This window comes from Micromonospora sp. NPDC005220 (assembly GCF_040607895.1).
In the GTDB taxonomy this organism is placed as follows: domain Bacteria; phylum Actinomycetota; class Actinomycetes; order Mycobacteriales; family Micromonosporaceae; genus Micromonospora.
In genome coordinates, this window is sequence record NZ_JBEXHP010000022.1 from 1 (window position 1) to 55,728 (window position 55,728).

The following is a 55,728-nucleotide window of genomic DNA, read 5'->3' on the forward strand; positions in this document are numbered from 1 at the left end:
GCCGACCGACCGGTGGCCCGACGGCCGATCCGGAAGCCACGACGCCCGCCGAAGCTGGCCGACTCGCGGCTGCGGCTGCGGCTCGGCACCGTGCTCGCCCTGACCCTGTTCGCCGTCATCGGGATCCGGCTGATCTTCCTCCAGACGGTCGACGCTCCGGCGTACGCCGGGGGCGGCATCGCCGACCGACTCCGCACCGTCGAGCTGCCGGCGCCGCGGGGCGCGATCTACGACAGCACCGGCGCGCCGCTGGCCCGCAGCGTCGAGGCGCGGTACGTGTACGCCGACCCGACCGAGGTGGAGGACCGGGCGGGCACCGCGAAGGCGCTCTCCCCGCTGCTCGGCATCCCGGTGTCGAAGCTGATGGAGTTGATGAAGCCGCGCAAGCTGGCGAACGGCATCGACTCCACGTTCGCCTACCTGGCCCGGGGAGTGGAGATCCCGACCGCCGAGCGGGTGCAGGCGCTGGAGCTGCCCGGCATCGGGGTGCACCGCGACGAGCGCCGTGAGGTGCCCGGCGGTGATCTGGCCGCCAACCTGATCGGCTTCACCAGCCAGGACATGGACGGGTTGGAGGGGCTGGAGGCGCGCTACGACGACGTGCTCGCCGGTCAGGACGGCAAGCGGGTGTACGAGGCCGGCCTCGGTGACCTCGGCGCGCCGATCCCGGGTGGCTACAGCCGGACCACGCTCGCCAAGCCGGGCAGCTCGCTCGCCCTCACCATCGTCCGTGACCTGCAGTTCCGCACGCAGCAGATCCTCAGCGCAGGCATGGCCCAGGTGCCGGGCGGCACCGGCGCGGCGGTGGTCATGGAGGTTCCCTCCGGCGCGGTGCTGGCCCAGGCCAGCAACCCCACGTACAACGCGGCGAAGCCGGTGCCCAGCGACCCGGTCGCCCGGGAGGACGCGGCGACCAGCTTCGTGGTCGACCCCGGCTCGGTGCACAAGGCGATCACCTATGGCGCGGCGCTGCAGGAGGGGGTGATCACGCCGGACACCACCCTGCCCATCGCCAACAGCATCAAGAAGGGTGACACCTGGTTCTCCGACACGCACCCCGCCGACGGCAAGCGGATGAGCATCCCGGGCATGCTCGCCTACTCGTCCAACGTCGGCACCATCACCATCGCCGACCGGCTCGGCCGGGACCGGCTGATCGACTACCAGAAGCGGTTCGGGCTGGGTAAGCCCACCGGCGAGGGGATGCCCGGGGAGGCCAGCGGGCGACTGCTGCCGGCCGACGAGTGGAGTGAGTCGTCGGAAGGCTCGGTGCCGATCGGGCACAGCGTCGACGCCACCCCGTTGCAGATGGCTGCCGCGTACGCCGCCATCGCCAACAACGGCACGTACGTGCAGCCGCACCTGGTCAAGGAGGTGATCTCCCCGGACGGCAAGCGCACCCCCGCGCCGGCCCCGGTGACCCGGTCGGTGCTCAGCCCGCAGAACGCGGCGGCCCTGCGCACCATGCTGGAGGCGGTCACCACTGTCGATCACGCCACCGGCCTGACCGCCGCGGTGCCCGGCTACCGGGTCGCGGGTAAGACCGGCACCGGATGGCGGCTGGTCAACGGCAAGAAGCAGCCCGGCGAGGTGTCCTCCTTCATCGGCATGGCCCCCGCCGAGAACCCCCGGTACGTGATCGCCGTCTTCGTGTACGCGCCAAGCGGCGGGGGCACGGCGATCGCCGGGCCGGCGTTCCGGGACATGATGCAGTTCACTCTGCGTCACTACCGCGTACCGCCGTCCGTCGGTGGATCCGCGCCCAAGTTCGTGGTCTATCCGCGCTGAGCAGCGATGGCGGGACATCATCGGTGAGTGCCGACGAACCACCGGGGCGGCTGTGCGGCCGGAACCGGACGACCGGGTAGGGTCTGACGCCGTGCCCGGCAATCCACGTCCACGTACCGTGACCGGAGTCCGGCTCGGTGATCTCGCCGTCCGACTCGCCGTCGACCTTCCGGCGGACGCCGCCGCGGTGGTCGTCTCCGGGGTCACCCACGCCAGCCAGGAGGTTCGCCCCGGCGACCTGTACGCGGCGCTGCCCGGTGCCCGGCGGCACGGCGCGGAGTTCGCCGCCGGCGCCGCCGAGGCGGGTGCGGTGGCGTTGCTGACCGACCCGGCCGGTGCGGAGTTGGCGGCGGGAACCGGTCTGCCCGCCCTGGTGGTGCCCGACCCGCGCGCCGTGCTCGGCGAGCTGGCCTCGGCCGTGTACGGCGACCCGACCGCCGATCTCACCGTGATCGGGGTGACCGGCACCGCGGGCAAGACGTCCACCGCGTACCTGATCGAGTCGGGGCTGCGGGCCGCCGGGCACACCACCGGGCTGGTCGGCACGGTGGAGACCCGGCTCGGTGACCTGGTGATCGACAGTGTGCGCACCACCCCCGAGGCGACCGACCTGCACGCCATGTTGGCCACCGCCCGCGAGCGTGGGGTCACCGCCGTGGTCATGGAGGTCTCCAGCCACGCGCTGGCCATGGGCCGGGTGGGCGGGGTGCGGTTCGCCGTCGGCGGTTACACCAACTTCGGCTCCGACCACCTGGACTTCCACGCCGACAGCGACGACTACTTCGCCGCGAAGGCCCAGCTCTTCGACGGCCGCTGCGCGGTCGAGGTGCTCAACCACGACGACCCGGCGTTGAAGCCGCTGCTCAAGCCGAGCACCGTCACCTACTCGGCGGCCGGTGACCAGGGCGCCACCTGGTGGGCCGACGAGGTGGGCGGTGAGGGGTACGCCCAGCGGTTCACCGCGCACGGCCCGAACGGCGTGGCCCTCTCCGCCGGTGTGGCGCTGCCCGGCCGGCACAACGTGGCCAACGCGCTGCTGGCCATCGCCGCGCTGGTCGGTGCCGGGGTGGACCCGGCGACCGCGGCCGCCGGGGTGGCCGCCTGCGGGGGCGTACCGGGCCGGCTGGAGCTGATCGACGTGGCCGCACCGGTGCGCGGGGTGGTCGACTACGCGCACAAGTCGGACGCGATCGTGGCCGCGCTGGCCGCCCTGCGCGAGTTGAGCGCCGGCCGACTGATCTGTGTGATCGGTGCCGGTGGGGACCGGGACCGGGGCAAGCGGCCGGTGATGGGCGCCGCCGCCGCGGAGGGAGCCGACGTGGTGCTGGTGACCGACGACAACCCGCGTACCGAGGACCCGGGGGAGATTCGCGCCGAGGTGCTCGCCGGGGCGTACCGGGCCGGCACGGCCGCTCGGATCATCGAGGTGGCCGGCCGCCGCGCCGCGATCGACGAGGCGGTTCGGCTGGCCGAGCCGGGCGACGTGATCGCGCTGCTCGGCAAGGGGCACGAGCGCGGCCAGGAGGTGGCGGGCCAGGTGTTGCCGTTCGACGACAGCGTCGAGTTGGCCGAGGCGCTGCGGGCCCGCTTCGGGGACCTGGCGGGTCAGCGGTGATCGCGCTGAGCCTCGCCGAGGTGGCCGCCGCGGTCGACGGGCGGCTGGTGGCCGCCGACCCGGCCGCCACCGTCACCGGTTCGGTGGAGTTCGACTCACGCAAGGTGGGGCCCGGTTCGCTGTTCGTGGCCTTCCCGGGGGAGAAGGTCGACGGGCACGACTACGCGGCGACCGCGATCCAGGCCGGCGCGGTGGCGGTGCTCGGCAGCCGCGAGGTGCCCGGGGTGCCGATGGTGCTGGTCGACGACGCGCTGACCGCGATGGGTCGGCTGGCCCGCGCTGCGGTGGACCGGCTGCCCGGGTTGACTGTGATCGGCATCACCGGCTCGTCCGGCAAGACCACCACGAAGGACCTGATCGGTCAGCTGACCGCCCGGCTCGGGGCCACGGTGGCGCCACCCGGTTCGTTCAACAACGAGCTGGGGCACCCGTACACCGCCCTGCAGGCCGACCCGGACACCCGCTACCTGGTGATGGAGAAGGGTGCGCGCGGGATCGGGCACGTCCGTTACCTGTGCGAGCTGGTGCCGCCCCGGATCTCCGTGGTGCTCAACGTCGGCACCTCGCACATCGGCGAGTTCGGCTCGCAGGAGGCGATCGCCCTGGCCAAGGGTGAGCTGGTCGAGGCGCTGTCGCCGGACGGGCTGGCCGTGCTGAACGCCGACGACCCCCGGGTGGACGCGATGGCGAGCCGTACGCAGGCCCGGGTGGTCCGCTACGGCGAGGCGCCCGACGCCGACGTGCGCGCCGAGGACGTCACGCTCGACGAGCGGGGGCACCCGTCGTACACCCTGGTCACCCCGGAGGGGCGCGCACCGGTGCGGCTCCGGCTGGCCGGCCGTCACCAGGTCGGGAACACGCTCGCGGCGGCGGCGGTCGCCCGGGAGCTGGGCATGCCGCTGGCCGACCTGGCCACGGCCCTCGGCGAGCTGGGGCTGGTGTCGACCCGACGGATGGACGTCTTCGATCGCCCCGACGGGGTGACCGTGATCGACGACTCGTACAACGCCAATCCGGCCTCGATGGCGGTCGCGGTGCGGGCGCTGGCCAGCATGGGTCAGGGGCGGCGTACCGTCGCGGTGCTTGGTTACATGGCCGAGCTGGGCCCGTTCGAGTACGACGGCCACGCCGAGGTCGGCCGACTCGCGGCCGAGTTGGGTGTCGACCGGCTGCTCGTGGTGGGTGAGCCGGCTGCGCCGATCCACGAAGGCGCGACAGCGGTAGCGAACTGGGGAGGAGAGTCGGTGCTGCTCACCGATCAGGCGGCGGCCGTCGAGGTGCTGCGGAGCGAGCTGCGACCGGGTGATGTCGTCCTGGTCAAGGGTTCCCGGTACCGGACCTGGGAGGTGGCCGACGCCCTGCGCGCCGACGCCGACGGGGAGCCGACCCGATGAGGGCGGTGATCGTCGCCATCGGGGTGGCCTTCCTCGTCTCGCTCTTCTGCACCCCGATCGCGATCAAGGTGTTCACCCGGCTCAAGGCCGGTCAGCCGATCCGGTCCGACGGCCCCGCCATGCACCAGGGCAAGAAGGGCACGCCCACCATGGGCGGCGTGGTCTTCATCCTGGCCACGGTGATCGCGTACGTGGCCGGGCACCTCGCCCTGACCACCCTGCCGGACCAGCAGATCGCCCAGGTGGAGCCGACCATCACCGCGCTGGTGCTGCTGGGGCTGATGGTGTTCTCCGGCGCGGTGGGTTTCCTCGACGACTTCCTGAAGGTGCGCAAGCGCAACAGCGCCGGGCTGAACAAGCGCGGCAAGTTGCTCGGGCAGATCCTGGTCGGCGCGGTGTTCGGGGTGATCGCGCTGTGGTTCCCGAGCACGATGACAAACGGTTCGGGCCAGGCGACAAACACCGAGACGGTGGGCAGTACCACGCTGAGCTTCATCCGGGACATCGACTTCCTGGAGGTCAGCAAGGTCGGCGCGGTGATCATCTTCATCTTCGTGGTGATGGCCGCGACGAACGGCGTCAACCTCACCGACGGCCTGGACGGTCTGGCCACCGGCGCGTCGGTGATGGTGCTCGCCGCGTACGCGCTGATCGCGTTCTGGCAGTACCGGCACTGGTGCGCCGACCCGAGCTACAAGCAGCCGTACTGCTACGAGGTCCGCGACCCGTTGGAGATCGCGCTGATAGCCGGGGCGGCGGCCGGGGCCTGTGTGGGCTTCCTGTGGTGGAACACGTCCCCGGCTCGGATCTTCATGGGCGACACCGGGGCGCTGGGGCTGGGCGGTCTGATCGCCGGCATGGCGATGTCCACCCGCACCATCCTGCTGCTGCCGATCATCGGCGGGCTCTTCGTGATCATCACGATGTCCGTGGTGATCCAGATCATCTCCTTCAAGACCACCGGTAAACGGGTGTTCCGGATGTCTCCGCTCCAGCACCATTTCGAGCTGGCCGGCTGGAGCGAGGTCAACATCGTGGTGCGCTTCTGGATCATCGCGGGTATCGGCGTGGCCATCGCACTGGGCCTGTTCTACAGCGAGTTCCTCGCCAACATGACCTGATCCGTAAGGGCGACACGCCCGGAAGGGCGTTCTGGGGGTCTCGGGCGTGTTCAGCGGTGATGATGTCGGGGTGGGGGAGGACATCGGCACTGAGGGCAGGGCTGGCGGGCGGAGCGCGCCCGGCGGCCGTCGCGTGACGCGTACCGCATCGTCGGTTGCGTCGGCGGACGACGCGCGCGGGGCGGAACCGGGCGTGGCGGCGCGGGGGGCGGAACCGGGCGCGGCGGCGCGTGCGGCGGAACCGGCGGCGGCCGCGCCGCTGCGCGGTATCGACGCGGCCGGCGGGCTCGCCGCGCTGCGCGGCCTGCTGGACCGGCCGCTGACCTCCTACTACCTGCTGCTGTCCTGCGCCGGCCTGCTGTTGTTGATCGGGCTGACCATGGTCTTCTCGGCGACCAGCGTGAAGGACTACGCCGAGGACGGCAACGCCTCGGCCTCGGTGACCAAGCAGGCCATCTTCGCGGTGATCGGCATCGGCGCGTTCTGGGTCTGCCAGCGCCTGCCGGCCAGCACCTACCGGTCGGTGGGCCGGCCGCTGCTGTTCACCTCGATCGCGCTGCTGCTGGTGCTCAACCTGCTGCTCGCGTACGCCCGGCTGACCAGCCAGAAATCAGGGCAGATCGGCCCGATCGAGGCGCGGCTGAACTGGCTGTTCATCGGCGGTATCCAGCTACAGCCCTCCGAGTTGGCCAAGTTCGCGCTCGTGCTCTGGGGTGCGCACCTGATCGCCCGCAAGGGTGCCGCGCTGGGGTGGTGGCGCGAGCTGGCCACCCCGCTCTTCCCGGTGATGGGCCTGCTCTTCGTCCTGGTCGGCTACAACGACACGGGGACGATGCTCTGTCTGCTGGCCCTGGTCGTGGGCCTGCTCTGGGCCGCCGGTGTGCGGATGCGGGTCTTCGGCGCCCTGGCGGCGGCCGGTCTGGTCGGGATCGGCCTGCTCGTCGCGGTGGCCTCGCTGGGTGCCGGCTCCGGCGAGCGCGGCGAGGACAACTACCGCTTCGCCCGGCTGGCCATGTTCTTCAACCCGCCGGACCCGGAGACCTGCAAACTCGACGGCTGTCTCCAGTTCTACCAGGGTCGGCTGGCCATCGAGCACGGCGGCTGGTTCGGTGTCGGGCTGGGCAAGGGCAGCCTGAAGTGGGACTGGCTGCCCGAGGCGCACAACGACTTCATCTTCGCGATCATCTCCGAGGAGTTGGGCGTGATCGGGTGCGTGGTGGTGCTCAGCCTGTTCGCCGTCCTCGCGTACACCGGGTTCCGGATCGCCCGGCGGGTCGACGACCCGTTCCGCCGGCTCGCCGCCACCGCCGTGACCACCTGGCTGGTCAGCCAGGCTGTGATCAACATCGGTGGGGTGGTCGGGCTGCTGCCGATCACCGGCCTGCCGCTGCCGTTCATCTCCGACGGCGGAAGTGCCCTGGTGGTGACGTTGGCCGGCATCGGCATGCTGGCGTCCTTCGCCCGCGCCGAACCCGATGCGGCCAGAGCACTGCATGCCCGTCCGCCGGCCCGGTGGGTCCGACTACTCTGGGCCCCGTTGCCGCCGCTTCCCGGCCGGCGTCGCCGACCGGCGACGCCGCCCGCTGGCCGAGGGTCCGTGCCCCGGTCCCGTGAGCGGCGCCATGACGACCAGGCCGCACCGCGCGGGGTCCGACAGGACCGGAGCCGCGGGGGTACGGCGAGCGAGAGGAGACGCTGATGGGTCCGCTGCGTTCGGTGGTGCTCGCGGGAGGTGGCACCGGGGGGCACGTCTACCCGCTGCTCGCCTTCGCCGACTGCCTGCGCCGAGACGACCCGGGCGTCCGGATCACCTGCCTCGGCACACCCCGGGGCATGGAGAACGACCTGATCCCGCCGCAGGGCTACGACCTGCGGCAGATTCCGGCGTACCAGCTGCCCCGGTCGGTCAACATGAACCTGGTCCGCACCCCCGGCCGGATGTGGACCGCGGCGCGCGCCGCGGGCAAGGTGATCGACGAGGTGCGCGCAGACGTGGTCGTCGGCTTCGGCGGGTACGTCTCGGTGCCGGCCTACCTGGCCGCGTGGCGTCGTGAGCTGCCCATGGTCATCCACGAGGTCAACGTGCCCCCGGGCGTGGCCAACCGGCTCGGCATGAAGTTCACCAAGAACATCGCGGTCGGCTTCCCGAACCAGCCGAGCCAGGCCGAGTCGCTGCGGGACGCCACAGTTGTCGGGGTGCCGCTGCGCCGGGCCATCACCAGTCTGGACCGGCCGGCGTTGCGCAACGCCGCCCGCGCCCACTTCGGGCTCCGCCCGGACCTGCCGGTGCTGTTCGTCTCCGGCGGCTCGTCCGGCGCCCGCTCGATCAACCTGGCCGTCTCCGGGGCGGCCAAGGAACTGGCCCGCAACGGCGTGCAGGTGCTGCACGTGATGGGCGCCCGCAACGAGCCGGTGCCGATCCCCACCGACCTGCCGGTGCCGTACGTGACGCTGCCGTACCTGTCCGAGATGGAGCTGGGCTACGCCGCCGCCGACCTGATGCTCGCCCGGGGCGGGGCGATGACCGTCGCCGAGGTCGCCGCGATCGGGCTGCCCACGATCTACGTGCCGTACCCGCACAGCAACCAGGAGCAGCGGCGCAACGCCCTGCCCGTGGTGGAGGCCGGCGGCGGGCTGCTGGTCGACGACGCGGAACTCACCCCGGACTGGCTGGAGCGCACCGTCATCCCGCTCATCCGCGACCCGCAGCGGCTCTACACGATGGGCGCCGCCGCCGGGGCGTACGGCCGGCGCGACGGTGACGAGGCGCTGCGCTCCTTCGTGCTGGCGGCGGTGGTCCGATGACCGCGCAGTTCACGCCGGCCGGCACGCTCACCGCCGAGGACCTGGGCGCCGTCCACCTGATCGGCGTGGGTGGGGTGGGCATGCTCGGGGTGGCCCGGCTGCTGCTCACCCGCGGCATCCGGGTCTCCGGCAGCGACCTGCGGGAGTGGCCGTCGCTGGCGGGCCTGCGGGCGCTCGGCGGCACCATCCACCTCAGCCACGAGGTGACCAACCTCGACGGGGTGGACACCGTCGTCTACTCCTCGGCCATTCCACAGGACCACTTGGAGCTGGTCGAGGCGCGTCGGCGCGGCCTGCGGGTGCTGCACCGTTCGGAGGCGCTCGCCGCGGCGATGACCGGCCGTCGGGCGGTGGCCGTCGCCGGCACGCACGGCAAGACCACCACCACCTCGATGGTGACGATGGTGCTTCAGCAGGCCGGTGTGGACCCGTCCTTCGTGATCGGCGGGGAGATCTCCGAGGTCGGTTCGGGCGCCCACCACGGCACCGGCGAGCACTTCGTGGTGGAGGCGGACGAGAGCGACCGCTCGTTCCTCATCTACCGCCCGTACGTCTCGATCATCACGAACGTCGAGGCGGACCACCTGAACACCTACGGCGACTACGCGACGCTGGAGGCGGCGTTCGTGGAGTTCGCCCGCCTCACCGACCCGGACGGGTTCATCATCACCTGCGCCGACGACCCGGGCGGGCGGCGGCTGGCCGAGAGCCTGCGGTCCGAGGGACGACGGGTGTTCACCTACGGCGAGGCGGCCGACGCCGACCTGCGGTTGACCGAGATGGTCTCCTCCGCGCGTGGGGTGCGCTACCTGGCCGCCATCGACGGCCGGTCGCTGGGCGAGTTCCGGCTGCCGGTGCCGGGGCGGCACATGGGACTGAACAGCGCCGCCGCGGTGCTCACCGCGTACCTGCTGGAGTTGCCGCTGGAGGCGGCGGAGGCCGCGCTGGCGGTCTTCCCCGGGGTGCGACGGCGCTTCGAGCGCAAGGGCGTCGCGGACGGGGTGCTGGTCTACGACGAGTACGCCTACCACCCGACCTCGATGACGTTGGCGATGCAGACGCTGCGCGAGGTCGCCGGGGACGGCCGCCTGATCGTCGTCTTCCAGCCGTACCGGATGTACCGCACCCGCGACAACCAGGCGGAGATCGCGGCGGCGCTGGCCATCGCCGACGAGGTGGTGCTGTTGGAGGTCTTCGGGCCGGGCGAGTTGCGTCAGCCCGGCGAGGGCTCGGCGGCGCTGATCGCGGCGGTGGAGCTGCCCGCCGACCGCAAGGTCTTCGTGGAGTCGTGGGAGCAGGCGCCGGTCGAGGTGGCCCGTCGGGCCCGCTCCGGGGACGTGGTGGTGACCATGGGCGCCCCGCCGATCTCGCTGATGGGCGACGAGCTGCTGGCCGCCCTGGCTGAGCGTACGGCCGGCTCGGCACCGACCGCGACCGTCGACCCGGTGGCCACCACCCCGGCGGTCGGCGACCCGGTGCCGGGTGGGGCCACCTCCGGCGGTGACGGCGCGGCTCTCGGTGGCACCGCCGTGCCCGGCTCGGCACCCAACGCCGGATGAGTCCCGGCCCGGCCCGCGGGCGGACCAGCGCCGCCGACGGTGGCGCCCCGCGTCGGGGTCCGGCCCGGCGGTGGCAGCTGGTCCGGGCGGGCCGCGACGCGGTACCGCCCTCGACCCGCCGGTTCATGGCCCGAGCCCGGCAGCGTCGGATGCGGGCGGCGCTGCCGTGGGCGGTGGCCGCCGGGGTCCTCGCCCTGGCCGGGCTGGTTGCCTGGACCGTGCTCGGCACCGGCCTGTTCGGCCTTCGTGAGGTACGGGTGGAGGGTGCCGGCCTGGTCACTCCGGTGCAGGTGCGCGACGCCGTCGGCGTTCCGGACGGGGTGCCGCTGGCCCGGGTGGACCTGGCCGCCGCCGCCCGCCGGGTCGGCGAGCTGCCGGCGGTGGAGCGGGCCACTGTTGCCCGGGACTGGCCCGGCGCGTTGGTGGTGCGGGTGACCGAGCGGACCGCGGTGGCGGTGGTGCCGCAGGGGGAGGCGTTCGCCCTGATCGACCGGAGTGGGGTGGCGTTCCGGACGGTGCAGCGACGCCCCGCCGAGCTGCCGCAGGTGACGGTGGGCCAACCGGCCGCCGACGATCCGGGCACCCGGTCCGGGCTGGAGGTGCTCGTCGCGCTGACGCCGCAGCTGCGCGCGCAGTTGGTGGACGTGAACGTGGAGGGGCTGGCCCGGATCAGCCTGCGGTTGCGGGGGGATCGGACGGTGGTCTGGGGCGATGCGACCCGGAGCGCGGACAAGGCCCGGGTGGCCACCGCGCTGCTCGACGAGGACACCGACCGGATCGACGTGAGCGCGCCGGATGTGGTGACCTTTCGTTGACCGGCGAGCGCGCGGGACGTGACCCGTCGCGCTCCGCTCGGCGACACGCCGCCCGGGTCCTTGGCTCATCGGGCGGTGGCGCTTACGTTGCCCCGAAGAGGATCAGTGGTTGACATAACTGTAAGCCTCTAGTAGAGGGTTAGGGTTCACCCCTGATTCTCGCTGGTGACAGCTGTCGTCGGCCGCTGGCTGGCCACGCCGTACCCGGTCGGCCGAAGCCAATCTCGAAGGAAAGGACCGGAGATGACACCTCCGCACAACTACCTGGCGGTCATCAAGGTCGTCGGCATCGGGGGTGGCGGCGTCAACGCCGTCAACCGGATGATCGAGGTTGGGCTCAAGGGCGTCGAGTTCATCGCGATCAACACCGACGCTCAGGCGCTGCTGATGAGCGACGCCGACGTCAAGCTCGACGTCGGCCGGGAGCTGACCCGTGGCCTGGGGGCCGGGGCCAACCCGGACGTCGGGAAGAACGCCGCCGAGGACCACCGCGACGAGATCGAGGAGGTGCTCAAGGGCGCCGACATGGTCTTCGTGACCTGCGGCGAGGGCGGCGGCACCGGCACCGGCGGCGCGCCCGTGGTGGCCAACATCGCCCGCAAGCTCGGCGCGCTGACCATCGGCGTGGTGACGCGGCCGTTCTCCTTCGAGGGCAAGCGCCGCCAGGTGCAGGCCGAGTCGGGAATAGACGAACTCCGCAACCAGTGCGACACGCTGATCGTCATCCCGAACGACCGGCTGCTGGCCCTTGGCGACCGCAACATCAGCATGATGGACGCGTTCCGCACCGCCGACCAGGTGCTGCTCTCCGGTGTGCAGGGCATTACCGACCTGATCACCACCCCGGGTCTGATCAACCTGGACTTCGCCGACGTCAAGAGCGTGATGAGCGGCGCCGGCAGCGCGTTGATGGGCATCGGCAGCGCCCGCGGTGAGAACCGCGCGGTCGAGGCGGCCGAGGCGGCCATCTCCAGCCCGCTGCTGGAGCAGAGCATGGACGGCGCGCGGGGCGTGCTGCTCTCCATCGCCGGCGGCTCCGACCTGGGCCTGTTCGAGATCAACGATGCCGCCCAACTGGTCACCGACGCGGCCCACCCGGACGCCAACATCATCTTCGGCGCGGTCATCGACGACGCGCTCGGTGACGAGGTGCGGGTGACGGTCATCGCGGCGGGCTTCGACGGCGGCACGCCCGCGTACAAGGCGGCCGAGCCGACCCGCAAGACCAACACCAACCAGCCGGCACCGCAGAGCACCCCGGTGCCGGCGCCGGCCACCAACCCGGCTCCGGCCCAGTCGCCGCGTCGCGTGCTCTTCGACGACGTGGACGTTCCCGACTTCCTCAAGAACGGGTCCTGAGCACCGCCGATGACCGACAGCTCAGCCACCGTACGACCGGATCGGCACGCCGAACTCGCGGCCGGTCTGGCCCAGGTGCGGTCCCGGGTCGACGACGCCTGTGCGCAGGCCGGTCGGGACCCCGCCGAAGTCACGATGATCGCGGTGACGAAGACCTACCCGGCCAGCGACGTGTTGGCGCTGGCCGGGCTCGGGGTGACCGACATGGGGGAGAACCGCGACCAGGAGGCGTCCGGCAAGGCCGCCGAGGTGGCTGCCGCCGGGGTGCGTCCCCGCTGGCACTTCATCGGGCAGTTGCAGCGCAACAAGGCCCGCTCGGTGGTCCGCTACGCCGACGTGGTGCACTCCGTCGACAGTGTCCGGCTGGCCCGGGCGCTGGCCACCGCCACCGCCGACCGGCAGGAGCCGCTGGACGCTCTGGTTCAGGTGAGCATCGACGGCGATGCGGTCCGGGGTGGGGCACTGCCCGATTCGGCGGATCCGGGCGCCGGGTTGGAGCCGGTGGCCGAGGCGGTGGCCGACGCGCCAGGGCTGCGTCTGGTCGGTCTCATGGCGGTCGCTCCGCTGGGGTGGGAGCCGGAGCGGGCATTCGCCCGGCTCGCGGAGGTCGCCGACGCGTTTCGGGTCGTCCATCCGGGAGCCACCGCGTTGTCCGCCGGTATGAGCGGAGATTTCGAAATCGCGATCCGTTACGGCGCGACACATGTCCGCGTCGGTAGCGCGTTGCTCGGAATGCGTCCCACGCTGCGGTAGCCTGACCGCGAGACAAGCAAATTACATCAGTGTTGTTTCAGGGGCGGCGTCTCCTAGTCGGGGGTCGTGGCGCGCGACGCGAATCGCGCGCCGGGGGGATTGCCGTTCCGGTCGGATGGGCATGGTTGTCCACTCGCGACGGGCGACATGGCACGGGGGCGCGTGCCGCACGGCGGACGGAAGGGCGCGGGATGGGTGCACTGCGCAAGGCGGGGGTCTGGCTCGGTCTGGTCGAAGAAGACGACGAGCGGGCCTACGACGACGGTGGCTACGACAAGGGTGGCTACCGCGACTCGCGGTACCGGCAGAGCCGGTACGCCGAGGAGTTCGCCGACGACGACGAGGACGACACCGAGGAGCCGCCGGCTCCCCGGCCGCGCGACAGCGGGCGGGGTCGACTCTCCGAGCGGTCGAGCGGGCGGTTGAGCGAGTCCGAGCGCGGTGACGGTGAGCGTCCAGAGCGGATCGAGCGGTCCAGCGTACGGTCGATCACCCGGTCGTCGGCGGGCGAGACCTCCGGCGCGCTGACCTACCACACGCGGGACAACCTCGCCCTCGCGCCGCAGGTCACGTCGCGTGAGCGGGCCCTGCCCGAGGAGGAGCAGCGTTACCAGATCACCACGCTGCACCCCACCACCTACCGGGAGGCGCGCACCATCGGCGAGCACTTCCGCGACGGGGTCCCGGTGATCATCAATCTCACCGAGATGGATGAGGCCGATGCCCGCCGTCTGGTGGACTTCGCCGCCGGGCTGGCGTTCGGCCTGCGCGGTACGATCGAGCGCGTGACCAATCGGGTGTTCCTGCTCTCACCGGCTAACGTCCAGGTCACCGCTGAGGACAAAGCCAAGATCGCTGAGGGCGGCTTTTTCAGTCTGAGTTGATCCCGCCCGACCCGAGGGACGTCGCTGACCGTGTTGTCGATCTTACTGCAAGTGCTGTACCTGATCCTTTATGTCTTCCTGCTCCTTCTTCTGTCCCGGTTCGTGTTGAGCGCCGTCCTGCAGTACGGCCGTCGCTGGCAACCGGGGCGTGGAGCATCGGCAGGATTGGAATCCGTGTGGAGCGTCACTGATCCCCCTCTCAACGCGTTGAGGCGTGTGATCCCTCCGCTGCGAATTGGTACCGTGAGCATCGACCTGGCCTCCCTTGTGCTCCTGGTTATCCTGTTCGTGCTGATGGAGTTCGTGTTAGGGCCGTCGATCAGGGCATCTGCCTGATGACCGACGCGCTTTCGCGGCCGCAACTGACCCGAGGAGTTTCGATGCCGCTGACCCCGGCCGACGTCCACAACGTCGCCTTCAAAAAGCCGCCGATCGGCAAGCGGGGGTATGACGAGGAGGAGGTCGACGCCTTCCTTGATGAGGTCGAGCGCGAGCTCGCCCGTCTCATCGAGGAGAACAACGAGCTGCGCGCCCAGGTGGAGCGCGGCGGCCGTGGCGGTGCCCCCGCAGGCCCCGGCGGCGACGCCCGACTGGCGGCGGAGCTCAACGACGTCAAGGCCCAACTGGACCGGGTGCAGCGCGACAAGTCGGCGGCCGAGCAGGCTGCCCGCGCGATGCAGGCCGAGCTGGAGCAGGTCCGCGCGACCGGCGGCCCGGCCGGCGGCGTCACCGGTGACGGTGAGCAGCAGGCCCTGCGCGTGCTGATGATGGCCCAGCGCACCGCGGACGACCACGTGTCCGACGCTCGCCGCGAGGCCGACCAGCTGCTGTCCGAGGCTCGCAGCAAGGCCGAGGAGGTGACCCGGGAGGCGCGCGCGAAGGCTGACGCCCTTGAGCGGGACGCCCGCCAGCGGCACCAGGAGGCCATGGGCGGCCTGGACGCCAAGCGCACGGCGTTGCAGAAGCACATCGAGGAGCTCAAGCAGTTCGAGCGCGAGTACCGCACCCGGCTCAAGGCGTACCTGGAGAGCCAGCTGCGTGACCTCGACGGTCGTGGCCAGGGCCTTGAGGCCGAGATGACCCGTTCCGAAGCCGGCCGGGTTGCCGGCGGCAACGGGCTGGCCGCCGCGGGTCTCGCTGGTTCGTACGGCGGCGGCGGGCGCTCCGGCGCCCTCGAAGCCGGCCGCTGAGCACCGGCCGGCGATCGCTCTCCGCCAATGGTGACGGTCGCCGGCTCTGCCTGGACGGTTCGACGCGGCGGGGGTGAGCCGTGATAGTCGCAAGTCTTCTGCTCATCCTCGTCGCGGTGGTGCTACTGGTGCTCGGCCTGGCCGGTGGCTCCAGCTTCTTGTTGGTCATCTCCATCGCGGCCAGTCTGCTGGCCGCCGTGGCGTTGGTGGTGGGCGCCCGCCAGGCAGCCGCCAACCGCGCCATGGCGGATCCGGGCCGGCCCGACCGGCGGCACCCCGACGCACCCCGCACGGCCAGCCAGGCCACGCCGGGTGTCGCGTACGGGCCGCCGCTGGTCGCGCCGGAGATGCCGGTGCAGCACATGCCCACGACGTTTGGTACCGGCGGCACCGGGTGGCGGCAACCACCCGCGCCGCCGGTCGACCAGGTGCCGCCGATCGACCAGGTGCCGCCGATCGATGAGGCGTCGCCGTTCGACCCGCGCGTGGATGAGGCGTCGCCGTTCGACCCCCCGCGCGTCGACGAGGCGTCGCCGTTCGACCCGCGCGTCGATGAGGCGTCGCCGTTCGACCCGCGCGTCGATGAGGCGTCGCCGTTCGTGACCGCGGCGGACGGGGCGTCCTCGCGCGCCCGGCCGGTCAGCCCGGCGTCGCCGCTGGCGGCGTCGACCGACGACGGGTTCAACCCCGCGGTCTCGGCGGTCGACGAGCCGGCCGTCCAGCAGATCACCGCCGCCGAGGCGGCCCGGGTGGCCCGACTGCTCGACGCGGTCGAGGTCGTCGACGGCCGCCCCCGCTACCACCTCGACAACTGCCCCCATCTGGATGGCTGGCAGCCCGAGACGTTGCCGGTCGCCGAGGCCGTGGAGCTCGGCTTCACTCCGTGCGCGCACTGCGCGCCGGCGACCGCCCTCCTCGCCGACGCCCGGCCGATCTGAAGCGGCGCCGGTGCCCGCCCAGGACACGCTCACCGTGGCGGTACGGGTGAAGCCCGGCGCGGCCAGCCGGGACAAGCTCTTCCTCGTCGATCGGCCCGACCCGGAGGTGCCCGAGGTGCTGCGCCGGCTGCGCGACGGATCCGCCGAGTGAGGACAGCCCAGGCCAGGCAGCCGTGACGCCCGGGTTGGACATCGCGCTGCTGCTCGGGGCGGCGGTGCTGCTGGTCGCGGTTGGCGCGGTGCGGCTCTCCACCCGGCTCGGCGTGCCCAGCCTCCTGGTCTACCTGGCGTTGGGCGTGGCGATCGGCGAGGGCGGGCTGGGCATCCGGTTCGACGACGTCGAGCTGACCCGGACCCTCGGCTTCTGCGCGCTGATCGTGATCATCGCGGAGGGCGGCCTCACCGCCCGGTGGAGCACGCTGCGCCCGGTGCTCGGGCTGGCCTCCGCCCTCTCCACGGTCGGCGTGGTGGTCAGCATCGTGGTGGTCGGCGTCGCCGTGCACCTGCTGCTGGGGCTGGACTGGCGGCTGGCGCTGCTCTACGGCGCGGTGCTCTCGTCCACCGACGCGGCTGCCGTCTTCGCCACCCTGCGCCGGCTGCGGTTGCCGCCCCGGCTGGTGGCGACGCTGGAGGCCGAGTCGGGGATGAACGACGCCCCGGTGGTGCTGCTGGTGGTGCTGCTGTCCCACCAGGGCCTGTCGCACCCGTGGTGGTACGAGGTCGCGCTGGTCTGCTACGAGTTGGGCGTCGGTGCGGCGGTGGGGGTGGCCGCCGGCGTTGCCGGCACCTGGGCGCTGCGCCGGGCCGCGCTGCCCTCGGCCGGGCTCTACCCGATCGCCGCGGTGGGCATCACCGTGCTGGCGTACGCCGCGGGAGCGGTGCTGCACGCCTCGGGCTTCCTCGCCGTCTACGTGGCCGGGGTGCTGCTGGGCAATGCCCGCCTGTCGCACCGGCAGGCGATTCTCGGGTTCGCGGACGGGTTGGCCTGGCTGGCCCAGATCGGGTTGTTCGTGCTGCTCGGGTTGCTGGCCTCACCGGGCCGGCTGGGCGCGGCGGTGCTGCCCGCGGTGGTCGCCGGGCTGGCGCTGGTGCTGCTGGCCCGGCCGCTGTCGGTGGCCGTCTCGGCGTCGCCGTTCCGGGTCGGTCTTCGAGAACAGGCGTTCCTGTCCTGGGCCGGGCTGCGGGGGGCGGTGCCGATCGTGCTGGCCACCATTCCGCTCTCCGAACGGGTGCCCGGCGCGGAGCGGCTCTTCGACGTGGTCTTCGTGCTGGTGGTGATCTTCACGTTGGTGCAGACCGGGACGCTGGGACCGTTCGCCCGCCGGTTGCGGGTGACCGCGCCGGCCGAGGCCACCGAGATCCATGTGGAGACCGCTCCGCTGGAGCGGATGCGGGCGGACCTGCTCCAGGTGGAGGTGCCGACGGGCTCGCGGTTGGCGGGCGTGCACGTGGACGAGCTGCGGCTTCCGCTGGGCGCGTCGGTGACCCTGGTGCTGCGCGACGGCGTCGGCTTCGTGCCCGCACCGGACACCCGGTTGAAGACCGGCGACAGTCTGCTGATCGTGGCGACCGCCGGGGTGCGGGACGCCGCGGAACGGCGGTTGCGGGCGGTCAGTCGGCGGGGTCGTCTGGCCCGATGGTTTGGTGAGTACGGGGATGAGGTGGTCAGTTGATCTGCTAGCGTCTCCTTTGCCCCAGTTAGGCAGGGCTAGGGGCTGTTAGACGGTGCGACGGTGCGGCACGTTGTCGGACGCCTGTACGTTCCGTATTCTTGCCAACCTCCGGAGTGCGCGGCCATCGTCGCCGTGCGCCCCTTTTCGTACGTAGGGGACGCCCTGGTCGGCGCCCCCTGACCAGGCGCCGCGGACCGCGCGGTTCCCCGGCCGAGGGAGCGACCCATGGCGAAGCCAGCCGACACCAGGACCGCCGGGCGGAAGCCGGTGGCCAAGGCCACCCGCAGCACGGCGGAGACCGAGAAGATCCGGGCGGCGCTGGCGGCGCGACGGGACGAGCTTCGTGCCGAGTACGATCAGACGCTGAGTGAGATCACCGAGCTGCAGCGCGATCGGCTGACCGACTCGGCCGGGGACGACCAGGCCGACACGGGCACCAAGACGCTCGAGCGGGAGCAGGAGATCTCTCTCGCCAACAGCATTCTGGAACGGATCACGCAGGTGGAGCGCGCTCTGGAGCGCCTCGACGAGGGTGGTTACGGCTGGTGCGAGCGGTGCGGCAACCCGATCCCGGTCGAGCGCCTCGCCGCCTTCCCGTCGGCCACCCAGTGTGTGACGTGCAAGCAGCTGGAGGAGCGGCGCTGAGGTCCGTTCCCCGGCGGCGATGAGACGGTGAGCGATCACCGCCGAGACTGTCGATGGGGAGCGCATGACCGCAGCACCGTCCGCCGAACCCGGCCGCACCGACCCGGGCGGCGGCACCCGCCGGCCCCGGGCCGTCGCGATTCTTGCCGGAGTCGCCCTGGTGGCCCTGCTGGCCGACCTGGTCACCAAGCACCTCGCGCTGGCCGCGCTGACCGACCGGGAGCCGGTCCGGCTGCTCGGCGGGTTCGTCTACCTGAGCCTGACCCGCAACAGCGGCGCGGCCTGGAGCATCGGCGCCGACCACACCTGGGTCTTCCCGCTGATCACCATCGGGGTGGTCGGCTGGATCGTCTGGATGGCACTGCGCCTGCGCTCGCTGCCCTGGGCGATCTCCCTCGGCCTGGTGCTGGGCGGTGCGTTGGGCAACCTCGTCGACCGGATCTTCCGGGCGCCGTCCCCCTTCCACGGGCACGTGGTCGACATGATCAGCCTCTTTGACCCGTACGGTCAGGTTTGGCCGGTGTTCAACCTGGCCGACAGCTCGCTGGTCTGCGGCGTGCTGCTGGCCGTCCTGTTGGAGCTGACCGGCCGCCAGCGTGACGGCCGGCGGGCGGGGCGCGACGGCGACCCGGCCACGACGGACGCCGCGTCGGGCGCCGAGCAGCGGGAGCGGGCATGACCTCCGCGTTCGCCGCTGGCGGCGACCACCGTTCCCTTCCGGTTCCGGACGGCCTCGACGGCATGCGCCTGGACCAGGCCGTGTCCCGCCTGTTCGGGCTCTCCCGCACCGCCGCCGCAGCCCTGGTCGACGCCGGGGACGCGCTTGTCGACGGCTCCGCCCGGCCCAACTCGCACAAGGTCAAGGCCGGCTCCTGGCTGGAGGTCACGCTGCCCGCCCCGGTCGCGCCGCCGACCGTGGTGCCGCAGGCGGTGCCCGGCCTGCGGGTGGTCTACGCCGACGACGACATCGTCGTGGTCGACAAGCCGGTGGGGGTGGCCGCGCACCCCAGCCCGGGGTGGACCGGGCCGACGGTGATCGGCGCGCTCGCCGCGATCGGGCACCGCATCTCCACCAGCGGCGCCGCCGAGCGGCAGGGCGTGGTGCACCGGCTCGACGTGGGCACCACCGGAATCATGGTGGTGGCCAAGAGCGAGCAGGCGTACACGGCGTTGAAGCGGGCCTTCAAGTACCGCGAGGTCGACAAGGGTTACCACGCGGTGGTGCAGGGCCACCTGGACCCGCTGCGGGGCACCGTCGACGCACCGATCGACCGGCACCCCACCCACGACTATCGGTGGGCGGTGGTCTCCGGCGGCAAGCCGAGCATCACCCACTACGACACCCTGGAGGCGTTCCCGGCGGCGAGCCTGGTCGACGTCCGGCTGGAGACCGGCCGGACCCACCAGATCCGGGTGCACTTCTCCACCCTGCGGCACCCCTGTGTGGGTGACCTCACCTACGGCGCAGATCCCACCCTCTCGGCTCGTCTCGGCCTGGCCCGACAGTGGCTGCACGCCCGCGAACTGAGCTTTCTGCACCCCCGAACGGGGGACGAGGTCCGGTTCGTCAGCGACTACCCTGACGACCTGGACCGTGCGCTCCAGATCCTGCGTGACTGAGCGGCGACCGCCCGACACCGATCCACAGAGGGGATCCCGCCCGTGCGCGCCGGCAACCTGCTGCGGCAGCTGGACCAACGGCTGCTGCCGCCGCTGACCCGGGCCGTGGCCCGGCTGGGCGACCGGTCGGCGCGCTCCGGGGTGCTCAGCTGGGCCGCCGTGCTCTCCGCGGCGGCGGTGCTGGGCACCGCCGTCTGGGCCGTCGACGACACTCCGGTCGGCGACCGGACGGTCGGCGAGGTGACCCGGGTCGGCGTTACCGACGGCGACTCCGTCCCCGGCTACCTGCGGTCGGCCGCGGCCGACCTGGCCGCGCTGCCCGCGTCCGCCCCGGCCGCCGAGGGCGGGACGTACGCGCTGGTCACGCTCGAGGCGTACCTGCCTCCACAGCGGCTGGCGACGGTGCTCGGCGACGTCGGGGTCTCGACCGTCTTCGGGCGGGTTCCGCTGCCCGGCCGGCAGACCGAGATCGTCAAGATCCCCGCGCAGCGGGTGCCGGACGACGTGGTCGCCGGGATGGCACAGGTGGCGGCCCGCAAGGAGACCGAGGCCGCCGACTACCGGGCCAGGGCCGCCGCGGTCGACGGCGACGGGGTGGGCGAGCGGGAGTTGCGGGAGCAGTACGCCAGCGGCGCCGAGGTGGCCGCCGCCGAGGCGGCCGCGTACCGCACCGGCTGCGCCTGCGTCTACGCGGCGGTGGTGCGCGCGACGCCGGTGGCGCTGCGCGGCGTCGCGGCCCGGCCGGACGTGCGGGCGGTCGACCCCGCCCCCGAGGTGTACCGGCTGGACCGCACGGTCTTCACGCCGCCGCTGCCCGAGCAGGTCGACGTGGTGCGCCCGCCGGCCGACACCGGGACGAGCCCCGCGCCGACCCAGTCCGAGCGGCCCGCGCCACCGGTCAGCGCACCGGCGCCGTCGGCCTCCGTGGGCGAATCGTCGGAACCCGCACCAGCCGTGACGATTCCGTCACCCGAACCGTCGACGTCGGAGCCCACCGAGTCGACGCCGCCGAGCGTCACCACCTCGCCGGACGCCACCCTCGCCGAGCCGCCGTCGCCGGCACCGTCGTCGTGATCTGCCCCGGCTGGTGTGCGTTCTGAGGTGTGGTCCGAATAGGGTTGGGTTCGTAGCCTGTCAGACGGAGATCGATGGCGCTGGGAGGGCGGGCCGTGGAGGGCAGTGAGACCGGCTGGGGCCGGCCGGCCGAACCAGCGCCGCGGTGGCGCGCGTTGTTGGACCGTGCCCGGCTGGGCGGTCGCGGCGCGGAGCAGACCGAGCCGGAACGGCGCGCCGATGAGCCGCCGCCGGACCCGCTGCCACGGCGTGCCGCCCCCAACGGCTACGCCGGGCGGGCACCCGCCATCGGGCATCCGGCCGATTTGTCGTACGGCGCCGAGCCCGGTTACCGGGCCGAGGCGACCTACCGGGTCGACCCCGCCTACCGGGCCGAACCCGGTTACCGGGCCGAGCCGGACTATCGGGCTGACCCCGCCTACCGGGCTGAACCCGCGTACCGGGCCGAGCCGGACTATCGGGCGGAGCCGGCGTACCGGGCCGAGCCGGGCTACCGCGCTGAGCCGGCGTACCGGGCCGAGCCGGGCTACCGCGCTGAGCCGGCGTACCGGGCCGAGCCGGGCTACCGCGCTGAGCCCGGCTACCCCGCCACGCCGGGTTATCGGGCCGAGCCGGACTATCCGGCCGAGCCGGACTACCGGGCCGAGCCGACGTACCGGGCCGATCCCGAGCCGCCGGCACGCGGTCCCGACCCGGTCCCGTCGCGCTACGCGTTGCTGGACAATGGCTACCGACCGGGAGACCCGCCGGTGGAGTCGCGGTACGCCCTGCTGGAGACCGGCTACCAGCCGGAGACCGGCTACCCAACGGCCCCGCCCTCGCCCGTCGCCCCGCCGCCCGCACTGCCGGTCCCACCGCCACCCGCGCCGCCGGTCGCCGCGCCGGTCCCGCCGCCACCCGCCCCGGCGGTCGGCTCGGCGGTCGCCGAACGTGCCTACCCGGCCCGGATCGAGTGGCGCCCACCGGCCGTCGACCCGGAGCAGGAGCGCGCCAACGGGGTGCTCCAGCGGGACCTGGGCACGCCCCGGGTGTTCGCCTTCGCCAACCCCAAGGGCGGGGTGCACAAGACGACCGCCACCGTGCTCGCCGCGGCGACGGTCGGCAGCGTCCGCGGCAAGGGCGTGCTGGCCTGGGACGACAACGAGCTGCGCGGCACCCTCGGCCTGCGCGCCGGCAGCGCCCGGCACGCCCGGACGATCCGGCACCTGGTCAGCGAACTGGCCCAGATCGAGATCCTGGAGGGCGCGACCCTGCTGGACCGGCTGGACGACTACCTGCGGCACGCCTCCGACGGTTCGTACGACGTGCTGGCCGGCGAGGAGAGCCCGCGCTTCGCCCAGCGACTGGACCAGTTCACCGTCCGCCGTGTGCTGGAGTTGCTGCGGCGTACCCACGACGTGGTCTGTGTGGACACCGGCAACAACGTGGAGAGCCCCAACTGGCGCACGGTGATGCAGGCCGCCGACCAGTTGGTGGTGACCACCGTGCCCCGGGAGGACGCGGCGTTCAGCGCGGACTGGATGCTCGACCTGCTGCACGAGGAGGGCATGGGCGAGTTGGCGGACAACGCGATCACCCTGATCTCCTGCCCGACCCCGGGTCGCTCGACGCTCCAGGACGACCTGGAGCGGCACTTCGCCACCCGGACCCGTGGGGTGGCCGTCGTGCCGTACGACCCGGCCTTGGAGACCGGGTCGTCGATCGAGTACCACCAACTCCAGCCGGAGACCCGGCAGGCGTGGCTGCGGGCGGCGGCGATGATGGTGGAGCCGTTCGCCCGGTGAGCTTGTCTGCCGCCACCGGAGCCCCGGCCTCGCGCCGGGCCTGAGAGGATCATCGGGTGAGCCCGGACAACCCCGACAGTGAGCGGCCCGCCGACGAGCCCGACCGCACCGCGCCACCCCGGACGTCCGACCCGACGCCGTCGCCGGCCGAGCCTTCGGCCGACCTGACGCCGTCGCCGGCCGAGCCTTCGGCCGACCTGAGGCCGTCGCCGGCCGAGCCTTCGGCCGGCGCACCGCCGGACTCCGTCGGGCCGACCGGGCCGCCACCGGGCGGGTTCGACCCGGGCGACGTCCCCGCCTCGGCGGCGTACCAGAGCTCGCTGGAGCTTCGGTTCGACGAGCCGCGACGTCCGCTGCGTGCCCTGGCGACGGTGCTGGGCGCCGTGCTCGCGCTGGCCGCGCTGGGGGTCCCGCTCGGGCTGCTCTGGGCCGCGCTCGCGCCGGACACCCCGGTGCTCAAGACCGCCGAGGGGGCGATCTACGCCGAGCCGCAACCGGAGCAGCCGATCGCCGCCGACGGCTGGTTCAGCCTGCTCGGGCTCGCGTTCGGGCTGCTGGTGGCGCTCGCCCTGTGGTTCGTGCTCCGTCGGCGGCGCGGCCCGGTCGGGCTGCTCGCCGCGGTGCTCGGCACGCTCGCCGCCGCGCCGGTGGCCTGGCAGGTGGGACGGCGGATCGGGCTGGCCACCTTCGACCGGTTGCTGGCGACCGCCCCGGCCGGGCAGGCCTTCAGCAAACCCGCCGACCTGCGGGCCGGTGGGGTGGACTGGCTGCTCGGCGTGCTGCCGGTGCCGCACGGCAACCTGCTGCTGCCGGCGTTCGGGGCCGCGGTCATGTACACCCTGCTGGCCGGCTGGTCGCGGTGGCCGGGGCTGCGCCCGGAGCCCGAGCCGGGGGAGTTCAGTTGGGTGTCGGCGGGGTCGCCAGCTCCGCCAGCGGCACCGGAACCGCCCGCACCTGACGCAGCAGAGCCGCCTCGCGGTTGAGCAGCCGCAGCTCGGCGCGGAGCCGGGACGCGGTGTCGTCGATCGCCAGCAGCCGTTGCCGGTCGTCGACGGTGAGCGCCGCGGTCGCCGCCACCAGGTGCGAGAGCACCGTCGGGTCCTCCGGCAGCTGCTCGGAGATCTCCTCCGGGTCGGCGCGGATCAGGCCGAGGTACTGCCGGAACACCGCGATCACCCGGGCGGCCAGCAGGTCGGCCACCTCGTCCGGGCCGCCCGGGTCGGGCAGCCACTCGACGTCGGCGGTCAGGTAGGGCTCGGCGCTGGCGTCGACCTCGGCGATCCGGAACCGTCGGCGGCCAACCGTGACGATGTCGAAACCACCGTCGGCCAGCTCGGTCACCTGGCGCAGCTCGGCGGTGCAGCCCACCTCGTGCAGGGTGACCTCGCCGACACTCGGCGTCGGTCGGGCGCCGGGACCGGCGGGCGCGACCTCCCAGCCGGCCTGGATGGCCACCACGCCGAATTCACGTGGGGCGCCCTCGGGCAGGCCGACCAGGTGTCGGACCAGCGCCCGGTAGCGCTCCTCGAAGATGTGCAGCGGCAGCACCAACCCGGGAAAGAGCACCGTTGCGAGCGGGAACACCGGCAGCCGTGCGGTCACATGGTCGAGCCTAACCAATCTCGCCGCCGAGGGCGTGGCCTGGCTCACCGTCCCGGCGGGCGGGCGGCTCGGGTGGACGTCGGGCCGGCCGCCTAGACTCGCAAGGGTGTTGAATCGGATCGACCTGCGCGACGGTCTTGGCGACCCGCGCCGCCTGCTGCCCCGTGCCCAGCTCGACGTGTCCGTCGCCGTCGAGCGCATCCGGCCCCTGGTGGAGGCGGTCCGTGAGCATGGGTACCCGGCGATCCAGGAGGCGAGCGTTCGGTTCGACGGCATCTCCCCGGAGGTGCTGCGGGTGCCGGTCGAGGCGATCACCGAGGCGGAGGGCGTGCTCGACCCGGCGGTGCGTGCCGCGCTGCTGGAGTCCATCGCCCGGGCCCGTCGGGTGCACGCCGACCAGCGGCGCACCGACCACACCACCCAGGTGGTTCCCGGCGGCACGGTCACCGAGCGGTGGCTGCCGGTCGACCGGGTCGGCCTCTACGTGCCCGGCGGCCTGGCGATGTACCCGTCGACGGTGGTGATGAACGTGGTGCCCGCCCAGGCGGCCGGGGTGCGCTCGCTGGTGGTGGTCAGCCCGCCGCAGAAGGACAACGGCGGCCTGCCCGACGCCCGGGTGCTCGCCGCGTGCGCGTTGCTCGGCGTCGACGAGGTGTACGCCGTGGGCGGGGCCCAGGCGGTGGCGATGCTGGCCTACGGCGCGGCGGTGGACCCAGCGGGTGAGCTGCGGTGCGATCCCGTCGACCTGATCACCGGTCCCGGCAACATCTGGGTGACCGCCGCCAAGCGGCTGCTGCGCGGCGTGGTCGGCATCGACGCCGAGGCCGGGCCGACCGAGATCGCCATCCTGGCCGACGACACGGCCGACCCGGCGCACCTGGCCGCCGACCTGATCAGTCAGGCCGAGCATGACCCGCTCGCCGCGAGCGTGCTGGTCACCCCGTCGGTGGCGCTGGTCGAGGCGGTCGAGGCGGAGTTGGCCCGGCAGGTGCCGGCGACCAAGCACTCCGAGCGGGTCAGTACGGCGCTGACCGGTGAGCAGAGCGGCGTGGTCCTGGTCGACGACCTGGAGGCGGGGCTGCGGGTGGTCGACGCGTACGCGGCCGAGCACCTGGAGATCCAGACGGTCGACGCCCGGGAGTGGGCGCTGCGGGTCCGCAACGCCGGGGCGATCTTCGTGGGCGCCTGGTCACCGGTGTCGCTCGGCGACTACTGCGCCGGCTCCAACCACGTGCTGCCCACCGGCGGCTGCGCCCGGCACTCCTCCGGCCTGTCCGTGCAGTCCTTCCTGCGCGGCGTGCACCTGATCGAATACACCGAGGCGGCGCTGCGCGACGTGGCCCCGCACGTGGTCACCCTGGCCAACGTGGAGGACCTGCCCGCGCACGGCCAGGCGGTCCAGGCCCGATTCCCGGGAGGGCCGGCATGACCTCGCTCGATGATCTGCCGCTCCGGGCCGACCTGCGGGGGCTGTCGCCGTACGGGGCGCCGCAACTGGACGTGCCGGTGCGGCTCAACACCAACGAGAATTCCCACCCGGTGCCGGAGCCGGTGGTCGAGGCGATCGGCAAGGCGCTCGCGGCCGAGCTGCGCGAGCTGAACCGCTACCCGGACCGGGACGCGGTGGCGCTCCGCGCCGACCTGGCCGACTATCTCGGGCACGGGCTCACCGTCGAGCAGGTGTGGGCGGCCAACGGCTCCAACGAGATCCAGCAGCAACTGCTCCAGGCGTTCGGCGGGCCGGGGCGCACCGCGCTCGGCTTCGTCCCGGCGTACTCGATGCATCCGCTGCTGGCCCTCGGCACCAGCACCCGGTGGGTGCCCGCCGAGCGCGGCGTCGACTTCGGGTTGACCGCCGAGGAGGCGGTCGCCCAGGTTCGTGAGCACCAGCCGGACGTGGTCTTCCTCTGCTCGCCGAACAACCCCACCGGCACGGCACTGGACCCGGCGGTGATCGCCGCGGTGCTCGACGTCGCGCCCGGCATGGTGGTCGTCGACGAGGCGTACGCCGAGTTCGCCCGGCCCGGGACGGTCAGCGCCCTCGCGGTGCTGCCCGGCCACCCGCGGCTGGTGGTCACCCGGACGATGAGCAAGGCGTTCGGGTTCGCCGGCGGCCGGCTGGGTTACCTGGCCGCCGACCCGGCGGTGGTGCAGGCGGTGCAGCTCGTCCGTCTGCCGTACCACCTCTCCGCGCTCACCCAGGCCGCCGCACGCGCGGCGGTGGCCCACCGCGATGCCCTCCTCGGTACGGTGAGCGCGATCATGGCGCAGCGGGACCGGATCGTAGCGACGCTGCGCGAGCGGGGGTTCCGGGTCGCCGACAGCGACGCCAACTTCGTGCTCTTCGAGGTGGGCGGCGACCAGACCATCGTCTGGAACGCCCTGCTGGCGCAGGGGGTGCTGGTCCGTGACGTCGGCCTGCCCGGCTGGCTGCGGGTGACCGCCGGCACCGCCGCCGAGACCGACGCCTTCCTTTCCGCAATGGAGACTGTGCGACGGGAGCGCGAGGAGTGAGCTCGCGAGCCCCGCAGTCGCGACCGAGAGGTCCGGTGAGCGCGAGGAGTGAGCCGGTGTTGCGAGCCCCGCAGTCGTGAACGAAAGGTTGCACAGCATGAGCCGGACCGCCCGGGTGGAGCGGATCACCAAGGAGACCAAGGTCCTCGTCGAGATCGACCTCGACGGCACCGGCGCCGCCGAGATCAGCACAGGCGTCGGCTTCTACGACCACATGCTGCACCAGATCGCCCGGCACGGCGGTTTCGACCTGACCGTGCGCACCGTGGGTGACCTGGAGATCGACGCGCACCACACGATCGAGGACACCGCGCTCGCGCTGGGCGCGGCGTTCGACCAGGCGCTGGGCGACAAGGCGGGCATCCGACGGTACGGCTCGGCGACCGTGCCGATGGACGAGGTGCTGGTCCGGGCCGCGGTGGACCTCTCCGGTCGGCCGTACGTGGTGCACGACGAGCCGGTGCTCGCCCCGTACATCGGTCCGGTCTACGCGACAAGCATGACCCGGCACATCTGGGAGTCCTTCGGCCAGGCGGCCCGGGTCACGCTGCACGTCGACGTGCTGCGGGCGGCCCGGCCGGGCGGTCACCCGGACGCGCACCACGTGGTGGAGGCGCAGTTCAAGGCGGTCTCCCGCGCGTTGCGCGAGGCCACCTCGATCGACCCGCGTTCCGCTGGCGCGATCCCGAGCACGAAGGGCGCTCTCTAATGAGCGCGAGGAGTGCAGCGCAGCGGAGCCCCGCAGTCGCGAATGGAAGGCAGCTCTGATGAGCGCGAGGAGTGCAGCGCAGCGGAGCCCCGCAGTCGCGAATGGAAGGCAGCTCTGATGGGTGCCGCGTTGCCGACGTTGTTGCTGATCCTGGCCGGGGTGCTGGTGGGTGGCACCTGGTCGCTCTACCGGCAGGGCGCGCCGAAGGCCGCCGTGCTGGTGACCGCGGCCCTCGCTGTGCTCGCCACGGTCGCCGGGGTGCTGCGGCTGCTGCCGGAGAACGGGTGATCGGGGTGACGGCATGAGTGATGTGGTGGTGCTCGACTACGGCTCGGGCAACCTGCGTTCGGCGGAGCGGGCGCTGGCCGCCGCCGGAGCGGATGTCCGGGTGACCGACGACCTGTCCGCCGCGGCTGCCGCTGATGGTCTGGTGGTGCCGGGTGTGGGCGCGTACGCGGCGTGCATGGCGGGGATCGAGGCGCTGGGCGCCGGCCCGGTGATCGCCGAGCGGGTGGCTGCTGGCCGGCCGGTGCTCGGCATCTGCGTGGGCATGCAGGTGCTCTTCGAGCACGGTGACGAGCACGGCGTGGTGACCAAGGGGCTGGGGCTGCTGCCCGGCGGGGTGACCCGGCTGGCCGCCACCCGGTTGCCGCACATGGGCTGGAACACGGTGCGGGCTCCCCGGGAGTCGGTGCTGTTCGCCGGGTTGTCGGAGCAGAGCCGGTTCTACTTCGTCCACTCGTACGCGATGGGCGACCCGGCGGCGCTGGCCGCTGCCGGTGCCACGGTGACCACCGCCCACCACGACACGGATTTCGTCGCGGCGGTGGAGCGCGGCCCGTTGTCGGCGGCCCAGTTCCACCCGGAGAAGTCCGCCGACACCGGTGCCGCGTTGCTGCGCAACTGGCTCGCCACGTTGCCCAGCGGTGGCTGAGCGCCGTCGCGCGACGCCCGACCGGTGGGCGTCGCGGTGAGCCGGGAGCGTGCCCGTCGGCGGGCGGAGCGGGAGGCCGAGCAGGCCCGGGAGCGGGCGATCCGGCAGCGCCAGGTGGCTCGCCGGCAGCGCCGTCGTGCGGTGGTCCGCGGGTTGACGCCGCGGCTGCGGCGGGGTCGCTCCGGGCGGCTGGCCCGGCACACTCGGGGTGAGCGGGCGGCGATCGTGCTGCTCACCGGCGCGGCGTTGATCCTGATCTGGTCGTTCGTCGACAACCTGGCGTTGCGTATCGCGCTGATCGTGCTCTTGCTGCTCGTACTGCCGGCGATCGTGGTGATCGCCCTGGACCGTCGTACCTGATCGAGGAGAAGACCTTGAGCCTCACCCTGTTACCCGCCGTGGATGTCGCTGACGGGCGGGCCGTCCGGCTCGTTCAGGGCGCCCTCGGAAGCGAGAGCATCTACGGCGACCCGTTGGACGCGGCGCTGGCCTGGCAGCAGGACGGCGCGGAGTGGATCCACCTGGTCGATCTGGACGCGGCGTTCGGTCGGGGCACCAACGCGCACCTGCTCGCGGAGGTGGTGCGCCAGTTGGACGTGAAGGTGGAACTCTCCGGGGGCATCCGGGATGACGAGTCGTTGCGCGCGGCGCTGGGCACCGGGGCGGCCCGGGTGAACATCGGGACGGCCGCCCTGGAGGATCCGGTCTGGTGTGACCGGGTGGTCGCGGAGTACGGCGACCGGGTTGCCATCGGGCTGGACGTGCGGGGTAACACCCTGTCGGCGCGGGGGTGGACCCGGGACGGCGGTGACCTGTACGAGGTGCTGGAGCGGTTGGACAAGGCGGGCGCGAGCCGGTACGTGGTCACCGACATCACCAAGGACGGCACCATGCGCGGGCCGAACCTGGATCTGCTGCGCGAGGTGTGCGCCCGGACCGACCGGCCGGTGATCGCCTCCGGCGGCGTGTCGACCCTGGACGACCTGCGGGCGTTGGCGACGCTGGAGTCGGCCGGGGTGGAGGGCGTGATCGCCGGTAAGGCCCTCTACGCGGGTGCCTTCACGGTGGCCGAGGCGCTGCGGACGCTGGCCGAGGCGTGACGGCCACCCGGCTCGGGTCGGGTGGCCCGTGGGAGCAGCGCTACGGCTACTCCCGGGTGGTCCGGGCCGGTGAGCGGGCCTGGACGGCCGGTTGCACGGCAACGGTGGACGGCCGGGTGGTGCACGTCGGTGACGCCGCCGCGCAGACCGCGCAGGCGCTGCGGATCGGGTTGGCCGCACTGGCCGAGGTGGGTGCCGAGCCGGGCGATGTGGTCCGGACCAGGATGTACGTGACGGATCGGCTGCACGCCGACGAGGTGGGTCGGGCGCACAACGCGGTCTTCGGCGCGGTCCGCCCGGCGGCGACCCTGGTGGTGGTGGCCGGTCTGCTGGATCCGGAGCACCTGGTCGAGGTGGAGTTGGAGGCGTACCTCGGCGATCGCTGAGGTACGTGCCCGCGCGGCCTGCTGGTCGCTCCACGGACAGATAAGTTGTGCACAACTTAATTGTGGGCTACGGTTCGGTGGTGACCGATGACCTGGTGCTGCGCCGGCAGGTGTGCTTCGCGCTCTACGCCGCGTCGCGCGCCCTGACCGACGTCTACCGGCCGATCCTCGACGAGGTCGGGTTGACCTACCCGCAGTACCTGGTGCTGCTGGTGCTCTGGGAGCGTCCCGACGACGCCCCCACGGTGTCCGAGCTGGGCGCCGAGCTGCGGCTGGACTCCGGCACGCTCTCACCGCTGCTCAAGCGGCTGGAGGGGGCCGGCCTGGTGGTGCGGCGGCGATCAGCCCGCGACGAGCGCCGGGTCGAGGTGGGCCTCACCGAGCAGGGCCGGGCACTGCGCGAGCAGCTCTGCGACGTCCCGTTGCGGATCGCGCAGGCCACCGGGCTGGGCCTCGGCGAGCTGGTCGCGCTGCGCGACACCCTCACCCGGGTCACCGACACCATCCACCGACAGAAGGAGCAGTGACCATCATGCAGGTTCTCTACACCGCGTCCGCGACCGCCACCGGCGACGGCCGGGACGGCCACGTCGAGACCTCCGACGGCACGGTAGCGCTCGACCTGGCCGTGCCGAAGGAGATGGGCGGCGCCGGTGGCGCGGCCAACCCCGAGCAGCTCTTCGCCGCCGGCTACGCGGCCTGCTTCCACAGCGCGCTGCGGGTGGTGGCCCGACGGGCCAAGGCCGACGTGACCGGTTCCGTGGTCGACGCCGAGGTGGGCATCGGCCCGAACGGCAGCGGCGGCTTCGGGCTCACCGTGCAGCTCGTCGTCGACCTGCCCGCCGTCGCCCGCGACGCCGCCGAGCAGCTCGTCGAGCAGGCCCACCAGGTCTGCCCGTACTCCAACGCGACCCGCGGCAACATCGACGTCACGCTCACCGTCCGCGAGACCCTGGCCGCCTGACGCCGCGGACCTGGACCTCACCCGCCGACGAGAGGACGACCACCCGATGACCAGCAACCGTGAGATCCACCTGGCCAGCCGCCCCGAGGGCTGGCCCACCGAAGACACCTTCCGGCTCGTCGAGACCGACGTCCCGACGCCCGGACCGGGCCAAATCGTGGTCCGCAACCAGTTCATGTCCGTCGACCCGTACATGCGCGGACGGATGAACGACGTCAAGTCGTACGTCCCGCCGTTCGCCCTCGACGCCCCGCTCGACGGGGCCGCGATCGGCGAGGTGGTGGCCAGCGAGTCGGCCGACATCGCGGTCGGCGACACCGTGCTGCACGGGCTGGGCTGGCGGGAGTACGCGCTGCTCGACGCCGCCGCCGCCCGCCCCGTCGACCCGAGCATCGCTCCGGTCAGCGCGTACCTGAGCGTGCTCGGCATGACCGGGCTGACCGCGTACGCCGGGCTGCTGGAGGTGGCCGCGATGAAGCCCGGCGAGACGGTCTTCGTCTCCGCCGCGGCCGGCGCGGTGGGCAGCCTGGTCGGTCAGATCGCCAAGCTCAAGGGCGCCGCCCGGGTGATCGGCAGCGCCGGCTCGCCGGCCAAGGTCGAGCGGCTGCGGGCGCTGGGCTTCGACGCCGCCTTCGACTACCACGACGGGGTCCGCGAGTCGCTGCGGGCGGCCGCCCCGGACGGCGTCGACGTCTACTTCGACAACGTCGGCGGCGACCACCTGGAAGCGGCGATCTCGGCCATGAACCTGCACGGTCGGGTCGCCATCTGCGGCATGATCGGGCAGTACAACGCCACCGAGCCGCCGGCCGCGCCGCGCAACCTGGCGCTGGTCATCGGCAAGCGGCTCACCCTGCGCGGCTTCCTGGTCAACGACCACAACCACCTGCGGGCCGACTTCGTCCGCGACGTCGCGGGCTGGCTGCGCGACGGCTCGCTGTCCTACGACGAGACGATCGTGGACGGCATCGAGAACGCCCCGGCCGCGTTCCTCGGTCTGCTGCGGGGCGACAACCTCGGCAAGATGCTCGTCCGAGTGTGAATTTCGATCCGACGCGCGGCGGTGGCCGGCCTCACAGGTCGGTCATCGCCGCTCGTGCGGAGGATAGGCTCGCGGCATGACGGTGGCGGTACGGGTGATCCCCTGTCTGGACGTGGACGCCGGGCGGGTGGTCAAGGGGGTCAACTTCCTCGACCTGCGGGACGCTGGCGACCCGGTGGAGTTGGCCGCCGCGTACGACCGGGCCGGCGCGGACGAGTTGACCTTCCTCGACGTCACCGCGTCCTCCAGCGACCGGGGCACCATGCTCGACGTGGTGCGCCGCACCGCCGAGTCGGTGTTCATCCCGCTCACCGTCGGCGGCGGGGTCCGGCAGGTCGCCGACGTGGACACGCTGCTGCGCGCCGGGGCGGACAAGGTGGGCGTGAACACCGCCGCCATCGCCCGTCCGGAGCTGATCGCCGAGATCGCCGACCGGTTCGGCCGGCAGGTGCTTGTACTCTCCCTCGACGTGCGCCGTGCCGCGACCGGAAGCGGTTTCGAGGTCACCACGCACGGCGGTCGGCGCGGCACCGGCATCGACGCGGTGGACTGGGCGCGGCGGGGCGCCGAGTTGGGCGCGGGGGAGATCCTGCTCAACTCGATGGACGCCGACGGCACCAAGGCGGGCTTCGACCTGGAGCTGATCGCCGCGGTACGAGCGGTCGTGGACGTGCCGGTGGTGGCCAGTGGCGGCGCCGGCGAGGTGGCCCACTTTCCGCCCGCGATCGGCGCCGGCGCGGACGCGGTGCTCGCCGCCAGCGTCTTCCACTTCGGCGAGCTGACCGTGGCCGAGGTCAAGGACGCGCTGCGCGGCAGCGGCCACCCGGTGCGCTAGCCAGGCGGGGCCTCCGCCCGCGCCGGGCCCAGGTGGTACGCGTCGTGCGCGATCAGATTCGCGAACGCTCCCGCCCATGCCCAGCACCGGGCGCAGGTGCCGCAGATGGGGCATCGCCCGTGTCGCTGCTCATGCTCGGCCAGAACCCGCCACCATCGGGCCAGTTGCTCCGGGCTGGGCGCACTCACCGGGTTCCATCCGTGTTCGCGTGGATCGCAGCGACCGGCACCTGCGCCTCGAAGCACCACCCGCGGGCACAATCCGGTACGGGGCCAGCGCACGTGTGCCCCCGCAACCGCACCATGCCGCCGACATGCTGCGGGTCCACCACCACCGCCCACACCAGTTCGTCGCGGTTGGTCGGATTCGGGCTGATCTCCCACGCCAGCAGGTGCAGCAGGGTGCCCGCAGGAACCTGAAGGCTGTCGGTCATGTTCGGCTCCGAGGGCAAGGGGTGGACATCACCGGAAAGGCAGACACAGTTCCCGTCGATCCCGTCGGAAGCTGCTGCGCCAGATGGACTGATACGTCGAGCGTGGCCGATAAGCTGGGCCTACGGCAGGCGTGCGCGGTGTGCACACGCTCCTGCACACGCTGGGGGTCGGAGATGGACACCTTCGGGCAGCTACTCAGACGGCATCGCGAGAGCGCCGGGCTGTCCCTGCGGCAACTCGGTTCGCTCATCCACTTCCAGTACAGCCACATCGCTCAGGTGGAGCGTGGTGGACGCCGTCCCACCGACGCGCTGGCCGCGGCCTGCGATCGGGCCTTGGACGCTGACGGCGCGCTCGTCGAGGCGTACCGGGCCGACCGTGCCGGTGCCACCGAGATGCACAGACGCACCATGCTGCGTGCCATGACCACCTTGGCCGCCGCCCCCGCCGTCGCACCTCTGGCAGGGTTCGAAGCCCTTCGTCACGGCCTCGGCGACGCGGTGACGCCCGACCACGACGAGTGGGAGCAGATCGCGGCCGAGTACGGCCACGGCTACTACCGGCAAGCCCGTCCCGCGCTGATGGCCCAGCTGAGAGCCGACCTGACCGTGCTGCAACACCAGGTCGTAGCCGACACTGGTAGGTGCCGACCTGGTCTCCTGCGGGCTGCCGCGCGCCTATCCGTCATCGTCGCGTTGAGCCTTGTCGCGTCGGGGCAGACCGTGATGGGTCGCCGCTGGTGGCAGACTGCCCATCGCGTTGCCGACGAATCCGGGGACACCGACACTCGAATGTTGGTGCGGGCGTGGGATGTGGTGAACGGCTGCTACGACGGACGCGGACCGTCGGCGGTCGTCGCCCTGTCGGACAAGGCATTGCCTCTGCTGGGCCGAGAGGCCACGTCGGCGGCGTGCGGGTTGCTCGCCGGCCGGTCCCAAGCCCTGTCGTTGGCCGGGCGGCATGCGGAGGCGGTGGCGACGGTGCGGCAACTCGCCGACCTAGCCCAGCAGCTACCAGCCGCGATCGCGGGCGACGTGGAGTCGTTGTGGGGGTGGCCGGAGCATCGGCTTCACCACACCGAATCGTGGGTGTACACGCACGCCGGCCGTCTGGTCGACGCGGAGGCCGCGCAGGAGCGGGCCCTGGACCTGTACCCGGCGTCGCAGGCGCGGTTACGTGCGCAGGTGCAACTGCATCAGGCTGCCCGGCTGATTCGGGGCGGGCACATTCCCGACGGGTTGCGGCATGCCGCCGACACCCTCGACGCGCTGCCAGTCCGCCTCCACAACCACCTGCTGCGGTCGGTGGCCACCCAGGTCACGGCTGCCGTACCCACTACCGAGCGGTCAAGGCCGGCGTTCGCGGATCTCGCCGACCGGGTTCGGGCCTAGGCTCATCCGCTATGCCGGTGACGTACAGCGTGCACACCGCCGAATCGGCCACGGTGGTGTTTCCGTCGCTGGTGCGTCTGTACGCGGTCGTCTACGCCGAGCCACCGTACGCCGAGGGACCGGAGCAGGTGGCCGGCTTCGCCGCTGGTTTGCCCGACGAGACGCGACGCGACGGGTTCACTCTCGTCGTTGCCGAGGACGGGGGCGTGCTGGTGGGTGCGGCGTACGGGTGGAGGTTGCCAGCCGGCCGTTGGTGGACGCGCGCCGACTCCGAGCCTTCTACTGATCTACGGGCCGCCGACAAGTTCGCGGTGATGGAGTGGATTGTGCATCCCGACCGGCGCGGTGCGGGCATCGGCGCGGAACTCATCCGTCGGCTCCTCGACGGGCGGCCCGAGCGGTGGGCAACCCTCGCGTCCAACCCGGCAGCACCGGCCCGTGCCGTCTACCAGCGCGCGGGATGGCAGCAGGTCGGCGGGTCAGCGATGCCCGACGGCACACCCATGCACCTGCTGGTCCTGCCGCTGCCCGTTGCGCCGGTCCGGCGTCGCTGATCCCCGGCCGCATCCGCCGCGCCGAGCATCGCGACGACAGAGGTCAGTGTCCGCCGGAGTGCCCCTCCGGTGACCGACGCGGGGTGGGGATCGACCGGACGGCGTACTCCTGCACGGCAGCCGCGTGGTCGGCCTCGTCCAGAACCCAGTCTGCGCTGCCCGGCGCGTGCCGGCGGGTCAACACACCCTGCACGGTGTCCACCATGGTCGCCACACCCGCGCGCGGCCGGGTACGCCAGAGCTGCTCACCCTCGGCGGTGATCCGGAACCAACCGTCGGCGACGCTGACCAGCCCGGCGCCGACCAGCCGCTGGACCGCGGCCTCCACCTCGTGCCGCTGCGGGATCGCGTGGTTGAGGTGGTCGGCGGTGGAGAGCACGTCGGTCAGGCGAACGCCCTCCGGCCGCCGGCTTGTCGCCGACCGACGGTGTCGTCCGGCGCCGCTCGCGATGACGAGCGACACGAAGATCCAGGCGTCCGTCCAGCGCCAACCGTTCTCCCCCATGCAGAGATGATGACGGCGCGCGTCGCGGAAGGGAACACCCACTCTCCAACCGGTGCGCAACGCCACCACCACGTACCGGTTCGCGGACGGTCGGTGAGGGGTTCAGCCGGCGGGGGTGGCCGGCGCGGCGTTACCCGCCGGCGGCACGACGCCCTCCGGCCCGGCGCCCTCCGGCCCGGCGCCCTCCGGCATGGCGCCCTCCGGCACGGCGAACAGCGGGATGAAGAACTGGGCCAACGGACCGATGGCCAACGCGTACGCGACGGTGCCCACGCCGACGGTGCCGCCGAGCAGCCATCCCAGCGCCAGCACGGTGACCTCGATGACGGTGCGCACCAGCCGCACCGACCGGCCGGGTCGGCGGGCCACGTACCCGGTCATCAGGCCGTCGCGGGGGCCGGGCCCCAACCGGGCGCCGAGGTAGAGAGCGGTGGCGGCGCCGTTGGCGACGATCCCGATGATCAGCAGCGCGATCCGTACGCTGAGCGGGCCACCCGCGGGCAGCAGGGCCAGTGTGGCGTCCACGACCAGGCCGATCACCACGACGTTGCTGACCGTGCCGAGGCCGGGTCGCTGTCGCAGCGGGATCCAGAGCAGCAGGACCAGCGCGCCGACGCCGATGGTGACCGTGCCGAAGGAGAGCCCGGTCAGGTCGGAAAGCCCCTGGTGGAACACGTCCCACGGGTCGAGGCCCAGGTGGGAGCGGATCATCAGGGCCATGCTGACGCCGTAGAGCGCAAGCCCGAGGTAGAGCTGGACCAGCCGTCGAACCGGTCGGTGCCGCAGATTGCCAAGCAGTGCCATGCATGCCACCCTAGGGGCCAATCCTCGCCGAGGAAGAAGCCAATATCCGAGGAGTGGCTATGACTGGGCAGGTGCGCGGCGTCCAATTGGCCCGTCTGCTCGGGCAGTGGCATGCCTTGCCGGGCCGCAGGCGCAGCCCTGACTACGCCGCGCTGGCCGGCTCGGTGCGCGGGCTGCTGGCCGACGGTCGGCTGCCGCTGGGCGTCCGCCTGCCGGCCGAACGGGAGCTGGCCGAGGCGCTCCGGATCAGCCGGACCACTGTCACCGCCGCCTACCGGCAGCTCCGCGAGACCGGGCACCTGGCCAGTCGCCGGGGCGCCGGCAGCTGGACGATGCTGCCCGGCAACCACCGGGTGGCCAGCACCGGCCTGTGGACGCCGCTGGACGACCGGGAGATGCTCGACCTCGGCGTCGCCGCGCTGGCGGCCCCGCCCCAACTGCTGTCGGCCGCCCGAGCCGCCGCCGAGGACCTGCCCCGCTACTTGAGCGGGGCCGGCTACCACCCGACCGGCATCATCGAGCTGCGCGAGGCGGTGGCCGACGCGTACACCGCCCGGGGTCTGCCCACCTCGGCCGACCAGATCATGGTCACCAGCGGCACCCAGCACGCCCTGGATCTGGTGCTGCGGCTCGCCCTGGCCCCGGGCGGCACCGTGCTGGTCGAGTCCCCGACCTACCCCAACGCCCTCGCCGCGCTGGCCGGCCGGCGGGCCCGGATCACCACCCACGGTCTGGCCGCCGACGCCGGCTGGGAGCCCGACCTGCTGTTGGGCAGTCTCCGGCAGACCCGGCCCAAGCTGGCCTACCTGATTCCGGAGTTCCAGAACCCGACCGGGCACCTGATGCCCGCCCCGTTGCGCGAGCACGTGGTGGCCGCCGCGCACGCGGTCGGCACCGATCTGATCATCGACGAGTCCTTCGTGGACCTGTCGATGGATGGCACCGAGGTGCCGCCTCCGGTCGCCACCTACGACCGGCACAGTCGGGTGGTCAGCATCGGGGGGATGAGCAAACCCTACTGGGGTGGTCTGCGGATCGGCTGGGTGCGCGCGTCCGCGCCGCAGGTGCAGCGGCTGGCCGCCGTGCGGGTCGGGGTCGACATGGCCAGCCCGGTGCTGGACCAACTGGTCGCGGTACACCTGCTCGCTGACGCCGAGGCCATCGTCGCCGACCGTCGCGTCCAGCTGGCCGTGCAACGTGACGCCCTGCTCGGCGCGCTGGCGCACCGACTGCCGGAGTGGCGGGTCACCGTGCCACGCGGTGGCGTGACGCTCTGGGCCGAGTTGGACGGCCCGGTGTCGAGCGCGCTGGCCCGGGCCGCGGAGGAGGTCGGCGTACGGCTGGCACCCGGTCCCCGGTTCGGCCTGGACGGCACCCTGGAGCGCTTCCTGCGGCTGCCGTTCACCCTGCCGGCGGCGGACCTCGTGGAGGCGGTCGGGCGGATCGCGGCGATCCGTTACGACCTGGACCGGGCCGGCCGGCAGCGGTGGCGCGAGCCCGCCGTCATCGCCTGAGCGCCTCTCGGCCACGCAACGCCGGTGGCCCCGCACCCGAGCGGGGCCACCGGCGTTGCGTCAGAGCTCGGCCAGGGTGCCGGCGTACATCTTGTCGATCTCGGCGGCGAAGTTGCTCTCCACACCGCGCCGCTTGATCTTCAACGACGGAGTGATCTCGCCGTCCTCGATCGTCAGGTCGCGCGGCAGGATGGCCACCTTCTTGATCGTCTCCCAGCGGTTGAGCTTGGCGTTGAGCTGGGCGACGTACTCCTCGACCATCGTCTGGGCCTCAGCCGAGGCGACGATCTCGGTGTAGCTGCGACCTTCGAGGGGGCCGCCGGCGACCCAGCCCCGGATCGCGTCCGGGTCGAGAGTGACCAGCATCGTGCAGAAGTTGCGGGCCTGACCGACGACGACCGCCTGTGAGGTGTACGGGCAGATGGCCTTGAACATCCCCTCGATGTGCGACGGCGCGATGTACTTGCCGCCCGAGGTCTTGACCAGGTCCTTCTTGCGGTCGGTGATACGCAGGTAGCCCTGCTCGTCGAGGGTGCCGATGTCGCCGGTGCGGAAGAAGCCGTCCTCGGTGAACGCGGCGGCGGTCTCCTCCGGCAGGTTGTGGTAGCCGCGCATCACCGGCCGACCCCGTACCAGGATCTCCCCGTCGGTGTCGATCTTGCACTCCAGATCGCCCATCGCCCGGCCAACGGTGCCGATCCGTAGCCCCGCCGGCGGGTTGACGAAGTTGCCGGCGCTGGTCTCGGTCAGGCCGTAGCCCTCGGAGATCGGCAGGTTCGCCGCGGCGAAGAAGGTGGCGATCTCCGGGCTGAGCGGCGCGGCGCCGGACACCAGCACCCGCATCCGGCCGCCCAGGCGGGCCTGGAGCTTGCTGAACACCAGCTTCTCGGCCAGCCCGTAGCGCAGCTTCAGCCCGGCCGGCACCGGCTTGCCGACCTGCTCCAGGGTGACCTTCTCCTTGCCGACGCCGACCGCCCAGCCGAAGATCTTCGCCTTTGCGCCGCCGGCGCCCTGCGCGGTGGTCACGGCCTTGTTGTAGACCTTCTCGAACACCCGGGGAGCGCCGCACATCAGCGTCGGCCGGATGACGGAGAGCAGGTCGACCAGCTTGTCCACCCGCCCGTCGACGTAGGTGGGCAGGCCGACGTGGATGGCACCGCAGAGCAGGGTCTTGCCGAACGAGTGGGCCAGCGGCAGCCACAGGTACTGCAGGTCGTCGTCGCGCAGCAGCCCGACGTCCGCCTGCGCCACGGCCTCCCAGCACCAGCCGCCGTGCAGCAGCTCGACGCCCTTGGGTTGGCCGGTGGTGCCGGAGGTGTAGATCAGAGTGGCCAGGTGGTCCGGGCCGATGCCGGCCACCAGCATGTCGATCAGCTCCGGCTCGGCGGCCAGCGCCTGGGTGCCGCGCTCCTCCAGCTCGGCGAGCGTCAACTGCGCGACCGCGGCGTTCGGGTCGACAGCGCCGTCGAGGAGCACCACGTGGGTGAGCGCGGGCACTGTCGCCCCGGCGATCTTCGCCGCCTGGGCCGGGTTCTCCGCGAACAGCACCTTCGACCCGGAGTCGGCGATGATGTACGTCGCGTCCGCCGGCTCGGTGGTCGGGTAGACGGTGGTGGTCGCGCCGCCGGCGCACATGATGCCGAGGTCGGCGATCACCCACTCCAGCCGGGTGTTGGCGAGGATCGCGACCGGATCCTCCTGGCCGACACCGAGACCGTGCAGGCCGGCGGCGACCGCCTTGGCGCGCTGGCCGACCTGCGCCCAGGTCAGCCAGACGGGCCCCGAGTTGTCGGAGTTCGGGGACGCGAACGCGTTCCGATCGGGGGTGGCCGCCACGCGCTTGAGGAACATGTCCGGGATGGAGCGGTACGGTACATCGAGAGCCATCGCTGTAGCCGCCTTCGGGGTGGTGGCGTGACGGTCGTCACGTCATGATGGTTACCGAAGAGTATTGCCTGTCACCGTGCATCGGCTAGCCCTGGTGATCGTCCGGCCGTGCCATCCCACCGACCGGTACGGTCGATCAGGCGTACCGGGCAGCCACCACTGACCAGTCGTAGGTGGCCCGCACCCAGTTGCGTCGAGCGGCCAACGCGTCGCGGATCCCGTCGTCGCCGGCGGCCAGCAGCGCCTCCTCCGCGTCCAGGTACGTCGCCAGCCCCTGGTTGAACCGGTGCGCCGCACTGCGCAGGGCGGTCACCTCGTCCGCGTCGTTGTCCTGGGCGATCACCGTGACCAGGTTGTGCGCGTCCGGGTCGGACTGGCTCTCCTTGCCGTAGGAGAAGAGGTCGTTGCACCAGCAGATCAGGTCCACCGCCAGCAGATCCAGGGCCACCAGCCTCGGATCGGCGCGCTGGGCCGGCCCGGTGGTCCGCGTCGACGCCAGGTCGGTGAGGGTGAGACAGGGGTGCACGCCGCCGATGTGTCGGCGCAGCTGGACGTACTCCGCCACCTCGGGTACGCGCCGGCGTTCCCGGTTGCCCGCCTCCCAGAGCAGGGCCAACAGGTACTCCCGCATCTGGCTGACGAACCGCAGCAGCAGTGCCGCGTGGCCGCGCAGCCGGGTCCGGCGGCAGAGATCGTGCAGCGCGTCACCCAGTGGCCCGACGGCGGGCGGTGCGAGGTCCGGGTCGCCGCAGCGATCCAGCACGTCGAGCAGGGTGCTGATCGCCGGGCCCAGTCGGACCGGGTCGGCGCCGAGGCCGTCCTCGTCGCAGGCGTCGTCCATCACGAAGAGCCAGCTGATCAGGTCGGTGAGCAGCCGCAGCCCCTTGACCGAGCCGTCCGGGCAGGCGCGTCCGGCCAGTCCGGCGGCGTCGGCCCGTTCCAAGCGCTGCACCCGTTGGCTGGAATCGACCAGCCCGAACGCACGCGCCCACTCGACGCTCTCCATCGCCACCTGGTGCGTGGCGCCATGGCGCCCCCTGGGAAACGGCGGTTCCCGCAGCGCCGAAATCGCGAAGTCCCGCACAGCGTGCCCCCACTTCGTGCCGCTCGGCGCGAAGCGGCGCGGCGCGGCGCGGTGCAGCGTACGGGAGGAGATATCAGCATGCTTCGCTGGGTGTGGGTAACTTCACGACCATTCGGTGGCCGCTGATGTGGACTCAGTCACATGCCCAGACTGGCGCCGCGCAACCGCCGAGCCGCGTCCGCCGCACCGTTCAGTTGGACCCGGGCCACCCGTTGCCGGCCGGAGAAGAACAGCACCAGCTCGGCCGGGGCGCCGACCAGGCGCAGCGGCTCGCCCCCGCGACCGACGGAGACCTCACCGTGGCCGGGCGCCTGCACGTAGAGGTCCGCCGGAAAGCGGCGCAGGGCCAACCGGGCCATCGGGGAGGCACGCTTCCACAGCGCACCCTGGAGGCCGACGGGCAGGTCGCGGGGCTGCCACCCGGAGCCGGCCCGCCGCACGTCCTCGTGATGGATGAAGAACTCCATGGTGTTGGCCAGCTCGTCGGTCAGCGGGTTGCTGACCGGGCTCCACAGCGGCGGTCGCCGCACCTGCGCCACCAGTTCGGGGTAGGGCCGCGCGGCGAGTTGGAGACGGACCCGCTCGGCGTAGCCGCGCAGCGGCGGCAGCACGATCCCACCCGCCGCGTCCGGGCGGCGTTCCCGCACCACCAGGTGTGCGGCGAGGTCACGGGTCGCCCAGCCCTCGTTGATCGTCGGGGCGTCCGGCCCGAGGGCCAGCAGAAGGTCGGCGAGCGCCTCGCGCTCGGCTCGGGCGTACCGCGGCATGGCCCGATCGTAGGCCCGGTGGCCCGGCGGCGCGCGACAGCGGGCGCCGGTCGGCGGCCGCGGCACGCCGCCGTTCGGTACGTGACGGTCGACATATCCGGTCAGGGTCGGCGGTGCTGGCCCCGACCGGTAAGGATGAGGGAGATAATTGCGGCTTACGGCGGGGGAGAGCGTGGCGAGCAAGACAAGTCGGGACGTTCTCAGTCGAGGGCTGGGGGTCCTGCGGCAGGCGATCCGTGAGCAGCCGCGGATCTTCGCGGTGGCGGTCGTCGGCAGCGTGCTCTTCGGCGGGATGATCATTGTCAGTGCCCGGGTCGTCGGGTCGGTCATCGGTGAGGTGGCGCTTCCGGCCATCGAACGGGGCGAGGTGGGCGGCGGCACCCTGGCGCTGGCCGCGGCCGCGTTGTTCGGCATCAGCGTGCTGCGGGTGGCGGGCATCGTCGGCCGCCGGCTCGGCGCCGGCTACATGCAGTACCGCCTGCAGGCCTCCTACCGCCGCCGGGTCACCCGTCGGTACCTGGAGCTGCCGCTGTCCTGGCACCACCGCAACTCCACCGGCACCCTGCTCTCCAACGCCAACTCGGACGTGGAGGCGGCCTGGTACCCGATCGCGCCGCTGCCGTTCGCCGTCGGCACGTTGGTGATGCTGGTCGGCGCGATCGTGTCGCTGTTCGCCACCGACTGGGCGCTCGCCCTGGTCGGCCTCGCGGTCTTCCCCGCGCTGTTCGCGCTCAACGTCGTCTACTCCCGCCGGATGGCACCCCGGCAGGCCCGGGCACAGCGTCTGCGCGCCGAGGTCAGCGGGATCGCCCACGAGAGCTTCGACGGCGCCCTGGTGGTCAAGACGATGGGCCGCGAGGCCCAGGAGACCGCCCGGTTCGCGGGCCGCGCCGGTGAGCTGCGTGACTCGCTGATCGCGGTCGGCCGGCTGCGCGGCATCTTCGACCCGCTGCTGGAGACGCTGCCCAGCCTCGGCACCCTCGCCGTACTGGTGGTCGGGGCGTTCCGGCTGCGCCAGGGCGCGATCAGCGTGACCGAGCTGGTCAGCGTGGCCTTCCTCTTCACCGTGCTGGCCTTCCCGGTGCGGGCCATCGGTTGGGTGCTGGCCGAGCTGCCGCGCAGCGTCGCCGGGTGGGACCGGGTCCGCCGGGTGCTCGACGCCACCGGCGAGATGCCGTACGGGCAGCGGGTGCTCGACCCGACCGGCTCCGGCCCGGCCACCCTCACCTTCAGCGACGTGCACTACTCCTACCCACCGGCCGAAGCGCACCCGCCCGGCGCACAGGTCCTCGGCGAGGTCGGCTTCACGGTGCCGTCCGGTCGGACGGTGGCCCTGGTGGGGCCCACCGGCGCCGGCAAGTCCACCATCGCGTCGTTGGCGGTGCGCCTCGTCGACCCGGACTCCGGCACGGTGAGCCTGGACGGCGTGGACGTGCGCGAGCTGACCTCCGCGTCGCTGGCCGGCACGGTGGCCCTGGTCGCCCAGGTGCCCTTCATCTTCGACGACACGGTCCGCGCCAACATCGCCCTCGACCGGCCTGGTGTCGACGACGAGGTGGTCTGGGCGGCGCTGCGGCTGGCCGAGGCGGACGGTTTCGTCGCCGCGCTGCCGGACGGCCTGGACACCATGGTCGGCGAGCGGGGCACCTCGCTCTCCGGCGGTCAGCGGCAGCGGCTCACCCTGGCCCGCGCGCTGGCCGGTCGCCCGCGCCTGCTGGTGCTCGACGACGCGACCAGCGCGGTCGATCCTCGAGTGGAGGCGGCCATCCTGGCGGGACTGCGGTCATCGACCGCCGAGGCGGGGGTTCCGGCCGCGTCGATCCTGGTGGTGGCGTACCGCCGGGCCACCATCGCGCTCGCCGACGAGGTCATCTACGTGGAGCAGGGACGGGTGGTCGCCCGGGGCACCCACAGCGAGTTGTTGGCCACCGTGCCCGGGTACGTCGACCTGGTCACCGCCTACGAGCAGGCCGAGGTCGAACGCGCGCAGGAGAGTTCGTACGGCGACGACGTGGCGCCGTTGCCGTCGGGCCTGGAAATCGAGGTGGACCGGTGAGCGCGAGGAGTGCAGCGAAGCGGAGCCCCGCAGTCGCGAACGAAAGGCGTGCCCGGTGAGCGTCAAGACCGAAGAGCGGGTTGAGCGGGACGAGACGACCTGGCAGACCCTGCGTCGGGGCCTGGCGCTCTCGCCTGAGCTACGGATCGGTCTGGTCGGCACGTTGGGCCTGGCGCTGGTCTACATGGTCGGTCGGGTCGCCGTGCCGGTCGCGGTGCAGCAGGGCATCGACCGGGGTCTCGTCGGTGGGTTGAATCTGAACGTGGTCTGGTCGGTGGTGGCGATCACCGCGGCGATCCTGACGATCACCACGATCTGCGGTTACCTGATGATGCGCCGGCTGTTCACGGTCAGTGAGACGGCGTTGGCCAATGTCCGGACCCGGGCGTTCCGGCATGTGCACGACCTGTCGATGTTGCACCAGCAGTCGGAGCGGCGGGGTTCGCTGGTCTCGCGGGTGACCAGCGACGTCGACCAGATCACCCAGTTCCTCCAGTGGGGCGGGGTGATCCTGCTGGTCAACCTCGGTCAGCTGGTGGTCACCACCGCCGTGATGCTGGCGTACTCCTGGCAGTTGACCCTTGTGGTGCTGGCCGCGTTCCTGCCGGCGGTGTTCGTCATCCGGCAGTTGCAGCGCCGCCTCGGCGCGGCGTACGCGACGGTGCGCCAACGCACCGGGGCGCTGCTCGGCGCGATCGGTGAGAGCGTGGTGGGCGCCCCGGTGATCCGGGCGTACGGGATCGCCGGGCGCACCGAGCGGCGGTTGGACGAGGCGATCGACCGGCAGCGGCTGGCGCAGCAGCGGGCGATCCGGATCAGCATCGTGGGCAGCTCGGTCGGGGAGTTGGCGGCGGGGCTGGCGCTGGCCGGCGTGGTGGTGCTCGGCGTGCTGTTGGGGGTGGACGGCACGCTGTCGATCGGTCAGCTGACCGCGTTCCTCTTCCTGGTGACGCTCTTCATCCAGCCGGTGCAGATCGCCACCGAGGTGCTCAACGAGGCGCAGAACGCGATCGCCGGCTGGCGTCGGGTGCTGGACGTGCTGGACGTCGCGCCGGACGTGGCCGACCCGGGGGAGCAGGGGCGGGAGCTGCCGGGCGGGCCGCTGGACATCCGGTTCGCCGGGGTGCGGTTCGCCTATCCGGGTGGGCCGCCGGTGCTGCACGACATCGAGTTGGAGATCCCGGCGAAGAGCCGGGTGGCGGTGGTCGGTGAGACCGGCAGCGGCAAGACCACGTTCGCCAAGCTGCTGACCCGGCTGATGGACCCGTCGGCCGGGGCGGTGCTGCTGTCCGGGGTGCCGCTGACGGACGTCCGGTTCGACTCGCTGCGTTCCCGGGTGGTGATGGTGCCGCAGGACGGGTTCCTCTTCGACGCGACGGTGGGGGACAACGTCCGGTTCGCCCGCCCGGAGCTGACCGACGAGCAGTTGAGCACCGCCTTCACCGAGTTGGGCCTGTCGGACTGGCTGGAGGGCCTGCCGGCGGGCCTGAACACCCCGGTCGGGGAGCGCGGTGAGGCGCTCAGCGTGGGGGAGCGGCAGCTTGTCGCGTTGGCCCGCGCGTATGTGGCCGATCCGGACCTGTTGGTGCTCGACGAGGCGACCAGCGCGGTGGACCCGGCGACGGAGGTGCGGTTGCAACGCACGCTGGACGCGGTCACCCGGGGTCGGACCACCCTCGCGATCGCGCACCGGCTCTCCACGGCGCAGGCCGCCGACGAGGTGATCGTGGTGGACCGGGGTCGGGTGGTGCAGCGCGGCCCGCACGACGAGCTGGTCCGCGACGCCGACTCGGTCTACGGCCTGCTCTACGCCTCCTGGCTGGAGCAGACCCGGTGAGGTGCGGTGACGTGGTGGACGTCGGCGGGCGGGTGCTCTAGGCTCCGGGTTAGGTAAGCCTAACCTCTGAAGGAGGTCGCGCCCATGCGGCCCAACTCCGCCGAGATCGTCCGTACCCTCGTCGCCGGCCGGCTGCCCGGCCTCGTGCACCTGGCCCACCGGCCGGGCCCGCACCACGCCCGGCACGTCACCGACTCGGACGGGCGGGTGCTGCTGCTGGTGCCGGTGGCCAGCCACCTGGCTGCCGCCCTGCAACCGGCCGCCGGGGGCAGCGACGTCGCGGTGGTGCTCGACGTCCTCGACCTGCCGCCCGCCGCCGGCGCGCCCGGCCTGGGTCGGGCCTGGGTGTCCGGCTGGGCGGCCGAGCTGCGCGGCGACGAGGCCCGCCACGCGGCGGTCGAGTTCGCCACGGTGGAGCCGACCGGCGACCTGCTCGACCTGGGCACCCGGTTCCGGCTGTTCCGCTTCGAGGTGGTCGAGGTCCGCTGGGAGCGGGCCGGCGTCGTGCACCGGATCGACCCGGTGGAGTACGCCGAGGCCGAGCCGGACCCGGTGCACCCGGTCGAGGCCCGCCTGCTGGCCGACCTCGCCGAGCGCCACGGCGCCCAGGTGACCGCGTACCTGCGTCGGCAGCTCGGGTTGACCGAGCAGGCCCCGGACGGGCCGCCCCGGGTGGTGCGCATCGACCGCTACGGGCTGGTGGTCGCCCTCGGCCAACCCGGTGCCCGGCGTCGGGTCCGGCTGGCCTTCCCCAGCCCGGTGGCCGACCCGGCCGAGCTGCCGCGGCTGCTGCCGCCGCTGCGACTCCCGGCCGACTCCCGGCCGCCGCGCTGATCCGGCCCCGCTGTCGGCTCGGCGGCCATCCCCGACGGGTCAGCTCGGCAGCGGGCCGGTTAGGTAACGCTGGATCGTGGGGCCGACCGCGGCCACCAGGGTCTCCGGGTCCGCCGAGGCGACCGGCTCAAGGCGCACCACGTGTCGCATCATGGCCAGGCCGATCATCTGACTGGCCACCAGGGAGCCCCGCAGTGGCAGCTCGGCCGGATCGACGTCGAGGTTTTCCAGCACCCGGCGCAGCACCTGGGTGGTGACGAACTCACGCAGCAGCCGAGCCGTCCACTCGTTGCTCACCGCGGAGCGAAGCAGTGCCTGTGCGGCGCCGCCGACCGGGGAGTCCCAGATGCCGAGGAAGGTGCGCACCAGCCGTTCACCGATGGCGTCCTGGTCACCGGCGAGCACCTTCGGCACCAACTGACCGGGGTCGACCGGGAAGTTCATCGCGGCCAGGAAGAGCTGGTCCTTGCTGCCGAAGTAGTGGTGCACCAGCGCCGGATCGACCTCCGCCGTGCCGGCGATCGCCCGGATGGAGGCGGCGTCGAAGCCACGTTCGGCGAACGCCGTCCGCGCCGCGTCGAGAATCGCCTCCCGGGTGTCCGGTTTGCCGGGTCGCCGGCCGGTCCGCCGCGTCATCGCCGCCCTTCGTTCGTCCACCTGACCCCGGCCCACCTCGGGGCCGGGGTCAGTCACCGCCCACCGGCGGTGTCGGTCAGCCGCTGCGTCGACGCAGGGTGGCCGCCGCGAGCACCAGCGCCAGCACCACAGCACCGAGCACCACCGCCACGTCCCGCCACATCCGGCCGGTCGGCTCGGCGTGGGCTCCGACCTCCTGCAACGCCTCGATGGCGTACGACAGGGGGAAGGCGTCGCTGAGCGCCTGGAGCCAGCCGGCCATCTGGTCGCGGGCCACGAACAACCCGCAGAGCAGCAGTTGGGGGACCACCACGACTGGCAGGAACTGTACTGCCTGGAACTCGGTGCGCGCGAAGGCGCTGCACAGCAGCCCGAGGGCGACGCCGAGCACGGCGTCGAGCACGGCGATCCCGAGCACCAGCCCGATGCTGCCGGCGGTCTCCAGATCGAAGATCCAGTACGCCACGGCGGCGGCGACGGCGGCCTGCACGGCGGCGGCCAGCCCGAACGCGATGCCGTACCCGAAGAGCAGGTCGAGCTTGCCCAGCGGGGTGGTGAGCAGCCGCTCCAGCGTGCCCGAGGTGCGTTCCCGCAGCATGGCGATGCTGGTCACCAGGAACATGATCACGAAGGGGAAGATGCCGAGCATCACCAGCGCGATCCGGTCGAAGGTGGTCGGCTGGCCGGGCGGGGTCGGCTGGTCGGCGTACATGAAGTAGACCAGGGTGAGCAGGACGGCCGGCACCACCACGAGCAGCGCGATGGTCCGCCGGTCGTGCCGGAGCTGACGCAGGATGCGGCCGGTGGTGGCGGCGAGGATTCGCGGGTTCATGCTGTCTCCCGGGCTGCGGTCGCGTCGGTGCTGGGGGCGGCGGCCTCGCTGGCCCGGATGAGCCGTAGGAACGCCTCGTCGAGGTCGTCCACACCGGCGGCGGCGCGGATCGCTGCGGGGCTGTCGTCGGCGATCAGCCGCCCCTGACGGATCAGCAGCAGGCGGTCACAGCGTGCCGCCTCGTCCATCACGTGGCTGGACACCAGCAGGGTGGTGCCGGCGGCTGCCATGGCGTGGAACCGGGCCCACAGATCGGCCCGCAGCACCGGGTCCTGACCGACGGTCGGCTCGTCGAGGATGACCAGCTCCGGCTCCCCGACCAGGGCACACGCCAGCGAGGCTCGGCTGCGTTGACCGCCGGAGAGGGTGCCTACCAGTTGACCGGCCGCCTCGGCCAGCCCGACATCGCTGATCGCCCGATCGGCCTCGACCCGCCCACGCCCGTACAGGGCCGCGAAGTAGCGGGCGTTCTCCCGGACGGTCAGGTCGGCGTAGACGCTCGGCGCCTGGGTCAGGTAGCCCACCCGGTGCCGCAGCGCGGGGGTGCCCGCTGGTTGACCGAGCACGGTGACCGTTCCGCCGCTGACCAGCTGCACCCCGACCACCGCGCGCATGAATGTGGTCTTGCCGCTGCCGCTGGGGCCGAGCAGCCCGGTGACCGCGCCGCGCGGGACGCGGCAGCTGATGCCGTCCAGCACCCGCCGCCCACCCCGGTCGACGACCAGGTCTCGGACGGCTATCGCATCGTCCATGTCGCACCTCCACAAAACTCATCAACTGTTGAACTCAACGCTAGATGAAATGCCGCTCCGGGCGCAACGTCCGGGCCGGTGCCCGGCTGTCGACCGTCGCGCGGAGCGCGAGAACGGGCAGTAGGCTCCGGACCGGACACGAAGTCCGCCAACGGGCATTGCGCCCTGATCGGACGTGCGGCACGATGGCGCGGTGGGTCACGCTCCGTTACCGGATAGCGGTTTTCTCGACGATTTGACCGCGCGGTTGCGGCAGGCCGCCGAGCGGCCGGTCGTCGGCATCCTGTTGCGCGGCAGCCACGCCCGCCTGGCCGCCACCGTGCACAGCGACGTCGACCTCGACGTGTTGGTCGGCGGCGCCCCGTACGCGGCCCGCCAGGCCTACCTGGCTGAGTCCGCAGGCCAGGTCACCCACGTCTCGGTGGCCGCCCGGGACATCCGGTCCTGGGTGCACCGACTCGGTGAACCGGCCGACTGGGCGTTCGGGCTGCCGGTCACCGCGCCGGCGCGGCTGCTCTGGGCCGACCCGCACTGGCGGCCCCGGATCGACCTTCCGGTGCTCTGTCAGCCCGCCGAGCCACCCCGACTGGAAGAGATGATCGCCACGCTGGGTAAGGCCGCCGCCGCTCGCGCGGCCGGCGACCGCCTCGGGGTCCGGCTCGCCGTCGCCGACCTGGCACGGCTCTGCCCCTCGGTGCTGCGCCCGGCCAACCCGTCGGTGCGGGTGCACTCCCGCCGGGCGGCCTTCGCGGCGGCCCTGGAACTGCCGGTGGCCCCACCCGGCTACCGGGCGGACATGCTGCTCTGCCTCGGGCTGCGTCCGGGCGCCACCGGGCAGCTCTGGGCCGCCGCCGTACGGCTGGTCGCCGGAACGCTGCCGTTGATCCGGCCGTACGCCGAGGAGATCGCCGACACGGCCGGCGCGGACCTGGCCGCCGCCCTGGTCGACGGCCGTCTGGACCGCTACGTCTCCCAGCTGGCCCGGCCGGCCGGGCCAACGCCACACCCCCGGCCTTCGGGGCCTCCGACCCAGCCCCGGCGGGAGGGGTCAGCGGTGCCCGCGCCGCGTGCGGGAGAATTGCTGACTGTGCCCGTACCTGACCCGCCGGTGACCGGCGTCCCCAGCGATCCGAACGACCCGCTAGCGCCCGCACCGGCGCGCCCGTCCCGGCTCGACCCGGCCATCGCGGCCCAGCTGCGCCGCACCGCCGACGGTCTGGTCGCCGCCGTGGTGCGCGCGCACGACTCCGGCGAGGTGCTGATGGTCGCCTGGATGGACGACGAGGCGTTGCACCGCACCCTCACCACCGGCCGGGCCACCTACTGGTCGCGCAGCCGACGCGAATACTGGGTCAAGGGCGCCACCTCCGGGCACCACCAGTACGTGCGGTCGGTCGCCCTGGACTGCGACGGGGACGCGCTGCTGGTAAGCGTGGACCAGGTCGGTGCGGCCTGCCACACCGGCCACCGGACCTGCTTCTTCACCGAGCTGCCCGTCACCGGGCCGGAGGCACGGTGAGCGCGAGGAGTGCAGCGCAGCGGAGCCCCGCAGTCGCGAACGAGAGGCAGGCACGGTCATGACCGACGGCACCCTCAGCCCTGACCTGGCCACCTTCACCGCGCTGGCCGCCGACTGGCGGGTGGTGCCGGTCACCCGGCGGCTGCTGGCCGACGCGGAGACCCCGGTCGGGGTCTACCGGAAGCTGGCCGGCGGACCGGGCACGTTCCTGTTGGAATCGGCCGAGCAGGGCGTCGGCTCGGCCGGGATGGCCTGGTCGCGGTACTCGTTCATCGGCGTCCGCAGCAGCGCGACCCTGATCGAACGCGACGGCGTGGCGACCTGGCTCGGCCAGCCGCCGACCGGGCTGAGCACCGAGGGCGACCCCGTGCAGATGTTGCGGGAGACGGTGGCGGCGCTGGCCGGCCCTGTCGGTGACCCGTCCGACGGTCTGCCGCCGCTGACCGGGGGGATGGTCGGCTACCTCGGTTACGACCTGATCCGGCGCTTCGAGCGGTTGCCCGAGCTGACCGAGGACGACCTGGGCGTCCCGGAGCTGGGCATGATGCTCGCCACCGACCTGGTGGTGCTCGACCACTACGACGGCTCGGCGATCCTGGTCGCCAACGCGGTGCTGCCGCCGTTGGACGCCCCGGACCGCGCCCCGCAGGTCGCCGCCGCCTACCACCACGCGGTGGGCCGGTTGGACGCGATGACCACGGCGCTGTCCCGGCCCATCCCGCCGATGATCTCCACGGTCGAGCGTCCGCCGGCCGGCGAGGTGCTCTGCCGTACGTCCGACGGTGGCTACCCGAAGGCGGTGGAGGCGGCGAAGGAGGCGATCCGGGCCGGTGAGTGCTTCCAGATCGTGCTCTCCCAGCGCTTCGAGCGGACCACCCACGCCGATCCGCTGGACGTCTACCGGGTGCTGCGCACCAGCAACCCCAGCCCGTACATGTACCTGCTGCGCTTCGACGGGTTCGACATCGTCGGCTCCTCCCCGGAGGCGCACCTGAAGGTCACCGGGGCCGCGGACGGTCGGCGACGGGCGTTGCTGCATCCGATCGCCGGCACCCGGCCGCGCGGCGGCACCCCCGCCGCCGACGCCGCGCTCGCCGCCGAGCTGCTCGCCGACCCGAAGGAACGGGCCGAGCACGTGATGCTTGTCGACCTCGGCCGCAACGATCTGGGCCGGGTCTGCCAGCCCGGCAGCGTGGAGGTGCCCGAGTTCGCCACCATCGAGCGGTACAGCCACGTCATGCACATCGTCTCCACCGTCACCGGCACCCTGCGTGATGACCAGAGCGCCTTCGACGCGCTGGCCGCGACCTTCCCGGCCGGCACGCTCTCCGGGGCGCCCAAGGTGCGCGCCATGGAGATCATCGAGGAGTTGGAGCCGGTCCGTCGTGGCATCTACGGCGGCACCGTCGGCTACTTCGGCTTCGGCGGAGACCTGGACATGGCGATCGCCATCCGGACCGCGCTGATCCGCGACGGCCGCGCCTACGTCCAGGCCGGGGCGGGGGTGGTCGCCGACTCGGACCCGGCCGCCGAGGACCAGGAGACGCGGAACAAGGCCGCGGCCGTGCTGGCCGCGATCGCGGCCGCCGAAACCCTCCGGCCGGCTCGGTGAGTGCAGCGGAGCGGAGCCCCGCAGTCGCGAACGAAGGACCAGCGCGATGAGCGTGAGCGGCGGGGAGCGGTCCGTCGTGGGCCGGCGCGCGTTGACGTACGCCGTGTTGCTCTGCCTGGCCGGCGCGAGCCTGGCGCTGTGGGCCGCGACGCGTAGCTGGTCGGTCGAGTTGACGGTCCGCCCGGCGCCGCTGCCGCCGGTGCGCGACACCCGCAGCGGTGCGAGTCTGCTGCCCTGGCTGCCGGCGTTGGCCCTGGTGACCTTGGCCGGGGGTGGCGCGGTGCTGGCCACCCGGGGCAACCTGCGTCGGGTGCTCGGTGTGCTGCTCGGCGTGCTCGGTCTGGCCGTGGCGGCCGGCGGCGGGTATGGGCTGGTGGCCGACGTGGGCGGCGCGGTCAGCCGGCAGTGGCCGGCGCTCTGTCTGATCGGCGGCCTGCTGGCGGCCGTGGGCGGCTGGTGGACGGCGTTGCGGGGCGGCGACTGGCCGGCGATGGGCGCCCGGTACGAACGTCCGGCGCGAATCGCTCCGGAGGCCGCGTCGGCGCAGCGCGACCCGGCCGGGCCGCCGACGCCGTTGGCGGGGCGGCGGACCACCGAGGCGTGGGACGCGCTGGACCGGGGCGAGGACCCGACGGCCGACTGACGCGGTGGCCGCGACGGCCGGCGGTTTGTCAGCCGACCGGCTGGCGTTCCCACTGGGCGCGGTGACTGGCGGCGCGGGCGGCGCTCAGCTCGGCGACCAGGCGGTTCAGCTCGGCGCGTTGGTCGGCGCGGGCCCGGTCGGCGCAGACCGCCTCCCAGGCGTTGCCCCGTGCCGTCCGCATCCGTCCCTCGCCCACCACGGCCCGTTCCACGGTGTGCACCACTCCGACGGCGAGCGACGCCACCGTCCGCGAGATGGTGGTCAGTCCGATGGTCGGGTGCGGCTCGGAAATGCTCATGGTCACCTCGCAGGAGGAGTTGCGGCGGTCGGGCAGGCGCGCCATCGAGTCTGCCCGAGGACGATGCTCGCCGGCCGACGTTTCGCCGCGGTGACCGCCCGGTCAACTGTCCCGCCTCGGCCGTGAACAGGGACCGTCCGTTCGGCCTTGAGCTTGCTCACAGCATCGATCGGCATCGCTGCCGGCGGGCGCCGGACGGAGGGAGGTGGCATGATCGATGGATCGGCCGGGTCCGACCGCGGCCGCCAGGCCCCATACCGCGTGACGGTGGTCGATACCGGAGGTGGCGCTGCGTGACAACCCCTTCACGGCAAGTCGGCCATTATGCCGCAGCCCTTTTCGTGAGCAGCGCCATACCCCCGGCATTCGGCGTCGGCCGGCTGCCCCTAGCATCGGCCCATGACGCCCGGAGAGGGGAGTCCGTTCGTGACTGCTGAACATGCGCAGGCGGAGGGGGACGAGGCCGGCCAGGCAGCGTCCGTAAGCGTGCTCGACGAGATCCTGGCCGGCGTGCGTGAAGACGTCGCCCGACGCCAGGAGCAGGTTCCGCTGGAGCGGATCCGTGAACTGGCGGCGGCGGCGCCGCCGCCGATGGACGCGTACGCGGCGCTGCGTAAGCCCGGCGTGGCCGTTATCGCCGAGGTGAAGCGTTCGTCGCCATCCAAGGGCCGGCTGGCCGAGATCGCCGATCCGGCTGACCTCGCTGTCGACTACGCGGCCGGTGGGGCGCGGGCGATCAGCGTGCTGACCGAGGGGCGCTGGTTCGGCGGTTCGCTGGACGACCTGGCGGCTGTCCGTGCCGCGGTCACCGTGCCGGTGCTGCGGAAGGACTTCGTGGTCTCCAGCTACCAGATCCACGAGGCCCGCGCGCACGGCGCCGACCTGGTGCTGCTGATCGTCGCCGCCCTGGAGCAGAACGTCCTGACGGGCCTTCTGGAGCGGATCGAGTCGCTGGGCATGACCGCGCTGGTCGAGGTGCACGACGAGGAAGAGGCCGACCGTGCGTTGGAGGCCGGCGCGCAGGTGATCGGGGTCAACGCCCGTGACCTGCGTACCCTGAAGGTCGACCGGTCGGTGTTCGAGCGGATAGCGCCCGGCCTGCCCAGCAGCGTCGTCAAGATCGCCGAATCCGGCGTTCGTGGCCCGCACGACCTGATCCGGTACGCCTCCGCGGGGGCCGACGCGGTCCTCGTGGGCGAGGGCCTGGTCACCCAGAAGAGCCCCCGCGAGGCGGTGGCCGAACTGGTCAACGCCGGCAACCACCCGGCGACGCCCCGGCCGGTGCGCTGACCCGCGCCGGTGTGACGCCCCACCGAGAGGATTTCCGATGAGCGCCGATGCGCTGGCCCCGGTGGCCGGCTCGCAGCCCGACTCCGCCGGCCACTTCGGCCGCTTCGGCGGTCGGTTCGTGCCCGAGGCCCTGGTGGCCGCGCTGGACGAGCTCGACGGGGCGTGGCGTACGGCGATGGCGGACGAGTCCTTCCGGGCCGAGTTCGGCGCGCTGCTGCGCGACTACGCGGGCACGCCGTCGTTGCTCTACGAGGCCCGGCGGTTCTCCGCGAAGGTCGGCGCGCGGGTGCTGCTCAAGCGCGAGGACCTCAACCACACGGGTGCGCACAAGGTGCGCAACGTGCTCGGCCAGGCGCTGCTCACCAAGCGGATGGGCAAGACCCGGGTGATCGCGGAGACCGGTGCCGGTCAGCACGGTGTCGCCACCGCGACCGCCGCCGCCCTGTTCGACCTGGAGTGCGTGGTCTACATGGGCCAGGTCGACACCGAGCGGCAGGCGCTCAACGTGGCCCGGATGCGGATGCTCGGCGCGACCGTCGTCCCGGTCACCAACGGTTCGCGCACCCTGAAGGACGCGATGAACGAGGCGATGCGCGACTGGGTGGCCAACGTCGACGAGACGCACTACCTGATCGGCACCGCCGCGGGCCCGCACCCGTTCCCGGCGATGGTGCGCGACTTCGTCCGGGGCATCGGTGACGAGGCCCGCCAGCAGTGCCTGGACCTCACCGGTGGGCTGCCGGACGCGGTCACCGCCTGCGTCGGCGGCGGCTCCAACGCGCTCGGCATCTTCCACGCGTTCGTGGGCGACGAGGCGGTGCGGCTGTACGGCTTCGAAGCCGGTGGCGAAGGGGTGGCCACCGGCCGGCACGCGGCGAGCATCACCGGCGGGTCCGCCGGGGTGCTGCACGGCACCCGCACCTTCGTGCTCCAGGACGCCGACGGGCAGACCCTGGAGTCACACTCGATCTCCGCCGGCCTGGACTACCCGGGCGTCGGGCCCGAGCACGCGTGGCTGCACGACACCGGCCGGGCCAGCTACCTGCCGGTCACCGACGACGAGGCGATGGCCGCGTTCGAGCTGCTCTGCCGCACCGAGGGCATCATCCCGGCGATCGAGAGCGCACATGCGCTCGCCGGCACCGTCGCGCTGGCCCCGAAGCTCGCCGCCGAGCTGGGCCGGGAGCCCACCATCGTGGTCAACCTCTCCGGTCGGGGCGACAAGGACGTGCACACCGCCGGCGACTACTTCGGCATCCTCGACAAGGAGCGGTGAGATGAGTCGGATCGGGGTGGCCTTCGACAAGGCCCGCGCGGACGGACGGGCGCTGCTGATCGGCTGCATGCCGGCCGGTTTCCCCACCGTCGAGGGCAGC

At 72.7% G+C, this 55,728-nt stretch carries 56 protein-coding genes and 3 pseudogenes (1 of these 59 only partly in view); 48 read left to right on the top strand and 11 right to left on the bottom strand.

Going from position 1 to position 55,728, the window contains the following annotated elements; translation table 11 throughout:
- The 23 genes and pseudogenes from ABZU52_RS12240 to ABZU52_RS12350 form a co-directional block, all read left to right on the top strand.
- A partial coding sequence (locus tag ABZU52_RS12240; protein ID WP_354971118.1) for a penicillin-binding protein 2 occupies positions 1–1,788 on the top strand: 1,788 nt, incomplete at its 5' end.
- 52 nt (positions 1,789–1,840) lie between these two features.
- Positions 1,841–3,403, top strand: a complete 1,563-nt coding sequence (locus ABZU52_RS12245) for a UDP-N-acetylmuramoyl-L-alanyl-D-glutamate--2,6-diaminopimelate ligase (protein WP_354971119.1) — start codon at positions 1,841–1,843, stop codon at positions 3,401–3,403.
- The gene (gene murF / locus ABZU52_RS12250) at positions 3,400–4,797 is read left to right on the top strand and encodes a UDP-N-acetylmuramoyl-tripeptide--D-alanyl-D-alanine ligase (protein ID WP_354971120.1); all 1,398 of its coding nucleotides are present in this window, start codon (positions 3,400–3,402) and stop codon (positions 4,795–4,797) included. Before ABZU52_RS12245 ends, murF begins: the two co-directional genes overlap by 4 nt.
- On the top strand, positions 4,794–5,918 hold the full coding sequence (gene mraY, locus ABZU52_RS12255) for a phospho-N-acetylmuramoyl-pentapeptide-transferase (protein WP_354971121.1): 1,125 nt from the start codon (positions 4,794–4,796) through the stop codon (positions 5,916–5,918). Before murF ends, mraY begins: the two co-directional genes overlap by 4 nt.
- Before the next feature lie 259 nt (positions 5,919–6,177).
- Positions 6,178–7,617 (top strand): putative peptidoglycan glycosyltransferase FtsW, encoded by a 1,440-nt coding sequence (locus tag ABZU52_RS12260; RefSeq protein WP_354971172.1) that lies wholly within the window; start codon positions 6,178–6,180, stop codon positions 7,615–7,617.
- Positions 7,617–8,723 carry an undecaprenyldiphospho-muramoylpentapeptide beta-N-acetylglucosaminyltransferase gene (gene murG / locus ABZU52_RS12265; RefSeq protein WP_354971122.1) on the top strand — a complete coding sequence of 369 codons (1,107 nt, stop codon included), beginning with the start codon at positions 7,617–7,619 and terminating at the stop codon, positions 8,721–8,723. The genes ABZU52_RS12260 and murG overlap by 1 nt, the downstream gene beginning before the upstream one ends.
- The gene (murC, locus tag ABZU52_RS12270) at positions 8,720–10,282 is read left to right on the top strand and encodes a UDP-N-acetylmuramate--L-alanine ligase (protein WP_354971123.1); all 1,563 of its coding nucleotides are present in this window, start codon (positions 8,720–8,722) and stop codon (positions 10,280–10,282) included. Before murG ends, murC begins: the two co-directional genes overlap by 4 nt.
- Entirely contained in the window at positions 10,279–11,097 is an 819-nt protein-coding gene (locus ABZU52_RS12275) for an FtsQ-type POTRA domain-containing protein (RefSeq protein WP_354971124.1), read from the top strand. The genes murC and ABZU52_RS12275 overlap by 4 nt, the downstream gene beginning before the upstream one ends.
- Before the next feature lie 243 nt (positions 11,098–11,340).
- Positions 11,341–12,456 carry a cell division protein FtsZ gene (gene ftsZ, locus ABZU52_RS12280; RefSeq protein ID WP_088988414.1) on the top strand — a complete coding sequence of 372 codons (1,116 nt, stop codon included), beginning with the start codon at positions 11,341–11,343 and terminating at the stop codon, positions 12,454–12,456.
- Positions 12,457–12,465: 9 nt separating this feature from the next.
- Positions 12,466–13,209: a YggS family pyridoxal phosphate-dependent enzyme gene (locus tag ABZU52_RS12285; RefSeq protein WP_354971125.1), complete on the top strand. Its 744-nt coding sequence runs from the start codon at positions 12,466–12,468 to the stop codon at positions 13,207–13,209.
- 191 nt (positions 13,210–13,400) lie between these two features.
- Positions 13,401–14,093 (top strand): cell division protein SepF, encoded by a 693-nt coding sequence (gene sepF / locus ABZU52_RS12290; RefSeq protein WP_354971126.1) that lies wholly within the window; start codon positions 13,401–13,403, stop codon positions 14,091–14,093.
- Positions 14,094–14,123: 30 nt separating this feature from the next.
- The gene (locus ABZU52_RS12295; RefSeq protein WP_030334503.1) at positions 14,124–14,429 is read left to right on the top strand and encodes a YggT family protein; all 306 of its coding nucleotides are present in this window, start codon (positions 14,124–14,126) and stop codon (positions 14,427–14,429) included.
- A gap of 44 nt (positions 14,430–14,473) precedes the next feature.
- Entirely contained in the window at positions 14,474–15,283 is an 810-nt protein-coding gene (locus ABZU52_RS12300) for a DivIVA domain-containing protein (RefSeq protein WP_036411965.1), read from the top strand.
- A gap of 80 nt (positions 15,284–15,363) precedes the next feature.
- A pseudogene (locus tag ABZU52_RS12305) lies at positions 15,364–15,708 on the top strand (hypothetical protein); the annotation flags it as partial.
- 213 nt (positions 15,709–15,921) lie between these two features.
- Positions 15,922–16,221, top strand: a pseudogene (locus ABZU52_RS12310) (hypothetical protein); the annotation flags it as partial.
- Positions 16,222–16,231: 10 nt separating this feature from the next.
- The gene (locus ABZU52_RS12315; protein WP_354971127.1) at positions 16,232–16,372 is read left to right on the top strand and encodes a hypothetical protein; all 141 of its coding nucleotides are present in this window, start codon (positions 16,232–16,234) and stop codon (positions 16,370–16,372) included.
- Between the two features lie 22 nt (positions 16,373–16,394).
- Positions 16,395–17,894, top strand: coding sequence for a potassium/proton antiporter (locus ABZU52_RS12320; RefSeq protein WP_354971128.1), 1,500 nt, complete (start codon positions 16,395–16,397; stop codon positions 17,892–17,894).
- A 225-nt stretch (positions 17,895–18,119) separates the two neighbouring features.
- A complete protein-coding gene (locus tag ABZU52_RS12325) occupies positions 18,120–18,539 on the top strand; it encodes a TraR/DksA C4-type zinc finger protein (RefSeq protein ID WP_124770807.1) in 420 nt (139 codons plus the stop codon).
- Positions 18,540–18,603: 64 nt separating this feature from the next.
- Entirely contained in the window at positions 18,604–19,218 is a 615-nt protein-coding gene (lspA, locus tag ABZU52_RS12330; protein WP_354971129.1) for a signal peptidase II, read from the top strand.
- The gene (locus tag ABZU52_RS12335; protein WP_354971130.1) at positions 19,215–20,159 is read left to right on the top strand and encodes an RluA family pseudouridine synthase; all 945 of its coding nucleotides are present in this window, start codon (positions 19,215–19,217) and stop codon (positions 20,157–20,159) included. Before lspA ends, ABZU52_RS12335 begins: the two co-directional genes overlap by 4 nt.
- 42 nt (positions 20,160–20,201) lie before the next feature.
- On the top strand, positions 20,202–21,233 hold the full coding sequence (locus ABZU52_RS12340) for a hypothetical protein (protein WP_354971131.1): 1,032 nt from the start codon (positions 20,202–20,204) through the stop codon (positions 21,231–21,233).
- 74 nt (positions 21,234–21,307) lie between these two features.
- Positions 21,308–23,017: an AAA family ATPase gene (locus ABZU52_RS12345; protein WP_354971132.1), complete on the top strand. Its 1,710-nt coding sequence runs from the start codon at positions 21,308–21,310 to the stop codon at positions 23,015–23,017.
- Between the two features lie 56 nt (positions 23,018–23,073).
- A complete protein-coding gene (locus ABZU52_RS12350; protein WP_354971133.1) occupies positions 23,074–24,000 on the top strand; it encodes a DUF2567 domain-containing protein in 927 nt (308 codons plus the stop codon).
- Here the strand turns inward: ABZU52_RS12350 and ABZU52_RS12355 are convergent.
- Positions 23,915–24,619, bottom strand: coding sequence for an LON peptidase substrate-binding domain-containing protein (locus tag ABZU52_RS12355; protein ID WP_354971134.1), 705 nt, complete (start codon positions 24,617–24,619; stop codon positions 23,915–23,917). The genes ABZU52_RS12350 and ABZU52_RS12355 overlap by 86 nt on opposite strands.
- Before the next feature lie 106 nt (positions 24,620–24,725).
- Between ABZU52_RS12355 and hisD the strand changes: the two genes are divergently transcribed.
- From hisD to hisF, 12 genes are all read left to right on the top strand, one after another.
- On the top strand, positions 24,726–26,048 hold the full coding sequence (gene hisD, locus ABZU52_RS12360; RefSeq protein WP_354971135.1) for a histidinol dehydrogenase: 1,323 nt from the start codon (positions 24,726–24,728) through the stop codon (positions 26,046–26,048).
- Positions 26,045–27,133 (top strand): histidinol-phosphate transaminase, encoded by a 1,089-nt coding sequence (locus tag ABZU52_RS12365; protein ID WP_354971136.1) that lies wholly within the window; start codon positions 26,045–26,047, stop codon positions 27,131–27,133. The genes hisD and ABZU52_RS12365 overlap by 4 nt, the downstream gene beginning before the upstream one ends.
- 97 nt (positions 27,134–27,230) lie before the next feature.
- Positions 27,231–27,842, top strand: coding sequence for an imidazoleglycerol-phosphate dehydratase HisB (gene hisB / locus ABZU52_RS12370; RefSeq protein WP_030334475.1), 612 nt, complete (start codon positions 27,231–27,233; stop codon positions 27,840–27,842).
- Between the two features lie 117 nt (positions 27,843–27,959).
- Positions 27,960–28,130 carry a hypothetical protein gene (locus ABZU52_RS12375; RefSeq protein WP_165435803.1) on the top strand — a complete coding sequence of 57 codons (171 nt, stop codon included), beginning with the start codon at positions 27,960–27,962 and terminating at the stop codon, positions 28,128–28,130.
- Positions 28,131–28,143: 13 nt separating this feature from the next.
- On the top strand, positions 28,144–28,776 hold the full coding sequence (gene hisH / locus ABZU52_RS12380) for an imidazole glycerol phosphate synthase subunit HisH (RefSeq protein ID WP_354971137.1): 633 nt from the start codon (positions 28,144–28,146) through the stop codon (positions 28,774–28,776).
- A gap of 36 nt (positions 28,777–28,812) precedes the next feature.
- Positions 28,813–29,136 (top strand): hypothetical protein, encoded by a 324-nt coding sequence (locus tag ABZU52_RS12385; RefSeq protein WP_354971138.1) that lies wholly within the window; start codon positions 28,813–28,815, stop codon positions 29,134–29,136.
- Between the two features lie 14 nt (positions 29,137–29,150).
- Positions 29,151–29,876 carry a bifunctional 1-(5-phosphoribosyl)-5-((5-phosphoribosylamino)methylideneamino)imidazole-4-carboxamide isomerase/phosphoribosylanthranilate isomerase PriA gene (priA, locus tag ABZU52_RS12390; RefSeq protein ID WP_354971139.1) on the top strand — a complete coding sequence of 242 codons (726 nt, stop codon included), beginning with the start codon at positions 29,151–29,153 and terminating at the stop codon, positions 29,874–29,876.
- Positions 29,873–30,262 carry a RidA family protein gene (locus ABZU52_RS12395; RefSeq protein WP_350861187.1) on the top strand — a complete coding sequence of 130 codons (390 nt, stop codon included), beginning with the start codon at positions 29,873–29,875 and terminating at the stop codon, positions 30,260–30,262. The genes priA and ABZU52_RS12395 overlap by 4 nt, the downstream gene beginning before the upstream one ends.
- 80 nt (positions 30,263–30,342) lie before the next feature.
- A complete protein-coding gene (locus ABZU52_RS12400; protein ID WP_030334465.1) occupies positions 30,343–30,789 on the top strand; it encodes a MarR family transcriptional regulator in 447 nt (148 codons plus the stop codon).
- A 5-nt stretch (positions 30,790–30,794) separates the two neighbouring features.
- Complete coding sequence (locus tag ABZU52_RS12405) at positions 30,795–31,226, top strand: organic hydroperoxide resistance protein (RefSeq protein ID WP_354971140.1); 432 nt, start codon at positions 30,795–30,797, stop codon at positions 31,224–31,226.
- A 46-nt stretch (positions 31,227–31,272) separates the two neighbouring features.
- Complete coding sequence (locus tag ABZU52_RS12410; RefSeq protein ID WP_354971141.1) at positions 31,273–32,268, top strand: NADP-dependent oxidoreductase; 996 nt, start codon at positions 31,273–31,275, stop codon at positions 32,266–32,268.
- Positions 32,269–32,344: 76 nt separating this feature from the next.
- The gene (gene hisF / locus ABZU52_RS12415; protein WP_354971142.1) at positions 32,345–33,103 is read left to right on the top strand and encodes an imidazole glycerol phosphate synthase subunit HisF; all 759 of its coding nucleotides are present in this window, start codon (positions 32,345–32,347) and stop codon (positions 33,101–33,103) included.
- Between the two features lie 184 nt (positions 33,104–33,287).
- On the opposite strand, the gene ABZU52_RS12420 is transcribed toward hisF, so the two are convergent.
- A complete protein-coding gene (locus tag ABZU52_RS12420; RefSeq protein WP_354971143.1) occupies positions 33,288–33,536 on the bottom strand; it encodes a hypothetical protein in 249 nt (82 codons plus the stop codon).
- 174 nt (positions 33,537–33,710) lie between these two features.
- Between ABZU52_RS12420 and ABZU52_RS12425 the strand changes: the two genes are divergently transcribed.
- Together ABZU52_RS12425 and ABZU52_RS12430 are read left to right on the top strand one after the other, a co-directional pair.
- A complete protein-coding gene (locus ABZU52_RS12425; RefSeq protein WP_354971144.1) occupies positions 33,711–34,928 on the top strand; it encodes a helix-turn-helix transcriptional regulator in 1,218 nt (405 codons plus the stop codon).
- An 11-nt stretch (positions 34,929–34,939) separates the two neighbouring features.
- Entirely contained in the window at positions 34,940–35,482 is a 543-nt protein-coding gene (locus tag ABZU52_RS12430) for a GNAT family N-acetyltransferase (RefSeq protein ID WP_354971145.1), read from the top strand.
- Positions 35,483–35,525: 43 nt separating this feature from the next.
- Here the strand turns inward: ABZU52_RS12430 and ABZU52_RS12435 are convergent, their stop codons facing one another.
- Both ABZU52_RS12435 and ABZU52_RS12440 read right to left on the bottom strand, forming a co-directional pair.
- Positions 35,526–35,987, bottom strand: coding sequence for a hypothetical protein (locus ABZU52_RS12435; RefSeq protein WP_354971146.1), 462 nt, complete (start codon positions 35,985–35,987; stop codon positions 35,526–35,528).
- 102 nt (positions 35,988–36,089) lie between these two features.
- A complete protein-coding gene (locus ABZU52_RS12440; protein ID WP_354971147.1) occupies positions 36,090–36,791 on the bottom strand; it encodes a hypothetical protein in 702 nt (233 codons plus the stop codon).
- 59 nt (positions 36,792–36,850) lie between these two features.
- On the opposite strand from ABZU52_RS12440, the gene ABZU52_RS12445 reads away from it, so the two are divergent.
- Positions 36,851–38,305: a PLP-dependent aminotransferase family protein gene (locus ABZU52_RS12445; RefSeq protein ID WP_354971148.1), complete on the top strand. Its 1,455-nt coding sequence runs from the start codon at positions 36,851–36,853 to the stop codon at positions 38,303–38,305.
- 60 nt (positions 38,306–38,365) lie between these two features.
- Here ABZU52_RS12445 and ABZU52_RS12450 read toward each other — a convergent pair whose 3' ends face one another.
- The 3 genes from ABZU52_RS12450 to ABZU52_RS12460 all read right to left on the bottom strand — a co-directional run bounded on the left by ABZU52_RS12450 (position 38,366) and on the right by ABZU52_RS12460 (position 42,043).
- The gene (locus ABZU52_RS12450; RefSeq protein WP_354971149.1) at positions 38,366–40,192 is read right to left on the bottom strand and encodes a long-chain fatty acid--CoA ligase; all 1,827 of its coding nucleotides are present in this window, start codon (positions 40,190–40,192) and stop codon (positions 38,366–38,368) included.
- 136 nt (positions 40,193–40,328) lie between these two features.
- Positions 40,329–41,198: a terpene synthase gene (locus ABZU52_RS12455; RefSeq protein ID WP_354971150.1), complete on the bottom strand. Its 870-nt coding sequence runs from the start codon at positions 41,196–41,198 to the stop codon at positions 40,329–40,331.
- A gap of 215 nt (positions 41,199–41,413) precedes the next feature.
- Positions 41,414–42,043: a TIGR03085 family metal-binding protein gene (locus tag ABZU52_RS12460; protein ID WP_354971151.1), complete on the bottom strand. Its 630-nt coding sequence runs from the start codon at positions 42,041–42,043 to the stop codon at positions 41,414–41,416.
- Between the two features lie 172 nt (positions 42,044–42,215).
- On the opposite strand from ABZU52_RS12460, the gene ABZU52_RS12465 reads away from it, so the two are divergent.
- The 3 genes from ABZU52_RS12465 to ABZU52_RS12475 all read left to right on the top strand — a co-directional run bounded on the left by ABZU52_RS12465 (position 42,216) and on the right by ABZU52_RS12475 (position 46,770).
- Entirely contained in the window at positions 42,216–44,099 is a 1,884-nt protein-coding gene (locus ABZU52_RS12465; protein ID WP_354971152.1) for an ABC transporter ATP-binding protein, read from the top strand.
- Positions 44,100–44,154: 55 nt separating this feature from the next.
- Positions 44,155–45,936, top strand: a complete 1,782-nt coding sequence (locus tag ABZU52_RS12470; protein ID WP_354971153.1) for an ABC transporter ATP-binding protein — start codon at positions 44,155–44,157, stop codon at positions 45,934–45,936.
- 84 nt (positions 45,937–46,020) lie between these two features.
- Positions 46,021–46,770, top strand: coding sequence for a DUF2470 domain-containing protein (locus tag ABZU52_RS12475; protein ID WP_354971154.1), 750 nt, complete (start codon positions 46,021–46,023; stop codon positions 46,768–46,770).
- 39 nt (positions 46,771–46,809) lie between these two features.
- On the opposite strand, the gene ABZU52_RS12480 is transcribed toward ABZU52_RS12475, so the two are convergent.
- The 3 genes from ABZU52_RS12480 to ABZU52_RS12490 all read right to left on the bottom strand — a co-directional run bounded on the left by ABZU52_RS12480 (position 46,810) and on the right by ABZU52_RS12490 (position 48,990).
- Positions 46,810–47,406 (bottom strand): TetR family transcriptional regulator, encoded by a 597-nt coding sequence (locus ABZU52_RS12480; protein WP_354971155.1) that lies wholly within the window; start codon positions 47,404–47,406, stop codon positions 46,810–46,812.
- Between the two features lie 76 nt (positions 47,407–47,482).
- Complete coding sequence (locus ABZU52_RS12485) at positions 47,483–48,238, bottom strand: ABC transporter permease (protein WP_354971156.1); 756 nt, start codon at positions 48,236–48,238, stop codon at positions 47,483–47,485.
- Entirely contained in the window at positions 48,235–48,990 is a 756-nt protein-coding gene (locus tag ABZU52_RS12490) for an ABC transporter ATP-binding protein (protein WP_354971157.1), read from the bottom strand. The genes ABZU52_RS12485 and ABZU52_RS12490 overlap by 4 nt, the downstream gene beginning before the upstream one ends.
- Positions 48,991–49,585: 595 nt before the next feature.
- On the opposite strand from ABZU52_RS12490, the pseudogene ABZU52_RS12495 reads away from it, so the two are divergent.
- The 4 genes and pseudogenes from ABZU52_RS12495 to ABZU52_RS12510 form a co-directional block, all read left to right on the top strand.
- Positions 49,586–49,870 (top strand): annotated as a pseudogene (locus ABZU52_RS12495) (phosphoribosyl-AMP cyclohydrolase); the annotation flags it as partial.
- A 207-nt stretch (positions 49,871–50,077) separates the two neighbouring features.
- Entirely contained in the window at positions 50,078–50,509 is a 432-nt protein-coding gene (gene hisI / locus ABZU52_RS12500) for a phosphoribosyl-AMP cyclohydrolase (protein WP_354971173.1), read from the top strand.
- A gap of 58 nt (positions 50,510–50,567) precedes the next feature.
- Positions 50,568–52,121 (top strand): anthranilate synthase component I, encoded by a 1,554-nt coding sequence (locus ABZU52_RS12505; RefSeq protein WP_354971158.1) that lies wholly within the window; start codon positions 50,568–50,570, stop codon positions 52,119–52,121.
- 46 nt (positions 52,122–52,167) lie between these two features.
- A complete protein-coding gene (locus ABZU52_RS12510; protein ID WP_354971159.1) occupies positions 52,168–52,764 on the top strand; it encodes a Trp biosynthesis-associated membrane protein in 597 nt (198 codons plus the stop codon).
- A 28-nt stretch (positions 52,765–52,792) separates the two neighbouring features.
- On the opposite strand, the gene ABZU52_RS12515 is transcribed toward ABZU52_RS12510, so the two are convergent.
- Positions 52,793–53,062 (bottom strand): hypothetical protein, encoded by a 270-nt coding sequence (locus ABZU52_RS12515; RefSeq protein WP_354971174.1) that lies wholly within the window; start codon positions 53,060–53,062, stop codon positions 52,793–52,795.
- Positions 53,063–53,548: 486 nt separating this feature from the next.
- On the opposite strand from ABZU52_RS12515, the gene trpC reads away from it, so the two are divergent.
- The 3 genes in view from trpC to trpA are tightly spaced (at most 37 nt apart) and all read left to right on the top strand, a layout consistent with a single transcriptional unit that may run on beyond the window.
- Positions 53,549–54,352 (top strand): indole-3-glycerol phosphate synthase TrpC, encoded by an 804-nt coding sequence (trpC, locus tag ABZU52_RS12520; protein ID WP_354971175.1) that lies wholly within the window; start codon positions 53,549–53,551, stop codon positions 54,350–54,352.
- 37 nt (positions 54,353–54,389) lie between these two features.
- Positions 54,390–55,628 carry a tryptophan synthase subunit beta gene (trpB, locus tag ABZU52_RS12525; RefSeq protein WP_354971160.1) on the top strand — a complete coding sequence of 413 codons (1,239 nt, stop codon included), beginning with the start codon at positions 54,390–54,392 and terminating at the stop codon, positions 55,626–55,628.
- Between the two features lies 1 nt (position 55,629).
- Positions 55,630–55,728, top strand: the start of a protein-coding gene (trpA, locus tag ABZU52_RS12530; protein ID WP_354971161.1) for a tryptophan synthase subunit alpha. It continues 705 nt past the right edge of the window; the window shows 99 of its 804 coding nt (coding positions 1–99); its start codon is at positions 55,630–55,632; the stop codon falls past the right edge of the window.

Bases quoted from the DNA above. Each gene is read 5' to 3' on its own strand.
- mraY (WP_354971121.1), top strand. From the start codon at position 4,794: ATGAGGGCGGTGATCGTCGCCATCGGGGTGGCCTTCCTCGTCTCGCTC.
- murG (WP_354971122.1), top strand. From the start codon at position 7,617: ATGGGTCCGCTGCGTTCGGTGGTGCTCGCGGGAGGTGGCACCGGGGGG.
- murC (WP_354971123.1), top strand. From the start codon at position 8,720: ATGACCGCGCAGTTCACGCCGGCCGGCACGCTCACCGCCGAGGACCTG.
- ABZU52_RS12275 (WP_354971124.1), top strand. From the start codon at position 10,279: ATGAGTCCCGGCCCGGCCCGCGGGCGGACCAGCGCCGCCGACGGTGGC.
- ftsZ (WP_088988414.1), top strand. From the start codon at position 11,341: ATGACACCTCCGCACAACTACCTGGCGGTCATCAAGGTCGTCGGCATC.
- ABZU52_RS12285 (WP_354971125.1), top strand. From the start codon at position 12,466: ATGACCGACAGCTCAGCCACCGTACGACCGGATCGGCACGCCGAACTC.
- sepF (WP_354971126.1), top strand. From the start codon at position 13,401: ATGGGTGCACTGCGCAAGGCGGGGGTCTGGCTCGGTCTGGTCGAAGAA.
- ABZU52_RS12300 (WP_036411965.1), top strand. From the start codon at position 14,474: ATGCCGCTGACCCCGGCCGACGTCCACAACGTCGCCTTCAAAAAGCCG.
- ABZU52_RS12325 (WP_124770807.1), top strand. From the start codon at position 18,120: ATGGCGAAGCCAGCCGACACCAGGACCGCCGGGCGGAAGCCGGTGGCC.
- lspA (WP_354971129.1), top strand. From the start codon at position 18,604: ATGACCGCAGCACCGTCCGCCGAACCCGGCCGCACCGACCCGGGCGGC.
- ABZU52_RS12335 (WP_354971130.1), top strand. From the start codon at position 19,215: ATGACCTCCGCGTTCGCCGCTGGCGGCGACCACCGTTCCCTTCCGGTT.
- ABZU52_RS12345 (WP_354971132.1), top strand. From the start codon at position 21,308: ATGGCGCTGGGAGGGCGGGCCGTGGAGGGCAGTGAGACCGGCTGGGGC.
- ABZU52_RS12365 (WP_354971136.1), top strand. From the start codon at position 26,045: ATGACCTCGCTCGATGATCTGCCGCTCCGGGCCGACCTGCGGGGGCTG.
- hisB (WP_030334475.1), top strand. From the start codon at position 27,231: ATGAGCCGGACCGCCCGGGTGGAGCGGATCACCAAGGAGACCAAGGTC.
- ABZU52_RS12375 (WP_165435803.1), top strand. From the start codon at position 27,960: ATGGGTGCCGCGTTGCCGACGTTGTTGCTGATCCTGGCCGGGGTGCTG.
- hisH (WP_354971137.1), top strand. From the start codon at position 28,144: ATGAGTGATGTGGTGGTGCTCGACTACGGCTCGGGCAACCTGCGTTCG.
- ABZU52_RS12405 (WP_354971140.1), top strand. From the start codon at position 30,795: ATGCAGGTTCTCTACACCGCGTCCGCGACCGCCACCGGCGACGGCCGG.
- ABZU52_RS12410 (WP_354971141.1), top strand. From the start codon at position 31,273: ATGACCAGCAACCGTGAGATCCACCTGGCCAGCCGCCCCGAGGGCTGG.
- hisF (WP_354971142.1), top strand. From the start codon at position 32,345: ATGACGGTGGCGGTACGGGTGATCCCCTGTCTGGACGTGGACGCCGGG.
- ABZU52_RS12420 (WP_354971143.1), bottom strand. From the start codon at position 33,536: ATGACCGACAGCCTTCAGGTTCCTGCGGGCACCCTGCTGCACCTGCTG.
- ABZU52_RS12425 (WP_354971144.1), top strand. From the start codon at position 33,711: ATGGACACCTTCGGGCAGCTACTCAGACGGCATCGCGAGAGCGCCGGG.
- ABZU52_RS12430 (WP_354971145.1), top strand. From the start codon at position 34,940: ATGCCGGTGACGTACAGCGTGCACACCGCCGAATCGGCCACGGTGGTG.
- ABZU52_RS12435 (WP_354971146.1), bottom strand. From the start codon at position 35,987: ATGGGGGAGAACGGTTGGCGCTGGACGGACGCCTGGATCTTCGTGTCG.
- ABZU52_RS12440 (WP_354971147.1), bottom strand. From the start codon at position 36,791: ATGGCACTGCTTGGCAATCTGCGGCACCGACCGGTTCGACGGCTGGTC.
- ABZU52_RS12445 (WP_354971148.1), top strand. From the start codon at position 36,851: ATGACTGGGCAGGTGCGCGGCGTCCAATTGGCCCGTCTGCTCGGGCAG.
- ABZU52_RS12450 (WP_354971149.1), bottom strand. From the start codon at position 40,192: ATGGCTCTCGATGTACCGTACCGCTCCATCCCGGACATGTTCCTCAAG.
- ABZU52_RS12455 (WP_354971150.1), bottom strand. From the start codon at position 41,198: ATGGAGAGCGTCGAGTGGGCGCGTGCGTTCGGGCTGGTCGATTCCAGC.
- ABZU52_RS12460 (WP_354971151.1), bottom strand. From the start codon at position 42,043: ATGCCGCGGTACGCCCGAGCCGAGCGCGAGGCGCTCGCCGACCTTCTG.
- ABZU52_RS12475 (WP_354971154.1), top strand. From the start codon at position 46,021: ATGCGGCCCAACTCCGCCGAGATCGTCCGTACCCTCGTCGCCGGCCGG.
- ABZU52_RS12480 (WP_354971155.1), bottom strand. From the start codon at position 47,406: ATGACGCGGCGGACCGGCCGGCGACCCGGCAAACCGGACACCCGGGAG.
- ABZU52_RS12485 (WP_354971156.1), bottom strand. From the start codon at position 48,238: ATGAACCCGCGAATCCTCGCCGCCACCACCGGCCGCATCCTGCGTCAG.
- ABZU52_RS12490 (WP_354971157.1), bottom strand. From the start codon at position 48,990: ATGGACGATGCGATAGCCGTCCGAGACCTGGTCGTCGACCGGGGTGGG.
- ABZU52_RS12505 (WP_354971158.1), top strand. From the start codon at position 50,568: ATGACCGACGGCACCCTCAGCCCTGACCTGGCCACCTTCACCGCGCTG.
- ABZU52_RS12510 (WP_354971159.1), top strand. From the start codon at position 52,168: ATGAGCGTGAGCGGCGGGGAGCGGTCCGTCGTGGGCCGGCGCGCGTTG.
- ABZU52_RS12515 (WP_354971174.1), bottom strand. From the start codon at position 53,062: ATGAGCATTTCCGAGCCGCACCCGACCATCGGACTGACCACCATCTCG.
- trpB (WP_354971160.1), top strand. From the start codon at position 54,390: ATGAGCGCCGATGCGCTGGCCCCGGTGGCCGGCTCGCAGCCCGACTCC.